This window comes from Roseobacter sp. MH60115, from assembly GCF_015644665.1.
Lineage (GTDB): Bacteria > Pseudomonadota > Alphaproteobacteria > Rhodobacterales > Rhodobacteraceae > Roseobacter.
This window is the reverse complement of the sequence record NZ_JADOBQ010000008.1, coordinates 1-56,211: the sequence shown is the minus strand read 5'-3', so window position 1 is coordinate 56,211 and position 56,211 is coordinate 1. Positions and strand designations below refer to the sequence as shown.

The 56,211-nt window shown below is 63.4% G+C and carries 54 protein-coding genes and 1 riboswitch (1 of these 55 only partly in view); of the genes, 7 read left to right on the top strand and 47 right to left on the bottom strand.

The features are described 5' to 3' along the window. Positions 1-1,310, top strand: partial view of a GGDEF and EAL domain-containing protein gene (locus ISX84_RS20415; RefSeq protein WP_195822261.1) — the 3' portion only. The gene continues 892 nt to the left of window position 1, outside the view; the window shows 1,310 of its 2,202 coding nt (coding positions 893-2,202); the start codon falls outside the window, past its left edge; it ends in the stop codon at positions 1,308-1,310. A 128-nt stretch (positions 1,311-1,438) separates the two neighbouring features. On the opposite strand, the gene ISX84_RS20410 is transcribed toward ISX84_RS20415, so the two are convergent. The 24 genes from ISX84_RS20410 to ISX84_RS20295 all read right to left on the bottom strand — a co-directional run bounded on the left by ISX84_RS20410 (position 1,439) and on the right by ISX84_RS20295 (position 30,846). Further along, positions 1,439-2,314 carry a substrate-binding periplasmic protein gene (locus ISX84_RS20410; protein WP_195822260.1) on the bottom strand — a complete coding sequence of 292 codons (876 nt, stop codon included), beginning with the start codon at positions 2,312-2,314 and terminating at the stop codon, positions 1,439-1,441. Positions 2,315-2,652: 338 nt separating this feature from the next. Then, positions 2,653-4,188, bottom strand: coding sequence for a hypothetical protein (locus tag ISX84_RS20405; RefSeq protein ID WP_195822259.1), 1,536 nt, complete (start codon positions 4,186-4,188; stop codon positions 2,653-2,655). Continuing rightward, complete coding sequence (locus ISX84_RS20400; RefSeq protein ID WP_195822258.1) at positions 4,185-8,468, bottom strand: EF-Tu/IF-2/RF-3 family GTPase; 4,284 nt, start codon at positions 8,466-8,468, stop codon at positions 4,185-4,187. Before ISX84_RS20400 ends, ISX84_RS20405 begins: the two co-directional genes overlap by 4 nt. Before the next feature lie 16 nt (positions 8,469-8,484). Further along, complete coding sequence (locus tag ISX84_RS20395; RefSeq protein ID WP_195822257.1) at positions 8,485-11,094, bottom strand: hypothetical protein; 2,610 nt, start codon at positions 11,092-11,094, stop codon at positions 8,485-8,487. Beyond that, the gene (locus tag ISX84_RS20390) at positions 11,091-14,435 is read right to left on the bottom strand and encodes a DUF6603 domain-containing protein (RefSeq protein WP_195822256.1); all 3,345 of its coding nucleotides are present in this window, start codon (positions 14,433-14,435) and stop codon (positions 11,091-11,093) included. The genes ISX84_RS20395 and ISX84_RS20390 overlap by 4 nt, the downstream gene beginning before the upstream one ends. Beyond that, positions 14,432-16,696 (bottom strand): hypothetical protein, encoded by a 2,265-nt coding sequence (locus ISX84_RS20385; RefSeq protein WP_195822255.1) that lies wholly within the window; start codon positions 16,694-16,696, stop codon positions 14,432-14,434. The genes ISX84_RS20390 and ISX84_RS20385 overlap by 4 nt, the downstream gene beginning before the upstream one ends. A gap of 237 nt (positions 16,697-16,933) precedes the next feature. Beyond that, entirely contained in the window at positions 16,934-17,734 is an 801-nt protein-coding gene (locus ISX84_RS20380; protein WP_195822254.1) for an endonuclease/exonuclease/phosphatase family protein, read from the bottom strand. A gap of 132 nt (positions 17,735-17,866) precedes the next feature. Then, complete coding sequence (locus ISX84_RS20375) at positions 17,867-18,613, bottom strand: ABC transporter permease (protein ID WP_195822253.1); 747 nt, start codon at positions 18,611-18,613, stop codon at positions 17,867-17,869. Next, complete coding sequence (locus tag ISX84_RS20370) at positions 18,610-19,341, bottom strand: ABC transporter ATP-binding protein (RefSeq protein ID WP_195822252.1); 732 nt, start codon at positions 19,339-19,341, stop codon at positions 18,610-18,612. Before ISX84_RS20370 ends, ISX84_RS20375 begins: the two co-directional genes overlap by 4 nt. Continuing rightward, positions 19,341-20,018, bottom strand: a complete 678-nt coding sequence (gene tenA, locus ISX84_RS20365) for a thiaminase II (protein WP_442800633.1) — start codon at positions 20,016-20,018, stop codon at positions 19,341-19,343. The genes ISX84_RS20370 and tenA overlap by 1 nt, the downstream gene beginning before the upstream one ends. Continuing rightward, a complete protein-coding gene (locus tag ISX84_RS20360) occupies positions 20,018-20,956 on the bottom strand; it encodes an ABC transporter substrate-binding protein (RefSeq protein ID WP_195822251.1) in 939 nt (312 codons plus the stop codon). The genes tenA and ISX84_RS20360 overlap by 1 nt, the downstream gene beginning before the upstream one ends. Beyond that, entirely contained in the window at positions 20,953-21,966 is a 1,014-nt protein-coding gene (locus ISX84_RS20355; protein ID WP_229884458.1) for a HesA/MoeB/ThiF family protein, read from the bottom strand. The genes ISX84_RS20360 and ISX84_RS20355 overlap by 4 nt, the downstream gene beginning before the upstream one ends. Further along, positions 21,945-22,541: a thiamine phosphate synthase gene (locus ISX84_RS20350; protein ID WP_195822250.1), complete on the bottom strand. Its 597-nt coding sequence runs from the start codon at positions 22,539-22,541 to the stop codon at positions 21,945-21,947. The genes ISX84_RS20355 and ISX84_RS20350 overlap by 22 nt, the downstream gene beginning before the upstream one ends. Next, positions 22,538-23,311 carry a thiazole synthase gene (locus ISX84_RS20345; RefSeq protein ID WP_195822249.1) on the bottom strand — a complete coding sequence of 258 codons (774 nt, stop codon included), beginning with the start codon at positions 23,309-23,311 and terminating at the stop codon, positions 22,538-22,540. The genes ISX84_RS20350 and ISX84_RS20345 overlap by 4 nt, the downstream gene beginning before the upstream one ends. Before the next feature lie 2 nt (positions 23,312-23,313). Next, positions 23,314-23,511, bottom strand: coding sequence for a sulfur carrier protein ThiS (gene thiS, locus ISX84_RS20340; protein ID WP_195822248.1), 198 nt, complete (start codon positions 23,509-23,511; stop codon positions 23,314-23,316). Next, the gene (locus ISX84_RS20335) at positions 23,495-24,490 is read right to left on the bottom strand and encodes an FAD-dependent oxidoreductase (RefSeq protein ID WP_195822247.1); all 996 of its coding nucleotides are present in this window, start codon (positions 24,488-24,490) and stop codon (positions 23,495-23,497) included. Before ISX84_RS20335 ends, thiS begins: the two co-directional genes overlap by 17 nt. Beyond that, the gene (thiD, locus tag ISX84_RS20330; RefSeq protein WP_195822246.1) at positions 24,487-25,293 is read right to left on the bottom strand and encodes a bifunctional hydroxymethylpyrimidine kinase/phosphomethylpyrimidine kinase; all 807 of its coding nucleotides are present in this window, start codon (positions 25,291-25,293) and stop codon (positions 24,487-24,489) included. Before thiD ends, ISX84_RS20335 begins: the two co-directional genes overlap by 4 nt. A gap of 62 nt (positions 25,294-25,355) precedes the next feature. Further along, positions 25,356-25,457: riboswitch (TPP riboswitch) on the bottom strand. A 146-nt stretch (positions 25,458-25,603) separates the two neighbouring features. Then, positions 25,604-26,200 (bottom strand): ABC transporter ATP-binding protein, encoded by a 597-nt coding sequence (locus ISX84_RS20325; protein WP_195822245.1) that lies wholly within the window; start codon positions 26,198-26,200, stop codon positions 25,604-25,606. Then, on the bottom strand, positions 26,197-26,946 hold the full coding sequence (locus tag ISX84_RS20320; RefSeq protein ID WP_195822244.1) for an ABC transporter permease: 750 nt from the start codon (positions 26,944-26,946) through the stop codon (positions 26,197-26,199). The genes ISX84_RS20325 and ISX84_RS20320 overlap by 4 nt, the downstream gene beginning before the upstream one ends. Before the next feature lie 9 nt (positions 26,947-26,955). After that, on the bottom strand, positions 26,956-27,921 hold the full coding sequence (locus tag ISX84_RS20315) for an ABC transporter substrate-binding protein (RefSeq protein ID WP_195822243.1): 966 nt from the start codon (positions 27,919-27,921) through the stop codon (positions 26,956-26,958). A 26-nt stretch (positions 27,922-27,947) separates the two neighbouring features. After that, positions 27,948-28,199, bottom strand: coding sequence for a PepSY domain-containing protein (locus ISX84_RS20310; RefSeq protein ID WP_195822242.1), 252 nt, complete (start codon positions 28,197-28,199; stop codon positions 27,948-27,950). Positions 28,200-28,213: 14 nt separating this feature from the next. Further along, a complete protein-coding gene (locus ISX84_RS20305; protein WP_195822241.1) occupies positions 28,214-28,651 on the bottom strand; it encodes a hypothetical protein in 438 nt (145 codons plus the stop codon). A gap of 31 nt (positions 28,652-28,682) precedes the next feature. Next, positions 28,683-29,654: a YVTN family beta-propeller repeat protein gene (locus tag ISX84_RS20300; protein ID WP_195822240.1), complete on the bottom strand. Its 972-nt coding sequence runs from the start codon at positions 29,652-29,654 to the stop codon at positions 28,683-28,685. 13 nt (positions 29,655-29,667) lie between these two features. Continuing rightward, the gene (locus tag ISX84_RS20295) at positions 29,668-30,846 is read right to left on the bottom strand and encodes an ABC transporter substrate-binding protein (RefSeq protein WP_229884466.1); all 1,179 of its coding nucleotides are present in this window, start codon (positions 30,844-30,846) and stop codon (positions 29,668-29,670) included. 158 nt (positions 30,847-31,004) lie between these two features. On the opposite strand from ISX84_RS20295, the gene ISX84_RS20290 reads away from it, so the two are divergent. From ISX84_RS20290 to ISX84_RS20275, 4 genes are read left to right on the top strand one after another with little or no spacing between them, the layout of a single operon-like run. Continuing rightward, positions 31,005-31,487 carry a DUF3280 domain-containing protein gene (locus tag ISX84_RS20290; RefSeq protein ID WP_195822239.1) on the top strand — a complete coding sequence of 161 codons (483 nt, stop codon included), beginning with the start codon at positions 31,005-31,007 and terminating at the stop codon, positions 31,485-31,487. Beyond that, positions 31,487-32,032 (top strand): SRPBCC family protein, encoded by a 546-nt coding sequence (locus ISX84_RS20285; RefSeq protein WP_195822238.1) that lies wholly within the window; start codon positions 31,487-31,489, stop codon positions 32,030-32,032. Before ISX84_RS20290 ends, ISX84_RS20285 begins: the two co-directional genes overlap by 1 nt. After that, the gene (locus tag ISX84_RS20280; RefSeq protein WP_195822237.1) at positions 32,016-32,957 is read left to right on the top strand and encodes a YncE family protein; all 942 of its coding nucleotides are present in this window, start codon (positions 32,016-32,018) and stop codon (positions 32,955-32,957) included. Before ISX84_RS20285 ends, ISX84_RS20280 begins: the two co-directional genes overlap by 17 nt. Continuing rightward, positions 32,954-33,766: a quinoprotein dehydrogenase-associated SoxYZ-like carrier gene (locus ISX84_RS20275; RefSeq protein WP_195822236.1), complete on the top strand. Its 813-nt coding sequence runs from the start codon at positions 32,954-32,956 to the stop codon at positions 33,764-33,766. Before ISX84_RS20280 ends, ISX84_RS20275 begins: the two co-directional genes overlap by 4 nt. Positions 33,767-33,773: 7 nt before the next feature. Here ISX84_RS20275 and ISX84_RS20270 read toward each other — a convergent pair whose 3' ends face one another. The 7 genes from ISX84_RS20270 to ISX84_RS20240 form a co-directional block, all read right to left on the bottom strand. Then, positions 33,774-34,328, bottom strand: coding sequence for a PQQ-dependent catabolism-associated CXXCW motif protein (locus ISX84_RS20270; RefSeq protein WP_195822235.1), 555 nt, complete (start codon positions 34,326-34,328; stop codon positions 33,774-33,776). Then, positions 34,325-35,170 carry a substrate-binding domain-containing protein gene (locus ISX84_RS20265; RefSeq protein ID WP_195822234.1) on the bottom strand — a complete coding sequence of 282 codons (846 nt, stop codon included), beginning with the start codon at positions 35,168-35,170 and terminating at the stop codon, positions 34,325-34,327. The genes ISX84_RS20270 and ISX84_RS20265 overlap by 4 nt, the downstream gene beginning before the upstream one ends. Further along, positions 35,154-35,663, bottom strand: a complete 510-nt coding sequence (locus tag ISX84_RS20260; RefSeq protein ID WP_195822233.1) for a c-type cytochrome, methanol metabolism-related — start codon at positions 35,661-35,663, stop codon at positions 35,154-35,156. The genes ISX84_RS20265 and ISX84_RS20260 overlap by 17 nt, the downstream gene beginning before the upstream one ends. Positions 35,664-35,777: 114 nt before the next feature. Continuing rightward, a complete protein-coding gene (locus tag ISX84_RS20255; protein WP_195822232.1) occupies positions 35,778-37,580 on the bottom strand; it encodes a methanol/ethanol family PQQ-dependent dehydrogenase in 1,803 nt (600 codons plus the stop codon). Positions 37,581-37,707: 127 nt separating this feature from the next. Further along, positions 37,708-38,109 (bottom strand): c-type cytochrome, encoded by a 402-nt coding sequence (locus ISX84_RS20250; protein WP_195822231.1) that lies wholly within the window; start codon positions 38,107-38,109, stop codon positions 37,708-37,710. 38 nt (positions 38,110-38,147) lie between these two features. Further along, positions 38,148-38,972: an S-formylglutathione hydrolase gene (gene fghA, locus ISX84_RS20245; protein ID WP_195822230.1), complete on the bottom strand. Its 825-nt coding sequence runs from the start codon at positions 38,970-38,972 to the stop codon at positions 38,148-38,150. A gap of 3 nt (positions 38,973-38,975) precedes the next feature. After that, positions 38,976-40,091 carry an S-(hydroxymethyl)glutathione dehydrogenase/class III alcohol dehydrogenase gene (locus tag ISX84_RS20240; protein WP_195822229.1) on the bottom strand — a complete coding sequence of 372 codons (1,116 nt, stop codon included), beginning with the start codon at positions 40,089-40,091 and terminating at the stop codon, positions 38,976-38,978. Between the two features lie 170 nt (positions 40,092-40,261). Here ISX84_RS20240 and ISX84_RS20235 point away from each other — a divergent pair, with 170 nt between their 5' ends. After that, positions 40,262-40,885 carry a hypothetical protein gene (locus ISX84_RS20235; protein ID WP_195822228.1) on the top strand — a complete coding sequence of 208 codons (624 nt, stop codon included), beginning with the start codon at positions 40,262-40,264 and terminating at the stop codon, positions 40,883-40,885. A gap of 9 nt (positions 40,886-40,894) precedes the next feature. Here the strand turns inward: ISX84_RS20235 and ISX84_RS20230 are convergent, their stop codons facing one another. Further along, a complete protein-coding gene (locus tag ISX84_RS20230) occupies positions 40,895-41,938 on the bottom strand; it encodes a quinoprotein relay system zinc metallohydrolase 2 (RefSeq protein WP_195822227.1) in 1,044 nt (347 codons plus the stop codon). A gap of 124 nt (positions 41,939-42,062) precedes the next feature. On the opposite strand from ISX84_RS20230, the gene ISX84_RS20225 reads away from it, so the two are divergent. Beyond that, a complete protein-coding gene (locus ISX84_RS20225) occupies positions 42,063-42,875 on the top strand; it encodes a quinoprotein dehydrogenase-associated SoxYZ-like carrier (RefSeq protein ID WP_195822226.1) in 813 nt (270 codons plus the stop codon). Between the two features lie 32 nt (positions 42,876-42,907). Here ISX84_RS20225 and ISX84_RS20220 read toward each other — a convergent pair whose 3' ends face one another. The 15 genes from ISX84_RS20220 to ISX84_RS20150 all read right to left on the bottom strand — a co-directional run. Next, on the bottom strand, positions 42,908-43,234 hold the full coding sequence (locus ISX84_RS20220; RefSeq protein WP_195822225.1) for a hypothetical protein: 327 nt from the start codon (positions 43,232-43,234) through the stop codon (positions 42,908-42,910). A 127-nt stretch (positions 43,235-43,361) separates the two neighbouring features. Next, entirely contained in the window at positions 43,362-43,715 is a 354-nt protein-coding gene (locus ISX84_RS20215) for a hypothetical protein (RefSeq protein WP_195822224.1), read from the bottom strand. Continuing rightward, on the bottom strand, positions 43,712-44,365 hold the full coding sequence (locus ISX84_RS20210) for a hypothetical protein (RefSeq protein ID WP_195822223.1): 654 nt from the start codon (positions 44,363-44,365) through the stop codon (positions 43,712-43,714). Before ISX84_RS20210 ends, ISX84_RS20215 begins: the two co-directional genes overlap by 4 nt. A gap of 45 nt (positions 44,366-44,410) precedes the next feature. After that, positions 44,411-46,639 carry an ATP-binding response regulator gene (locus ISX84_RS20205; protein ID WP_195822222.1) on the bottom strand — a complete coding sequence of 743 codons (2,229 nt, stop codon included), beginning with the start codon at positions 46,637-46,639 and terminating at the stop codon, positions 44,411-44,413. Between the two features lie 2 nt (positions 46,640-46,641). Beyond that, positions 46,642-47,799, bottom strand: a complete 1,158-nt coding sequence (locus ISX84_RS20200) for an FIST N-terminal domain-containing protein (protein ID WP_195822221.1) — start codon at positions 47,797-47,799, stop codon at positions 46,642-46,644. Positions 47,800-47,811: 12 nt separating this feature from the next. Then, the gene (locus ISX84_RS20195; protein ID WP_195822220.1) at positions 47,812-48,525 is read right to left on the bottom strand and encodes a LuxR C-terminal-related transcriptional regulator; all 714 of its coding nucleotides are present in this window, start codon (positions 48,523-48,525) and stop codon (positions 47,812-47,814) included. A gap of 173 nt (positions 48,526-48,698) precedes the next feature. Continuing rightward, the gene (locus ISX84_RS20190) at positions 48,699-49,886 is read right to left on the bottom strand and encodes a BatD family protein (protein WP_195822219.1); all 1,188 of its coding nucleotides are present in this window, start codon (positions 49,884-49,886) and stop codon (positions 48,699-48,701) included. After that, on the bottom strand, positions 49,883-50,542 hold the full coding sequence (locus ISX84_RS20185; RefSeq protein WP_229884457.1) for a hypothetical protein: 660 nt from the start codon (positions 50,540-50,542) through the stop codon (positions 49,883-49,885). The genes ISX84_RS20190 and ISX84_RS20185 overlap by 4 nt, the downstream gene beginning before the upstream one ends. An 11-nt stretch (positions 50,543-50,553) precedes the next feature. Further along, a complete protein-coding gene (locus ISX84_RS20180; RefSeq protein ID WP_195822217.1) occupies positions 50,554-51,453 on the bottom strand; it encodes a vWA domain-containing protein in 900 nt (299 codons plus the stop codon). Next, positions 51,450-52,412, bottom strand: a complete 963-nt coding sequence (locus ISX84_RS20175; RefSeq protein ID WP_195822216.1) for a VWA domain-containing protein — start codon at positions 52,410-52,412, stop codon at positions 51,450-51,452. Before ISX84_RS20175 ends, ISX84_RS20180 begins: the two co-directional genes overlap by 4 nt. Then, positions 52,405-52,767 carry a hypothetical protein gene (locus tag ISX84_RS20170; protein WP_195822215.1) on the bottom strand — a complete coding sequence of 121 codons (363 nt, stop codon included), beginning with the start codon at positions 52,765-52,767 and terminating at the stop codon, positions 52,405-52,407. The genes ISX84_RS20175 and ISX84_RS20170 overlap by 8 nt, the downstream gene beginning before the upstream one ends. After that, the gene (locus tag ISX84_RS20165) at positions 52,764-53,666 is read right to left on the bottom strand and encodes a DUF58 domain-containing protein (protein WP_195822214.1); all 903 of its coding nucleotides are present in this window, start codon (positions 53,664-53,666) and stop codon (positions 52,764-52,766) included. The genes ISX84_RS20170 and ISX84_RS20165 overlap by 4 nt, the downstream gene beginning before the upstream one ends. After that, positions 53,663-54,619 carry an AAA family ATPase gene (locus ISX84_RS20160; protein WP_195822213.1) on the bottom strand — a complete coding sequence of 319 codons (957 nt, stop codon included), beginning with the start codon at positions 54,617-54,619 and terminating at the stop codon, positions 53,663-53,665. Before ISX84_RS20160 ends, ISX84_RS20165 begins: the two co-directional genes overlap by 4 nt. A gap of 91 nt (positions 54,620-54,710) precedes the next feature. Further along, entirely contained in the window at positions 54,711-55,628 is a 918-nt protein-coding gene (locus tag ISX84_RS20155; protein ID WP_195822212.1) for a hypothetical protein, read from the bottom strand. Positions 55,629-55,705: 77 nt separating this feature from the next. Further along, positions 55,706-56,211, bottom strand: a 506-nt coding sequence (locus ISX84_RS20150; protein WP_195822211.1) for an FCSD flavin-binding domain-containing protein, incomplete at its 5' end; no start/stop codon positions are given.

The following is a 56,211-nucleotide window of genomic DNA, read 5'->3' as shown; positions in this document are numbered from 1 at the left end:
TGAAACTGGCAACGCGCGACGGCCTTACCGGGGCATTCAATCGCCGTCACTTTGATCAGCTGGCCAAAGAAATCTGGGAAGACCCTGAGACTGATCTCGAGCTTGTCTCCATCATCTTGGCCGATATTGACTACTTCAAGAAGTACAATGACCACTTTGGACACGGCGCGGGTGACATCTGTCTGCGAGATGTCGCAAAGCTACTCGAAGCCAGGGCCACAGCGCGTGGGGCAACCTTCGCAAGATATGGCGGCGAGGAATTTATCATTTTCATGCGATCGGGAAGCATCGCGGATGATCTTGCGGGTGACATCGTGCAAAGTGTTGCGGATCTGGAGCTTGGTCACCCAAAATCACGCGTGGCAAAGCATGTCACGATCAGTGTCGGCGTGGCGCAGAACTCGGTCGTGCGCGCAAAGGATTTGGACGATTTGATCGCCGCCGCAGATTCGGCGCTGTATGAGGCGAAGCGACTGGGACGTAACAGAATACACACCGCGCCATCCGACTTTCTTGTCGCGACCGAACGAGAAAATACTCTTGAAACTGCATTGCTGACTGCAATTCGCAATTATGAATTCGAGCCTTTCTATCAACCGCAGTTCGACGGGCGCGATGGGCGGATTGTCGGGGTCGAGGTTTTGGCACGTTGGCGCAAAGAAGACGGCTCACTTGGCAATCCGGTGGAGATCTTCGGCATGGCCAAGAAACTTGGGATCGTGGATCACGTTGATGCAATCATCCAAGATGCCGCGATTGCCGATCTATCCAGTTGGTTCAAAAAGGGGATCGCACCTGAGAAATTTGCGATCAATGTCTCGGAAGAGGCTTTGCTGAGCGGTCAGATTAGACGTCTCTACGACGGACAGCCGAAGAGGATTCAAGATGTCTTGGCTTTTGAGCTTCTCGAAACCATCGGCTTCGAGAATAAGTCTACGGTTTTCAACATGCGTCTCGATGAACTCATGGAGCTCGGCGTCCCGATTGAGATCGATGATTTTGGAACAGGTGCGACATCGATAAATACCTTGTCTTTCCTGGCTCCGAAGCGGTTAAAAGTCGCTCGGGAATTGGTCACGATGATCGGGGAAAGTGATCGGGGCGAAACAGTCATCAAGGCTGTCGTCGAGATTGCCCACTCGTTTGGGATTGATCTTATCGCTGAAGGCGTCGAGCTTGAAGAGCAGTCCCGGACACTGATGGACCTCGGCATCCCCATCCAGCAGGGCTTTCTCTTTGCCCGGCCAATGCCGGCAACGGAACTGGAGGAGATGCTGCGGGACGAAGCATCACACCCGCGTTCTGCCTGACCGCTGCCGCAGGTTTTTCCACTGCTATCTTATGTCTTTTGATGGGAGAGCAAAGAGTTCCGGGTCGAAATTGATGTGGAAACCACCCTTTGACCGGATGTTTTTGGGACAGCAGAGCGCGGACGCTCCTATTCCAATCCGTTTTCTATGATCAGGTCTATCGTTCCGTCGGCTTGCATTTGCTCAATCGTTTCATCGAAAGCTGCGATAAAACTCGCGGCATCGGCCCCCTGTGCCCAATCATCCAGAAAGCCCACATAGAAATCCTCGACTTTGACATCACCGACCATTTCTATTGCGTCTGTTCCTCCGATTTGAGCGAGTTCAACCTGGATGGGTAGCCGTCCCTCCACAAAGCAATCAATTCTCCCTGCTTTCAGTTTGAGAAGGTTCGCCGTTATGGTTGTGCTGTCATCAACGCTGATCTCACCAGCGTCCCTCATCGCATGGAATTCGTCACCTGCCGCATAGGACCCGACAAGGAAGCCGAATGTCAGGCCGGCGTAATCCCGCGGGTAGCTCCACGTCGGGTCAGCAATGCCAGTGCGGCAAAAAATGCTTACTGCGTCTTGTAGAAGCGGGCGCGAGTATGGGTCGATCCAGGGTCGAATATTGGGACGATAGTATGTACCAACCAAGCCATGTGCACGACCGCTTTCGACGAGCGTCACAGCGCGGGACCACGGCACAGATTGAATTTCAATCTCGAATTCATCGCCGAGACGCATATTGACTTCGTCGAGTATATCACCCGCAATTCCACCATCCGGGGTCATCAGCGGCGCATAGTTGTCCGCGAGAGCCAGGACCACGGTGGTATTTGCCTGAGCGGCAGTTGTGAAAACGGCAGTCAATATGGCGGCGAAGCTTTTCAGCACGGTGCACCTTTTCATTGCAGTCCTATCTCGGTACGCCGCAGGTACTAAGATTTGGTTGCTGCCACATGTTTTCAGTAGCTTTTGGGACAGGTTGTCATTCACAACGATGTGTAAAAACCGCTTCATGATTGGCGATGTCATCAGTTCGAAGCTATCAGACACCTGTTTTTGTGAGGCACAACGGGAGCTTTAAGGATGTGGCGAACAGTTACTCGCACCTGTTTTTGTTGAAAAAAATGTCGCTGGCGTATAAAGTCGATGCTGAGGGAGCGTGCAAATGCCTTGCGTGTCAGGAGAGATTTCGGCCAGCATAAGGACTTCGCGGATGGTCCTGGCGATCAGGAATCCGTCATTGGCACCACATCGACCACGCCTCAGCGGTGGCTATGAGCCTGAGAGCCTCGCCTGTCAAATCCAGTCTATGTGAACCCATAGACGCTGCCATCAGATGTCAACCAAGCAGCCTACTGCGCCTGGGGATAGAGCACGAGGTCATGCGCAAGCCCTGCGCTGCCGCTGAGTTTTGCATCCGCCGTGCCGTTCACGCGCCATACCTGACGCGATCCGTCCGGCGCACGGCCCAGCACCCACCGCCTTTGAAGCGCGAACCCCTTGGGCGGGATTTGCTGCGGGATCAGCGCCATTCTTTCGGGCGCAAGCGATGCGCCGGGCGCCACGGCATCGAGGGTGCCCCCCTGGGCATGACGGGGCAGCGATTGGCGCAAGAGCGTGCCATCCGCCTGCAAAAGATATGGATGCCAGGTAGAGGGCGACGGAACACGCAGCGCAAACACCGGATCAGATGTGCTGCGATCCGGGCGCGCGGGCTTTGGATGTGTGCCGCGGCCATCGGCATCCGGCACGATGCGCTCTTCCATCCAGACAATATTGTCAGTCTCATCAAGGCCAAAGGCAATGAGATCGGTCGGCGCCCCTTCCAAGAGCGGCGCATCGGCGAGCAGCGGCATCCACTGGGCAGCACTGTCGTCTTTCCAAGCCACAGCAGCGCCTTTGTCGGCGCGCGTCACCGTCGTTTCCCGACCAAAGCCATCAAAAAGCGCAACCTCGCCGACATGTAAGAGCGAATTGGCCGATGTATCCACGGTCACAAGCCACCCAAGCGCGCCGGGATGGGCAAAGGCTGTGGCAATCAGCAACTGCCCTAGATCGGACGGTCCCGCTGGTGCAGAGGTGTAAGCGACACCTGTCTCTTCCAGCCCCCACCACGCGGCAGGTGCGTCACCCGCATAGGACAGGCGCACCGGCGCGCTGGCGCGGGTTTCAGTCGCCGCCTCTTCCCAGACGTCGTATCCTTGGACCTCGGACCAGTGCAGCCTTGGGCCCCGGGCCTCCTTGATCTCGATCACATCGGTGGCAGTGTTGATCTGCGCGCTGTGGCGGGCGGTTTCTGCAGAAAAGGCCGCGCCGCCTTCCCCCTGTCCGCGTACCCAGAGTTGGACGCCGTCGCTCAGCAACCTGCGGGCCTCCGGGGCCTCATTCAGAACTGCTTTGCGCACCGCCGCACCGTCCACTCGCTGATGCGGTGGCATCCTGCGCAGGACCGGTGTGTTCGCGTCGAGAGGAAAGGCCTCGGGCATCTCCGATCGTTTGCGCGACAAAAGATCAAGTGCTTCGCGCAGGTTACCCGACCGGTCTCCACCTTGCTCGATAAACGCCGCCATGCGGGAAATTTCATCGTCCATTCGGGCCAGGATGCTTAACCCCAGCGCTGCCGCCTCCCGCATGCTCAGCGGCGCGTCCTGCACAGCCAGATAGGCAGATGGCACGACGGACTGCGGATCGACATCGGCGGGAGCCAGTCCTTCGGTTGAAAATGTCACCCGTGTCCGTACCGGCGTGCCACCATCAGATCCCGCCAATTCCCCCGTCCACCATTGACGCGAGAGCATCCAGGCGGGATCGGCCAGGGGCACCAGCGCGCCCTGGTCGATGTCCTGCACGGACCGGCAGTCCGGTTCGATCCTGTGACGGAGTGTCATAGTCGCGTCTCCTCTTGCGGATCACACAATGCGCGCCACATCCCGGTGTCGCTGGCGGTTGCCAACACCGGCAGGAGAGCGCCAAGGTCACCATAGAGCGGCCCCGCCTCGGATTGCGCGGGCAGATCGGTCAGGCCGAGGCTGCGGACCTTAGCCAGATCGACGGCAAGGTCGATGGTTGCCAGCACGGAGGACGCATCCCAACCATCTGGCGGGGCGGGCGCAACCAATGCCACTTGCGGCGCGCGGGCCGGAGGTGCCGATGCCGAGACCGCCAGCGCCGCGGTCGCGGTGCGATCCGGCACCACTTCCTGCCACTGATCCAGCATAAGGCCTTCGATCACATCGCCCGCCTGCGGACGCGGGCCCTGGAAGACCACGGAGCCATGGGCGTGGTAGTCATCGCTGATGCGGGCCGTGCCGATCCAGTCGGACTGCCCGTCCTGCACGGGGCCGGGCCATTGCACCTGCCACAGCCCATCCTGCGCACCCAGAACAAGATCTGTGAGCGGCTCCAATCGGGGTCTGACGCGCCCGGAGGTTTCCAGCCAGTGCCCGAGCGTCGCTGGCGTCGGCCCGGCATCGGGCCGGGAGGGCTTTTGCCACACGGCGCTTTGCGCAGGGACGCGCAGCGGAACCAGGGCGGGCATATCGTGGAGCAATGCCGTCAACGTGGCCTGCGGGGTTGGCGCGGCTTCGGCAGCCTGCAAGCGGGCATCAATCGACGCCAACGCCTCCGCAAGAAGGGCAAAGCGCCCCTGCCCGAGGGTCGAACGGACGAGGCCAGCCACCATCAGATCGACCAGCAACGCCGACGTCACATTTGGATCGCTGACGGGTCCGGTCGGCACAATCGGGTCTGGTACGGGTCCCGGACGCTGCACATCGGGTACCGGCTGGAGGACATCCGGTATCGGGTTTGGACCCGGCAAGCGCGGCAAAAGGGCATCGACACGCGCCTTGAGCGTGATCAGCCCTTCGCGGGCTGCGGTGATACGGATTTGCAGCGCCGATGCATCCGGCTGTGGCGCCACCGGGCTGCCAGCACCTGCATCGTCAAAGTCCTCCGCCATGAGACTGCGGCCTTGTGACAAGAGCCGAGACACGCGGGACGCGGCCCAGATCGCATCCTCGGCCGCCTGATCGGCGTCTGCACGCCACTCTTCGGGGTCAAGCCCGGCCTGCAGCGCAAAAACCTCTCCGATGGCCGCAAGAGTGGCGCGATCCGCGTCGGCCAATCGGACCAATGCCAATGCACCGCCGGGCAGGCTGGAAAGCGCGATTGTGCGGGCCGGACGTGGGCCGTTCAGCGCAAGCAAGCGGATGTCACCCTGCATCGGGCCTACCAGACGCGCCGCGATATCCGTCAGCGCCGGTGCCATGGATAGGGCGGGATGCAGGTCGGGCGCGGCAGATGCCTGCCCGGTCACCGAGACACCAAAGTGCAGGGCCTGCCCGGCGCGGCGCGGCGCGATGGCTTCCGGTTCCGCTGGCGGCACGGCACCGGCACCGCGCGCGTTCAACAGGCCTGCAGCACGCTCAGCGCGGCCCTCGCTGAGCGCCAATCCACCCTCCGCCGTGATCAGAGCGCCGAGAACATCCGCCGCTTCCCGTGTTGCCGTGATGGCTGCGTCCAAGGCGTTGCGTGCGGGTCTTTCCAAGCCCACGATGCTGCCCGCGCCGTGTTCCAGAAGGTGAAGCCCGTCAAACCGGGTGCTTCCTTCGGGATCCGGGTGGGCTTTGGCGACGTGCGGTACTGCATCGCTGAAACCCGCGTGGCGCAGATGGGCGACGATGGCACGGCTCACGGCGGTCTCGAAACTGCCTGCAGCCGCCAATTCCTCCAGCAGGTCACGCGCCGCACGCACCCTGCCCGCACTGAACGCCGCGTCGATCACGCCCTCCAGACCACTCGCCGCAAGACCGGCCTCTGCCCGCGTCAACAGCCCTGACAGGCGGGCGAGCCGTTGGGAAGGTGCTGCGTGATAGGTTGCAGGCGGCGCCTCAGCGGCGCGCAGGGGGGCGGCCTCCACATGGCCCCATGCGCCGATGCTCACCTGCCTGCGCCGGTCCCGGGTCAGACGCAGCCGCGCCTCCGCTTCGATCCAGATATCGGCGCGGGTGGAGAAGGCGTCAATCAGATTTGCCAGCACCAGATGCAGCGCGGCCTGCGGTGCCTCCTGCAGCACGTTGATGGCCGAGATCAGCTGCACCAGGTCGCTCAGACGGGCGCGCCCTTGGAGCTCCCGCGCACTGGGGATGTCGCGCACCGGGCGCCCCAGACGCGTGACAAGATCAACCATCAGGCGGTGTGACGGGGTATCGCCACTCTGTTGTGGCGGTTCTTTCAGGCCTCTGGTCCGCAACGCGACCGCCTTTTCAATTCCGTCCGTCTGCACCAATGCGGAGAGGTCGGCCAAAACGCTGCGCAAGCCATCTTCACAAAGGATGCGCAGCAATGGTTCGGGCCCCTCTTCCGCACGGCGGGTGGCGTTGCGCGGTAGAAGCTCCGCAACATGATCGGGGTCTTCCAAAAGCCGGGCCAGCGGCGCGTCGGCCCATGGTGTGTCGGGCATCTCCTGCGCGCCTTCCGCGACAAGAGGACCGCACACAATGCTGGTGAAGGGGGAGCCGAGGTATTCCGTAAAACGCGCGGGCACGTCCTTGGCGGTAAAGCCAAAGGTTTCGGCTTTGGTCTGTGCACTTTTAAGGGTTTTCGCGGCGTCCAAGAGGCTGTTCTGAACCCCGGTTTGATTTGCCTGCAACGCGCCCAGGATAACCGGCGTCAGGGTGGGTCCGTGCCACCTGAGACGGCTGCGCCACGCATGACCAAGAGGCATACGCGCGAGGGTTTCGACAAGGCTGTCCGCCCCGCCGTCAGGGTCGGGACGGGCCTGCGCGGCGGCAGCGGCCAGCGGCTTCAGCCCCGCGCGGATGGCAGCGGTGATCCGGCCCAGCCATTCCGGTGCCTCCTCTGCCGGGGCAGCAGACAAACGCATCAGCCCAACCGGGGTGCGCCCGACCTGCAGGATCGGCAATTCACCCGGCGGCGGTAGCAGCTCCGAAAGGCTCTGCCGGATCGCAGCGAGGCTTTGGACGCTGTCATCCAGGCCCGCGTCCTCGCCAAAGACCTGATCGGCAACAAATCCCGGGCGCAAGGCGGCTTCCCACAGAATTGTGATCACGGCCTGGGTGATCCTGTCCGGCGTTCGGGCCGCGCCCAATGTGTCGGGCACGTCGGTCCCTGCCAGCGCGGCCAACGCGTCAGGGCCTGACGTCTTGATCTCTTGAAACGGGCCACCTTGCGCAGCGGACGGACCTTTGGTCAGTTGCCCCGGATGCAGCGCCGACAGCCCCGCCCCTTCCGCAAGTCGCTCCAACAGACCGGCAAGGTCACCGTCACCGGTCCCGAAAACGGTCACATCTGCAACCGCGTCCGCCGCCAGCGCATCGTCAAATGCAATCTCGGCGGCCATACCGACCGCCTGCGCCCGATCAAAATCGGCAAGCCAGAACAGCGGATCACGCGGATCGTCCATCAGCCCCGTATCGCCCGGTCCGGGTCCCATGGGCAGATCCCGTGGGATCCGCTCCCCGGCGACGGTGAAGGACGCGCCATCGGGCTGTCGTACATGAAAAACCAGCCGTTCCGGCAGATCACGTGCCACAGGACGCGGCTGATCTGGACTACCCGGCGTCAGGGCACCGGCCTCTGCAGCCTTCCGGATGGCATAGGCGCGCGGCACACCAAAGCGCTGCTCCATCTCGCGGCGCAGATCCGCGCGCGCCGCAGCCCCCCGAGCGTCGCGCCACTCGTCGCCCGCGGCCAACTCATCGGGAGAGAAACCCGGACGCCGAGTGTCGCCGTGCATCGCATCGGGAAAGACCCGAATGCGCAGGCCTTTTTCATTCGCTGCGGTCTCGATCCTGAGCGGCAATAACATCAACGGCGCATCGGAACCGGAATGGGAGAGTTCTACGGTCTCAAGGGACTGGGTTTTCTCCGTCACATCCTCTGAGCGGAGCACGCCATCCTCCTGGATCAGCGCTTTTTCAATACGCTCCAGTAACAGCCCGGCCTGCTCCCCCGCCTTGACGTTGTCCTGCACCCGGCGGAAGGCTTCGATCCCGGTGATACGTGTCGCGCGCAGCGTACCGTCCACCAAAGGCACGCGGGCTATATCGTTGACCGATATTTCGCCGGAAAGAACCCGGCCGACGACGACGGTGCCACGCCCGGTGATCGAGAAGACATCTTCGATCTGAAACTCGAATGGCATAGCGACGGCCCCTCCCTTAACCCACTGTCAGAAGATCGCTGAGGTGAAGCCCGACGGTCACCGGCCTTTCCAGCAGAATACCGGCCATGGCCGCCCCCCCAGACCCCCAGCGCAACCCTTCCAGAGGGGTGGCATCCAGCGCGTCGCGACGGATGGTGCCGCCCTGGAGGTCCGACCAACTCAGCGCATTCCAGGATGAAAGCTCACCCACCCCGCGTGGCGGTGTGTCCAAGGGGGCGTTGATCCCGAACGACAGGCCGACCCGCGGTTGGGTAAATGTCAAAAACCAGCCCGCATCCGCCATCAGATCGCCAACGGGGGGGAAGCCGAAATAGATCAGGTCCTCCCCCAGGGTGCCGGTGATTGCGGGGGCCACAGGCTGACGGCGCGCGTCCAGTGCTCTGCCCTGCCCGTCCTCGACCGCGCGGTTCAAGGTCACCGTCACATCCGGGAACCGGCGGATCAGCGAAGAGCGCATGATCGCCACGAAATCCACGCCCGCCCCTTGCGCATCCGCCCCCTGAGCGGCGTGTGATCCCAAAGGTGTGTCGCCCCAGTTGCGCAGGGGCAGGAGGTCCGGGTCGAGCGTGCCGCCCCGGGTCGGGGCCGGGAAGGCGCGCCGCACGGGCGAGACCGCAACCTCGCAGGGCAGACCGCGCCAGCGCAGCTCACGCATCAACTCGTGATTGGCCCCCACCATGATCGCTTCCATCGCGGCGGCGTCATAGCGCATGCCGACAATCGAATCCTCGCGTATCTGCGACAGGGCGGGCGCCAGGACATCGGGCGCCATCTTCAGCACTTGGTCAATCACCGGTTCCGGCCAGACAGGCTCTGTCAGAACGCGACTGGGCAGCGGGGCCTCCGGATCGATCCCCGCGCCGTCCAGCCGCGCCGCAATCCGGGGCGGTACGGAGCGGTCGGGATCAAGGGCCGAGGCAATGTCCTGCGCCAGGCCGAGCGGATCATCCACCGAACCGGGCTCGTCTCTGCGCGACGGCTGCGCGCTGTTGTCGCGGAGCCCGTCCGCCCAGGCGGTCACCTCCGGCGGCGTCTCCGTTGCTTTTGTGTCGAGATCGCGCAACCCGTTGTCGGCAAGATCGGCCAAGAGATCGGCAAACCTGCGCGCGTCGGGTGCTGCGGCGGGAATGCTGCTGGCCTGCCCTGCGTCAATCATGCCAGTGGCGAGTTCCGGCGCGATGCTGGCGCCGGCCACATCGTGACCATCTGCCATTTCCGTACCGACCCGCTCGAAGGCCTGCGCCAGCGCCGCAGCATCGACACCGCGACGCGAGGCCCGCCGGGTCAGATCCGGTGCCGACAAGACGGCAAGGTCCCTGCCTGCCAGCGCCGCCCCCAGCGGTTTGCGCGCCGCGCCGCTGCCGACCCGCATCCGGTCCGCCGCAGGCATTGCGAACAGGGTCAAGGTGGGGGCATCCGCCTTCGCCAGAGCTGCCGTCAACCCACGATTCATCGCCTTGGCCGCATGGGCGCGTCCGAGGATCGCGTTTGCTTCGTCAATCGCACCAGCGCTTTGGCGCACGAAACCGACCATCGCATCCTGCTGCGTGCGCACCAGCGCCGCCCCGACACCCGCAAGACGGCGCAAGCTCGGATCACGGTTCACTTCTCTGAACCAGCGCGGCGCGGCATCATCGCTAGCATCTTCGGCCTTGGCCTGCGCCGCACCGTAGGAGGGCAGCGGGAGTTGAACGTCGCCCTGCCCGTCCGTCGCTTTCAACGCAGGCGTCAGCGCGCGCAGGGGCGTTGGCGATGGGGGATCCACGGGCGAGAACAGTGTGCGCAGCGGCAGTTTGGTGCCGGAGAGGGACGGCACGGGGTCACTGAAACGGTCGGCCACCGCGACCTCGGCTGCTGCGGAGTTGTCGAGGGCCTGCGCCGACAGATCGCGCAGCAGATCCTCGACCCCGCGCCCCGGCCCACAGGAAAAGCGCCAATGATGATAGACCGGCGTGCGCAGGCGCGGGTTGGCCAGATCCCAGGCAAAACCGTCGGCATCTCCGGGATCGATCTCCAGCCCCGCACGGCGGCCCGCCTCGAACAGCGGCACCACACAGGCAAAATAGGCAGTCCCCGATACCAGCTGCTGCAGGCAGACAAGGCGCGAAACGGCCCGCGCGCCCGGATCCGCATCGCCCGCAGCGCCGTCCGGATCATGCACATGCGCGCTGAGGTAGGCATCCGCAGGGTCGGGCAGCAAGGACGCGCCATCCTCTGTCTGCAGATCATCCGCATCGAGAATGTCCAGCATCTGCCCACGATGGATCGTCGCGCGGTCCTGCGGCACGCAGATCAGCGCCAGCCAGGGGGTCAGCCGCCCCTGAGGATCGGGAGCATGGGGTGACATGCTCCAGGGCAGCGCAGGGTCGCGAAAGGTCACGAACGGCAGTGCCCCGGCGCGGTGATCACCGCTGCCCGGTGCCGGGTCCACACCGACAACCGCAGTCTCGCGCAGGCCTTCCACCTGCCCCGGCCCGGCGAGCGGGAGCGTCGCACGCACCGGGTTCTGACCGGCGATTGTCACGTCCAGCTCGACAGTGTCGCGCGCACCCTCCAGGGCACGTAGCCCGCGGCGCATCCAGCTGTAAAAACGTCCTTCCGTCATTGGCCGACCTCGCTGAGACGGGCTGCGGGCTGTCCACGCCCCCGAAATTCCGCATAGGGGCCGGACGTGCCCTGTGCGCGCGACAGCTCCGCGTCCGGCACACACCAGGCCTCGGATTTGATGCGGATGCCGCGCGCTGGTGTCACCCTGGCCGCCGGGCCGAGGTCTGCCGTATCCGGTGCCGCACCCTCTAGGTGGCGCGCCTGGCGTGCAGGGGTGAAACCCGGCGACGGCTCTGGCGCGTCGATCAGGATCAGGTCGCGTGGCTGACGGACTTCAACGGCATCGCCTGCTGCCACGCCGATGACAAAGCGTGCGCCCGCCGTCAGGTCCTCGAAGGCCGGTGCGGTCAGTTTCTCGTTATCGCTGTATTTCAGAAAGCTGCCCGGCGCAAAGCGCGCGGCCACAGTCCCTGCGTTGATCATCTCACGATTTGCCAGATCGCGCAGATGCGCGAGACGGAATTCCCGCGCGCCGGAGATCGGATGGCCCCCGAAGTGCTCAAGACGCAGGTCCAGCGGCACCGCGTCCTGGCGCAATTCAAGCGGTGCGTCGGGCAACACCAGCCCCGTGGTCTCGCCGAGGATCAAATCGCCTGCATCTGCCTGTGTGCCACTGCCCCAACTGGCGGCATCCGAAAGGCGACCTCGCAGAACGTCCCAAGCCGATTTCGCGTCGATCCGGGGCTGGGCCGCCTCGCCAAAGCTGCTGTCGAACCCCACATCCACATCGAAGAACAGGATTTCGATGGTTGCGGACCCGCGCGCGCGCCAGGGACCGGGACCACTCAGCGTGCCCGACAGGCGCACGGCGCAGAGCGTATCGCCGCCCCGCTTGATGGCGGCACTTGCACGGATCGCCGCCTCCATCTGGAAGGGGTCCAGCAGGATCAGCACGTCGAACCCCAGTTCGGCGAGGATTTGAAACCCCGCCGCGCGCGCCTGAAGATCGAGCGCCGCGCCAAATTGCAGGCTGTTGGATGTGATTGCGAAGTAACCGTTGATCAGCAGCTTGAAACGGCTGCCCTTGCTCAGATCGACGCCGAGGCGTGCCAGCGTCGGAAAACCGGGTGGCGGCTCGAAACCGGGATGCAGACCGCCAACGCTGAACGCCAGTTCGGGTGCCGGGCCCCAGGCGCTGCGCACCGCAAACCCGCCCTCAATCGGAATGCCCTGAATGCGGCTGTCGTAGATCCGCCCCTCCAGGTCAAAACGCTGCCCGCTCACATCCAGAACGCCCGCGACATCGACGTTCAGCTTTACAATCGGCAGGATCTCATTTGGGATGTTGGCCTTGAGCGTGCCGATCAGAATGATCCGCAGCGGCTCCGGCAAGGTGAGCGCGAGGGCAAGATCGAGCGTCAGCAACTGCTGCGGCGTGCCCCAGCCCAGGGCCACCGTCGGTCCCAGGACATGCTGGCCGCGCGTGACCGGGAAAATCGCCTCTGCATCGCGGATGAGGCTGGACGCGTCGCGCACCGGGTCCTCAGGGGCAAGCAACTGCCCCGCCTTTCCCGCCCGCACAGCAGCAAAAAGCGCGTCCACATCCACATCGCGGTTCAGCCCGACAATGCCGCCCGCGCCGAGAAGGTTGAAGCCAAAGCCAAGGGGGATCGCCGGGAACCGCGCAGCGAGGAACAACAGCAGCGACCATCCATCACGCCCGTCCGGCATTTTGGTGTCCAGAACGCCAAAGGCTGTCAGGGCAACCGGCGGCACCTCCAGCGCCAGTGCCCCGGCGTAGCGCCCGCGCGGATGGTCAAAGGACAGATAGCCGCCGCCACGCACGGGACCCGCGTCAATGCCCAGCCCGAGGCCGGTGGGCGGTTTGAACCGGGGCCTGCGCGCCACAGGGCCATCGCCCGCGGGGTCAAGATCGACATCGATGATGACCCCGATCCCCTCGACCGTTGCGGAGACGGGCCCGATATCAATCTGCGCTTCGGCCCCGGCGGATACCTCCAGCGACAACTGGTTCGGTACGTCATTCAATCCGACACTGACCTCGATGGCCTGCAGCGCAAAGGCTTTGCCAAAGGCGATTTCCGTGGGGATGCGCGCGGACAGACCGGCGCCTCCGGCTTCGGCAAAGAACCCCGCAGCGCTCGACCAGCCAATAGTCGGCGAGAAGGCTGCCGACAATGCCCCGGCGGGCAACAGGCTGGCCAGAAATCCGTCCGCGTCGGTCACACCCAGCGACAGTTCCGCCTTGTCTATATGCAGCTCGACCCGCAGCTCGGCCTTGCTATCGGCATAGACAACCGAAAGAGCCGTCTGCGGGGTTTCGGCACGCAGCCCCACCGGTCCGAGCGTCAGATCCGCAAGCACCATGTCGCGTTTGAGCTTCGCGCCAAGCCGGATATCCGGCACACCCGCCTCGACCTGCAGGCCGCTCGGTCGGATGGTAACGGCGGCCAGATCATCCGTTTCGGCACTGGCCTCAAAAGTTGCCAAGGCCGCGCTATCTTCGGGGAGTGGGAACTCGATCTTGCCTGCGCCGATTGCATCGATGAAGCCTTTCAACCCCGGCTTTTTCGTACCATCTGCGGGCACCCCGCGCAGGGACAGAAACGCCAACAGAGAGGGGTCGACATGGCGGAACAGCTCATAGCTCAGAACGTGATCGGCGCCCGGATCTGCCGGGGTGCCGTCCGGCAGCCCGCGCGACTGGCCGTCCTTGACATCAACCTGCAGATCCAGGGACCCCAGCAAAAGCGCCAGCCTGTCCAGGAACCGGTTTGCCGCAAGCGCGTCGGTGCCAAAGCCCATCTCGGCGGCCAAGGCCCCGCTTGGATCGGCCAGGGCCGGACCAATGGCTGCAAAGTCAAACTGGCCTGGTGCGCGATCCCGCACTGCGGTTTCATCCAGCACACCCAGCATGGCGGTGACCGCCGCCACCGGCGGATGATAGGCCATGACGTACACAGCCGTCAGATGTTCGGTGATGCGCGCGGCCAACTCATCGGGCCCGGGCAAATCCGGATGCGCCGCTGCAAGTGATTTGATCGCAGCGACCGCTGATTTCACATCATCCACGATAGAGGCGAGCGCCGTCGCATCGCCCTGCGCAACCTTCTCGACGTTTGTCAGCACCGATTGCAGATCCGTCGCCAGCTGAACCACGGGACCATCCGAGGCCGCAAAGGGCGGCACCTGTAAACCGGCGGCGGTCAGGAAATCCTCAAGCCGCACATGAAAGCCCGACGTGGTATCCTTGAAGGTGCCCGCCGGTTGGTCGTAGTCCCGCGCTGCCAGCGTCAGGCCGGGGCGCGCAAGACCGGCCAGCGGCTCCATCAGGCGCCCAAGTTCCCGCAGCAGAACATCTTCAAGACGCACGCTCATCTGTATTTCGCCCTGTCACGGAACACCATTTTGCGCCGACCGCCATTTTCCGGCTTCGGGCCAAAGACCCGATACTCGAGAATGTCACCCGCCATGCCATGGCTGAGAACAGGGAAGTTCGTGGTGCTGGAGGAAAACGAGCCCTGACCGATCATCGCAATCACCTGTGCCACGGTTTCCTTGGTCGGCAGCAGCATCACCTTCTGTGCTCCTTTGGCAAAGAAGTCGGCGGCATTGCCTTTGTCTTTCCAATTGGGAACCGGTTGATCAGCGGCAGAGTTGTCATCCACAATGCGCACGCTGTAGGACCAATCCTTGTAGCGCTTGAATTTCGGGTCGCTTGTCTTGATCCCCTGATAAAGCCAACGCCTGTTGCTGCCGGCAGCCGACCCGCTGGGCTGCTTCGTGCTGACCTGAAAACCGGGGCCGTACATGAACGACCGGATGCTAAAGGTCTGCTCGGCCAGGTCCGCGTTGGTGTAGGTCCACGTGGTCTTCTTGCCGCTGTTTGAGGTTTTCGAGGTGCCTCCGAACTTGTGGTCCGGATCCATCAACTTCGTGCCGTTGCTCGGGTTCTTCCCGAAAAAGCAACTGTCGAGTGCTGACTGCAGGCGTGGGTCCTTGGTCAGCCAGATCAGCAATGCGCCCGCAATACCCGCCGCCATGGCGATGACCAGAATGATGCCAAGCGGCCCCGTCGCCACCGCGACACCCGCGAAATACATGTACACACCGATGCTGCCCGAGATCAGGCTGGAGGAGCCTGCCAGAAAGTGACCAAAGGCCACCGACATGTCGTTCAGCCGCGTCGCATCAGCGACGCCTTGGACCGCCGCATGCGCATCGAGGATCATCAGAGGAATGGAGGCAAGCATCGCCAGCCGCCGCATGCCCACCGTCGCCGCGGCCTTGGCGGCGTCATCCAGCAGGACGTCATCAGCCAACCGGAAGGCGATCAACTCCGCGCGTAGTGAGGCGCCGTCCTGCACCATCGTACAGATCAACTTGGTGGCAGAAGTCAGATCGCCCTTGGTGTTGTAGTCTTTGACAGCCCCGTAGAAGCCGAGCATCTGAAGCCCGCGCCCACCGATCTTTTGCAGTTTCCCTGCCCCATCGACAAAGGTTTCGACATTGGCCAGCGCCTTGGTCCATTTCGTGCTGCCGGTCTTGACGGCCTTGATCGCATCCGCCTCTACCTCTTTGGCGGTTTTGGTCAGCGTGGTCGGTGCCACACCCATCAGCTTTGCGAAACAGCGTTTGACCGCGTCGCTGCCGCTGACCTTGTTGCCCGAGCCGTCATTCGCATCGAGCGCTGTTGCAGCAATCTGGTGGCTGATGCTGATGACCGATACATAGAGCTTGACGGTGCGCTGGCCCAAAGCAATGAGATCCGTCGCCTTTTTCGTCTGCCCAAAGGGGTCGTCGCCCCAAAGCATCCGCGCGGCATCCGCGGAGGGCGGGGTCCCCGTCAAGATATACGTGTCGCCGATCGTCGAATCATTGTGCAGCTTGACGGGCAGATCGTCGGCCAGCTGGGCGAGGCGACCGACATTGAACACGCAATCCGCGACATACAGGGAATTGGCCGCGTCCTGGCTAATCCGGTCGTTGATCCGGTTGGTTCCGCCAAAGCTGAGCGCCTGCACCTCCTTGAACCGGTTTGCCGCAGGCTGCTGCGTATCCAGAACCGGCATGGCCGCAAAGAGCTCTTGCAAAAAAGCCAGCCGGGCCACAGCTGGCGCCTTGTCAAAGGCTACGGACAACTGAACCGATGGATCGTAGAGCAGTTTCTGGAGCTTGGGCGCGAACCGCACCGTCCGGTTGTAGAGTTGTTGCAGAATGGACAGCGCGCTCTTGATGTCCTGAATTTGCGTCTTGCGCGCAAGCTTGTTGGCGGGGCTGCGCAACAGATGAAACAACCCATAGGCGTCGATGGCCCGGCTCAGTTGCAGGCTGCTGCGATCTTTTTCCAGCGTGTCGAAGAAGTCAGTTGCCAGGGCCGTGCGCGCGGCCGCGACGGAAATCTGGCCACTGCCCGAGGGAGGGGATAACGGCAGGTCGTCCAGAAGGCGGGCGATTTCGTCATGAAGCTCGTACACATTGGCGCGTGTCGGGCCTTTCCGGACCTGTTCCTTGCCGTTCAGCGTGAATGTACGATCAAAGGTCTTTTGGTAGCTTGCGGCGGTATTGGCGACATCCACGGTAAAGTCTTGCAGGACCGATGCCGTGCGAGACAGAATTTGCGTCGGCGTGTAAGCCATAAAATACCCAGCGAAAAAGACACTCTAAAATTCACTCAACCATCAATTGCAGCCTTTCGTCAGTCAAGTTTTTTCTCCACGGGTCGACGGTGCCGCATTTGGCTGCGATCAGGAGGGGTGTGATGTTGCGTCAGCCTGCCAGATCCAAGGCGTCACGTGCACGCCTTTGACGGTCGGTGTTCGGACAATCCAGACCCAAAAATCCAGTCTTTGAAGTACATTGGCACCTATCCGCCCTTAGATCTCCAGGATCAGCGGGCAGTGGTCGGAGACCTCCGGGTCCTGAATAACATCGAATGACCGCACGGCGGCCGCGTCGCTGACGAGGAGGTAATCCGCAAACCTGCCCGGCTTGGTGTAGCGGGAGTTTCGGGTGCTCTCAAAGCCTCGGGACGTCACCAGCTCGACCAGTCCGGCGTGCGTCAGGATCTCCAGTGTCTCGCTTGCGGGTTCCACATTGAAATCTCCGCAGATGACGCGCAAATCACCCGGGCAGGTCACCGCATCCGACAGCGCCAGCAATCGTTTGGCCTGCACCCTGCGCTCTGGCGTGTCCATTTTGCCGTTCAGATCCCGCAGCCCATGCATATGTGTAATGCTCACGGCCCGGTCCAATCCATAGTCAAAGACGCGCACTGCATGCGCGCTGCGGGATCTGGGATGATCGCCGTAGCCCACGGGCGAATACTCCTTGTGAACGAAACCCTGGACCTGTCCGATCACCGGAAGGGATTTGTGAACAAAGGTGGCCAACCCCCATTGTGACGGGATCTGCACCTCTTCGTCCCACAAGACACCCTGGGCCGCGGGGCAGAAGGTCGCGACGTGATCCGGCAGTGCCCGGCAGACATCGCGAAAGAAGTTTGCCCGCTGGGGAAGGATATGATCGCCGTCGCGATAGGTGAGCCAATCCTTCTCCGTCGCCGGGCTGTGCACGACCTCCTGCAGACACAGAACGTCCGGCACCGTGTGAGACAGATACGGCAAGAGGTCCTCATAGAGCGTGCCGCCCCAGCCATTCAGACACATGATTTTCATCGGTTCCCCACGTACGGATTCTCTGAACATTCGACGTCTTTCCGCAGAAGGACAAGCCCCGCGTCAGGGGCCATGCAAAATGATCCGGCAGTCACGACTTGCACCGGACACGGCCTTGCAAGAGCACTTTATTCAGGTCTCGACCCCTTGCGCATACCGCGTCAGGCGCGCCGCCAGAGCGCCAACGGCGACGTGCAGGATGACCGTCAAACAGGCCAGAACAATGAGGCTGGCGAACATCAGGTCAATCTTGGCGCGCCCGTTGGCCAGCAACATCAGGTAGCCAAGCCCCTTTGATGCGCCCACCCACTCTCCGATCACGGCCCCGATGGGGGCGTAGACGGCGGCCAGTTTCAGACCGCTGCCAAGGCTCGGCAGGGCGTTGGGGATCTGCACGTGGCGCATGAAGTGATACTTGCCCGCCGCCATCGCATGCGAGAGGTCGCGATACCCCCTGTCGATGCGGGTCAGGCCGTCGTGAAAGGCCGATGTGACCGGGAAATAGATGATCAGGACCGCCATCGCGATCTTCGACGCCATCCCGTAGCCGAACCACAGCGTCAGCAGCGGTGCGAGCGCGAAAACCGGGACGGACTGGGTAAACACCAGGATCGGCAGCATCAGCCGTTCTGCAGTTTTTGACAGGGCCAGCTGGATTGCCGTCACCACGCCTAGAAACGTCCCGATCAGAAGGCCCAAAGCGACCTCGACCGCCGTAATCCACGCGTTTTCGGCAATGAGCACGCGGCTGTCAAACGCCGCCAATGCCACCCGCCCCGGCGATGGCAGGATGAAATGCGGTGCCCCCGTGACCCAGACAGTGGCCTGCCACACGCCTACGCCGACCAAGGATGCGAGGAGGATATCGCGCGCTTTCATGACGCCGCTGCCGTAGCGTGCAGATGGGCCAGTAAACGGGTCTGGCAGGCCATCGCCTGACGGTCGTCCAACGCTCGCGGGGCTGGCGTTCCGGGGGCTGGCCAGACCTGCATGTCCTGTGCGGACATGACGATGATCTGGTGCCCAAGACGCGCCGCCTCTGCCGGATCATGGGTCACCAAAAAGACGGTGCGACCTGTCAGCACCTCGGCTGCAAGCGCCTGCATCGTGGAACGGGTGCCCGCATCGAGCGCCGAGAATGGTTCATCCAGAAACACAACCGGGCGATCCTCGAACAGGGTGCGGGCCAGCGCTGCACGTTGCCGCATCCCGCCCGAAAGCGCATTTGGTTTCTTGTCTGCGTGCTCGGACAGATGCACGCGATGCAGAAGGTCATCGACGACCGTCATGTCCGGCCTCTGCCCCCGCAACCGCGCACCAATGCAGATGTTCTCCCGCACCGACAGCCAGGGCAGCAGCAGATCGGATTGCGCCATATAGCTGATCCGCCCGGCCAGACCGGCACCATCCGTGGCCGTGAACCTGCCGGAGAACACCCCACCCGTTTCCAACCCAAGGATCAGGCGCAGGAGTGTTGATTTCCCGACACCGGAGCGTCCCAGAAGACAGGTCCACCGTCCTGCGGGCAGGCGCAGAACCGCATCGAAGAGGACCGCGTTCCCGATGCGATGCTGGCCCTTCAGCGTGATCCCCGGCGGCGCTGGCATCAGCCTCTGAGGCCCATATCCCAGAAACCGACCTCAAGCTCTGTGGCTTTCGTGAACCGGTCCTGCAGGACATGTGCTCGTGGGGCAGAGGCCAAATCACCGATACGTCGCGCAACGGCGCCGTCGATCATGGCCCCTGCCGCGCGGCAGACGGATTGATAATCCTCGCCGGCATAGGTCGCGATCCAGTCGGCGTAGGGGGTATCTGCCACCTTATCTCTTGCCAGACGGGCCCCAATTTCCCCGTACCCCATGACGCAGGGGGCCAGCGCTGCCATAATGTCCAGAAAATCCCCCTGCAGCCCGGCATCCAGCACAAAGCGGGTATAGGCGAGGTTTTCAACCGCTTCGGCAGCCCCGAACAAAGCTGCTTCATCAATGCCCTCAGCGGCGCAAGTCTTGATATGCAAGGCCATCTCGTGGTTGACGAGCGCATCAACCGTGCCCGCGCAAACCTTCATCTCTTCCAGCGTTTCCGATTTCACGACGGCCAGAGACCAGGCCCGCGCAAAATGCACAAGAAAGACGTAGTCCTGAACCAAGTAGTGCAGGAAGGAGGCGCGGGGCAGCGTGCCGTCGCGGAGCCCTTCGACAAAGGCATGGCGCGTATAGTCCCGCCACGACCCCGCCGCGCCCGCGCGCCACTGCGCAAAGGTCTCGCCATAGTCAGGCGCCATCAGTTGGCCGTCACGTCAATGGCAATCTTCGAGACCGGGTTCACCGCCGGGATCAGCCCCGCCTCGTGCAGGAAGGTTTCAAAAGCGGCATAACGCCCCGCGTCCATCGCCGTCGGGCGCAGCGCAAAGCGTGGCAGCGTATCAACCCAGGCCCTTTCGTTCAGCTCGTCGCGCAATTCGACAGAGGTGCCTGCGAAAACCTCCCAGCTGTCTTCGGGATGATTGATAATATACTGTGTCGCCTTTTCGGTTGCAGCCAGAAAGCGGGAGATCATGTCCTTGTCCATGACCTCGGTATTGGCCACATAGATCAGCTCGTCATAGGGCGGCATCCCTTCTTCCTCGACGAAAAAGCAACGACCCGCGACGCCTTCGATCTCCATCTGGTTCAGTTCGAAATTGCGGAACGCACCGATCACCGCATCCACCTGACCCGACATCAAGGACGGCGACAGCGACCAGTTCACGTTGATCAACTCGATATCCTCCAGATCCAGCCCGTGGTGCCGCAGGATCGTTCCCAGCACGGCCTCTTCCACCCCGCCAACCGAAAATCCGACCTTCTTGCCGTCCAGATCCGCTGGTGTCTTGATCGGGCCATCGGCCAGGGTCAGCAGACAGCTCAAGGGCGTGGCCACAAGGGTGCCGACACGCTGCAGCGGCAGGCCTTCGTGGATTTGCAGGTGCAGCTGTGGCTGGTAGGAGATCGCCAGATCCGCCTGCCCCCCCGCCACCAGCTTGGGCGGATCGGAGGGGTCGGCGGGGGCTATGACCTCGACCTTCAGGTCCTGATCCGCAAAATATCCCTTTTCCTGCGCGATGATGATCGGGCCGTGATCGGGATTGACGAACCAGTCCAACAGGACGGTCATTTCATCCGCAGCAAAAAGAGGGTGCGCCAGGAGGGACAGCGTGGCCGCCAAAGGGGTTGGTTTCATGTCGAATGCCTTTCGTCAGGTTGGGTCGTGCCCATTGCAATGAGGGAAATCTCGCCGTCCCAGTAGGACCGCAGATGCTGGGCGGCCTGCCATGCGCGCAGGCCGGAGGCGCAGGCAAAAACAGCGCGTGTCGGGGTATCGGGCTCGGGGCTGCCTGCCTTGAAATCATTGACCGTCAGCCGTTGCGCATGCCTCACCACCGGCTGCGCCGCTTCGGTCGCATCGCGCAGTTCGACAACGTAGTCCGAGGGGGCAATCTGGCTCTGCGCGATGAAGGCAAGATCGGGCGCGGGCTCGGGCGCTGCGTCAAAGCGGAAGCCGCCCGATCGAAAACCGTGCATGTCGAAACTGATCACTTGTCCAAGCGGCGAGGGTGTCTGGCCGATCAGGCAGCCCAGAGCCATCTGCGCCTGCGCGGCACCAACCAGCCCGACCACCGGCCCCATGACCCCAGCGGTGGCGCAGGTCGCGGCGCGATCCGGCAAGTCCGGAAACACAGCGCGCAGCGAGGGTGCTGTGCCACAAAACCCGCCCGCGTAGCCTGAAAAGCCAAGCACCGAGGCACTGATCAAGGGCACATCGGCGGCGCGACAGGCGTCGGACAGGGTATAGCTCACCGCGAAACTATCTGCGCAGTCGAGGACAAGCGTGCTGCCCCGCACCAGCGCGGGTGCGTTTGCAGGATCAAGCGGCGTGCATTGGGCCGTGATGTCGCACGCGGCATTGAGAGCCGCCAGTGTGTCGACCGCCACTTGTGCCTTTGGCTTGCCGATGTCGCCTTCGCGGAACAGGGTCTGACGGTGCAGGTTCGACAGGGACACGGTATCGCCATCCATAACCGTGATACGCCCCACCCCTGCCCCGACAAGATACTGCAGCACCGGCGCGCCCAGCCCGCCCGCGCCCACGACAAGCACCTGCGCCGCGCGGATCGCCTCTTGCCCCGCCTCACCCACATCGGGCAGACATATCTGTCGCGCATAGCGGCTCATCGCGTTGCCGCCAGCCATGCGCGCACCCGATCTTCCGGGTTTTCATGCAGAGTGATGTCGGTCACCGCCGCCACCACATCCGCACCCGCCGCAAAGGCCCCTGGCGCGCGGTCGATATTCATCCCGCCAATGGCAATCAACGGCACATCTCCGATCAATCCGCGCCATGTCGACAGCTTTGCAACCCCCTGTTCGCGCCACTTCATCTTCTTGAGAATGGTCGGGTAGACCGGCCCCAGCGCCACGTAATCAGGCGCAAGGTCCAGCGCGCGCGCCAGTTCCGCCTTGTCATGCGTGCTGATCCCGAGGCGTAGGCCCGCCGCCCGGATCGCCGTGATATCTGCCGTGTCGAGGTCTTCCTGACCCAGGTGGATGTAGTCGCATCCTTCGTCTATCGCGACCTGCCAGTGGTCGTTCACCACCAGCGTGCAGCCCTGCGCCGCGCAGACGGATTTGGCCCGGCGAATGTGGGTGCGCAGGGTCTTCGCCGGGACATCCTTGATCCGCAGCTGCACCAGTTTGATGCCCAGCGGAACAAGACGTTCCAGCCAGTCGGCGCTGTCAAAAATCGGGTAAAACCGGTCGAGGATCATGACAGGAACGCCTTGCCGATCACCGGGGTCGACGGGGCCGCCATGTCGCGCGGCGTCATGGGATCCGCCTGCGCGGCCAATTGACCGGCGCGGAGGGCTGCTGCGAAACCTTCGGCCATCAGGGCGGGATCACCCGCCTTTGCGACCGCAGTATTCAACAGGATCGCGTCAAAGCCCAGTTCCATCGCGGCGGCCGCCTGTGACGGCAGGCCGAGGCCCGCGTCAATTACCAGAGGCGTGTTCGGGAAGTGCGCGCGCATGGCCCGCAAGCCAAAGATATTGTTCAACCCCAGCCCGGACCCGATGGGCGCGCCCCAGGGCATCAGCACCTCGCATCCGGCCTGCAGCAGCTTGTCGGCCACAACCAGATCCTCGGTTGTGTAGGGAAAGACCTGAAACCCGTCCTCGGTCAGAATGCGTGCGGCCTCGACCAGGCCAAAGACATCTGGCTGTAGGGTGTCTTCCTCCCCAATGACCTCGAGTTTTATCCACCGGGTATCGAATACCTCACGCGCCATATGCGCCGTGGTGACCGCCTCTTTCACGCTGTGACAGCCGGCGGTGTTGGGCAGGACATGCACCCCAAGATCGCGGATCAGCGCCCAGAAATCCTGCCCCGCCCGATCCCGCCCGCTTTCACGGCGCAAGGACACCGTGGCGACGCTGGCGTCACTGCGTTTGAAGGCATCTGCGAGGATCGCCGGGGAGGGATATTGAGCCGTGCCCAGCATGAGCCCATTGGCCAGCGTGATCCCGTAGAAATCGCGCATGACTAGCCCCCCTGCATCGGCGCAAGCACTTCGATGCTGTCACCGGCCTTCAGGCTCTTGTCTGATCGTTCCGAGGCGGGCACGAAGTCACCGTTGACGGCTGTTGCGACTTTTGCGCCCCCAAATCCTTCCACCTCCAACAGATCGGCAAGCGTGCTGACCTGCGCAGTGATCATCGCGCCGTTAAGCTGCAGTTTCATCCATCACCTCCGGTGTTGCGTCGTCAAAAATCAGGTCTGCCACCATGCGGGCCACGGCTGGCGCGAGCAGGAAACCATGCCGGAACAATCCATTGGCGCGGATCAGCTGCCCGTCCCGCCGGATGCGCGGCAGGTTGTCGGGAAAGGCGGGGCGGCTGTCGACGCCGATTTCAAGCACCTCAGCCTCCCCGAAGGCAGGGTTGAGCGCATAGGCCGCAGAGAGCAGTTCCAGAAGCGAGCGGGCCGTCACATGGCCACCCGCGCGGCCTTCGATCATGGTCGCGCCCAGCATGAATATGCCGTCGCCGCGCGGCACGATGTAAAGCGGCACGCGCGGATGCAGCATCCGGATAGGCCGGTGCAGCGTGACATCGGGACATGACAGGATCAGCATCTCGCCCTTGACCCCACGCAGGTCGGACAGATCGGTCCGGGCCTGATATCCGCGACAGTCAATTGTCAGGCCGCGCTGCGCGTGGTGCGCCGGATCCGCGTCTTCCTGACGGAATACGGCACCGTCGGCGATCACCCCTTCCCGGAGCTGCGCCAAGGCCGCCCGTGGCGCCAGATGCGCCTCACTTTCGAAGAAGAGCCCCTGTGCAAAGCGCTCTCCAAGGTCCGGTTCCAGAGCTGTAATTTCGCCCGCCGTGACAGCGCGGTGCGCCCTGGTTCGCCGGGCAAACCGCGCCAGATCGGCACTGTCCCGCGCAGGTGATACCACCAGAGAGCCCCGACGCGCGACCGCATCGGTTTTTGAGGCCCACCAATCTGCGGCTTCAGCCCCGAGCCGCACCACGGGTTCCTCGGCGCTTTCGCCTTCGCAGAAAGGCGCGAGCATTCCGCCTGCCCACCACGAACAAGCATGCGGTCCGTTCTCTTCATGGCGGTCCACCAGCACCACATGCGCGCCCCGGTCCAGCAGGGTCCGCGCGACGCACAGCCCGGCGACGCCTGCGCCTATGACAGTGACGTCCTTCATGACCAGTGCGCGTGGAAGTGATGCACAGGGCCATGGCCTACGCCGATTTGCAATTGGTCCGCCGCCGCAATGGCCGCCTGCAAGTAGCCATGTGCCGCCGTTACCGCCGTGGGCAAACTGTTGCCTTTGGCCAAAAGCGCCGCGATGGACGCAGAATAGGTGCAGCCCGTGCCGTGGGTATTGCGGGTCGCGATGCGTGGCCCGGCAAGCGTTGCCATCACCCCCCCTGCGTCAACCAGAACATCGGTGCAGGTATCGCCCACGGCGTGCCCCCCCTTCATCAAAACGGCCTTCGGGCCTAAGGCCAGAAGGCCTGCTGCCTGTGCCGCCATGTCCTCAGGCGTTCTGGCTTGGCCACCGCCTGTCAGCCGTGCGGCCTCGGGCAGGTTCGGCGTCAGGAGCGTGGCGCGCGGTAGAATCCTGTCGATCAGCGCCACGACCGCGGCTTCCTGCAAAAGCGCGTCCCCTGATTTGGCGATCATCACCGGATCAACGACAACCGGTCCCTCAAAGTCCTCCAGACACGCCGCAACGGTTTCGATGATCGGAACGGAAAACAACATGCCCAGCTTGATGGCCCCTACGTCGAGATCACTGAGGACGGCATCGATCTGCGCTGCGACAATCTCCGCAGGCACCTCATGCACGGCTGTCACTGCCACCGTGTTTTGCGCTGTTATCGCGGTGATCACGCTGGCCCCGAAAACACCCTGAGCGGACATCGCTTTCAGATCCGCCTGCACGCCCGCGCCGCCGCTGCTGTCGGAGCCTGCAATCGTCAGGGCAATCGGGGTCTTGGTCATGGCGCGCGTCTCTCCAACGTGAGGAAAACACCGGCGCGCATGGGGGAAAGACTGTGCGATTGTTGCACATGCTACCCGTTCCCTACGCCGGCATTGTCCGGATCAGGTTCGACGGGTCGGTGCGTGCACCTCTCAGCCCTTGGCGGGCCCCCCGACGGATAAATTTCTGGGTCACCGATCTCGCGGCAACGCCTCTCTACTACTCAATACTTGGACATCCTACAACCGTCATTCTGCCGCAACGGTCCGCCAGGTGATGCACGGTCCTTCGTTGGGACCCGCAGCCGGGCGCTGCCCCCCAAAACCCGGTTTACGCCAGACAAGCTCCCTCCGGCGTGTTTTCCAGACGCAGGATACGATCCGCGAGCCGGTCAGCCTCGCGCATGTCATGTGTCACGAAAACGGTTGCCGGGCGATGGTCGGAGATGAGCTTTTCCGTCAGGTCCAGCATTCTGTCGGCAGTGTCCCGATCGAGGGAAACAAAGGGCTCGTCCATAATCAGCAACTCGGGCGCCTGCGCAAACGCCCGTGCGAGAGACAACCTGCGTTGCTGCCCGAGGGAGAGTTGCTTGGGGAAAAGGTCCTCCTTTCCCTCCAGGCCGCTCCGGGTCAGCATGTCACGCGCCTGTTGTGATGTGAGCTGCGGATGCGGCAGCAGGATGTTCTGAATGACCGACCGCCACGGCAAAAGCGTTGGTTCCTGGAACACAAAGGCAAGGTTCTCGGGCCGTTCAATGCTGCCGTCGAACTCCGGATCAATCCCGGCCAGGATGCGCAGAAGGGTCGATTTGCCAATGCCGGACGGGCCGACCAGCGCAAGGGTCTCGCCTACGTTGATCTCGAAACGGATCGGCCCCAGCACGGGGATACTGCCGAACATCTTGGAGGCAATGTCGACGCGGGTCATGCGTCCCTCCACCGGCGGGCGCGCCGCTCGAACGGCTGGAGCAGCAGCCATTCCACCAGCAGCATCACGCAGATGAACGAGAAGGCATAGACCAGCACCATGGCCACGTCGAAGAGCTGGAAGTAGAGGTGGATCTGGAAGCCCACGCCAGAAGATCGCCCCAGAAACTCCACCACAAGCACGATTTTCCAGATCACCGCCACGCCAGACCGCGCCGCTGCGGCAATAAACGGGGCGAGTTGCGGAAAGACCACGTGCCGCAACCGCGCGCGCCAGGACATCTTGTAGACCTGCGCCATCGCGTCGAGGTCAGGATCCAGCGCCCGGGCGCCTTCGCGGATCACCACGGCCACATTCGGCACCTTGTTGAGCGTCACCGCCGTGATCGCCGCCGCTTCGGTCAGCCCGATCCAGAGATAGCAGAGCACGATCAGTACCAGCGCGGGCAAATTGAGAAACACCACGAGCCACGGGTCCAGCCAGGCATTGGTGCGTGCAGATCGTCCCATGATCAGGCCCAGCACCGTGCCCAACGTCATTGCCAGGGCAAAGGCCCAGAGCACACGGATGATCGTGGCGAAGAGATGGGTCCAAAGCTCACCGGAACCTGCCTCCTGCAGAAACAGCGGAACCAACTGCCAGGGTTTCGGCAGGATTTGCGCATCATCGGTCAGGATCGCGGCAACAACCCACAAAGACAGAAGTCCGGCGAGAGACAGAAAGGGGGTGAGCCGCGCGGCGTGCATCCGCAGATGTTACTTTACATCGGCGAAAAGGCCAGCAGGCAGAGACGTGGCCTCGCCCACAAGCTCGGGGCCTCCCAGATCGCTCATCAGGCTCAGCATCTTGCCGGTGGCGGCCTCATCCACTGGCGCGCGATCAGGGATGCCTGCGATCCAGTCGGATTTGAGCTGTTCGAACTGGGCATCGGTTGCGGCATTCATACGGGGGCGTATGGCCGCCCAGGCGTCGTCGGAGCTCGCCAGCCTGTCCTTGGCCGCACGGCTTGCGTCGAAGAACCGCTGTGCCAGCGCCGGATGATCAGCGAGGAAGCTCTCCTTCATATAGTAGCCCAAGAGCGGCGTGTTCGTATCAAGGCCAAGGGCTGCGCCCGCCTCCTCGACCGAGATCAGCTGCCGCATTCCGGCGGCCTTGTTCTTGGCCAGGAAGTGCCAGAAGTTGATCGCGCCCGCATATTCAGACCCCATGGCGGATTTGAAAATCAGGGGCGGCGCGCCGTACACCTGTTCGGTCTCGGCCTTGAGGTCCATGCCGTATTGTTGCTGTGCATAGGCGCGCAGGATCAGCCAGGATTTGTCCAGCGGTCCACCGGCGATGCCGATCTTGCCGCCTGCCAGATCGGCCAGCGTCTCGGCGGGGCTGCCTTCCGGAACCACCACACCCCCGACGGCCTTGGAATAGGGGATGAAGACGTAATCCTTACCCGCCGCCCGCTGGCGCGCGACCCAGATCCAGTCGGCCACGGCCATATCCGCCTCGCCACCCTCAACCGCAATACGTGTGGCGCTGTTGTCGGCATAGGGTTGCACGTCGAGCGTAAAACCATTGGCCCGGTCCAAGCCGTTGTCCGTGATGGTGGCAAGCTCCCAGTTGACCGTCCCGATCTTGAGCACCGCGGCCCGGATCGTTGGAAGGTCATCCGCAAGGCTTTGCCCGGCCAGCACAGCCAGCGCCATCGAGATGATTTGGATCAGACGCATTTTGCCCTCCGCCCGGAACCGCAGCGCTATTCGGCGCGGCGGCTCACTTCGTTGAGGTCCTTGTCGAGCTTGATATCGAACTGATTGCCACCCTTGCAGATCACGTCATCAAGGTCATAGCCATCGTCTTCGACTTCGATATCATCGGGGTCCATCTGGCATTCGATGGAGGCCAGCATGGCTTCGATCTTCTCCACTGTCTCGGCGTCGAGGTGACCATCGGCCAGCACAGGACCGGAGATCAGGGCGGCGGCGGTCAGGGCAAAAAGATGTTTCATGGCAAACTCCTTGGTTATTGGATCGAAATGGTCATGGATTGCGTCTCGCCGGTCGAACCGGGGATACGTATCGTGTGGCTGCCGGGCTTGATTGCGATGAAGGACATCTCGACCACCCCGGCCTTGTCGAACTCGATGCTGTCGATGGCCATCGGGCGGATCTCGATCTTGTTGATCACGATCTCATTCATCCAGATCGAGCGGAAGAAGCTCGGGCCCTCAATGGCCAGTTCCGCCGAGCCGTCCGCCGTGATCACCAGCGTGTAATAGGCCCCCGACTGCAGCACCACATCCTCGCCCAGCGGTTGACCCGACGCGAGGGTCAGCGGGATGTCCTCACCTCTGTTGCACTTGGCCAGAAGCCCGGCAAAGCCCAGATCGTCACACAACGGCGCGGCCAGAGCCGGCCCACCTGTCAGAGCCAAGGCTGCCGCCATCAATAGTTTCTTCATATCGTTCCTCTCCCGATTTTGCTGATCTGCGTCATTCGATTGTCACCACGCCCCAGGGCTGTTGTCCGACCTGTATCGACTTGATCGCCTTCTCCTTGGCGACATCTATAACTGTGATGTCGTTAGAGTTGCCATTGGTCGTTAGTAGGAACTGCTCGTCGGGCGTGAAGTCCAGTTGCCACACACGTTGACCCACGAGGATGTAGTCGAGGACCTCAAGGCTCTGCGCGTCGATCACGGCCACGCGGTTCGCAGGCCCCAATGCCACGAAAAGCCGGGTGCCGTCCGATGTGACCCGCGCGCCCACGGGCTGCAACCACTCGGGCTGCACGCCTGCGACCTCAAAGGAAATCTTGCCCACAACGGTGGGCGCGCCATCCTCGGCGATGTCCATGACCGTGACCGTGCCGCCGATCTCGGAGGTCACGAACAGGCGACTGCCATCCGCAGTGTAATGCGCATAGCGCGGGCGCTGATCCACGAGGATGTTGTGCTTGATCTTGTAGTCTTCGGTCGAGATGAAATGCGCCATGTTGGTCGTCTCGGAGGTGTTCACCACGAATTTCGCATCCGGGCTCATGCCCATGCCTTCCGGCTCCACACCCACGGGGACCTCCGCCAGAACAGTGCGCGTTTCCGTATCGGTGACCGTGACCAGATTGTCGTCTTCATTGGCGATGTAGAGCCGCTTGCCCGATGGTTCGAGGATGAAGAGCTCCGGGTCAGGCCCCGAGGGCAGGCTGGGCAGTTCCTCATAGGTATTGGCGTCAAAGACCCGCACCAGATTGTCATCGGAGGCGCAGACATAGATGACGCTGCCATCCGGGCTGGTGGTGATCCCACGCGGGCGGTTACCTGCAAAGAATTCCGTCTCCACCTCCCAGGTGTCGGTGTTCACCACGGTGATCGTGTTGCCGCGTTCGTTGGAGATGAACGCCTTGCCCGCGTAAGCCGGGGCGGCGATGAGGGCGGCCAAAGCCGTCGAGAGTAAAAATGATTTCATTTCGTATCTCCAATTAGTCAAAGGCAGTGCAGCTGGATTCGGGCCGGTCGAGACCCATCGTGTCGAGCGGGGAGCTTTGATGCAGGAACCCCTCCTGCGGGCTGACGCTCACGGTGATCACACCGTCATAGAGCAGGACCGGCTGGCGCAGCTGACCGTTCCAGTTGCGGAAAGTGACTTTCTGACCCTTGAAGGCGGCCAGCTCGAAGGCGTCCGAAATGGCATAGTCGCGCACCCCGTCCGGGTCGGCGGTATTGGCCCGCGTCACGGCCTCGCCGACCACACGCAGGGCGAGCCAGACATTGTAGTCTTCGGGCTTGGCATAACGCCCGGTCAGCGCCTCGAAACGGGTCTGGTACTGTGTCGCCCCATAGGCTTCATGGGCACCGTGAAAACTGGTCGGCACCAGCCCGCCCGACCCCATCACGGGCCGCGGCGTCCAGAGGTGATAGCTCAGGTAGCGCGCGAAATAGTCGGTCGCGTCTGCCGCAATCACCACATCATGGTCGTCTGCATCCTGCGTGAAAGCAGGCAGTTGCCGTTGCACCAGCACATGGCCGGAATCCGTGCGTCGCGAGCCGCCGGTATCCTCAAAGCTCCGATCTTCGACAATCTCGGCGCCGAACTTGCGGGCGGCTTTGCGGTAGGCCTCGGCCAGCGCCACATCCTCAGGGTTGGACCCGGCAATCAGAAACCACTCCGTCCACTTCTTCCAAACGGCGAACTGCGCCACGGCGTCCGCTTTCATCCCGTGCGACAGGGCGGTGTGCAGCAGATTGCCCCGGCAGGACCCGTCGCGCAGGTCATTGTCCGCTGCGCGCGCATTGAACACCAGCGCCCCTGCCTCCGCTGCCTGATCGGTGAGGCGCAGCAGATCTTCTGGGCGGGATTGGACAACCACCAGCCGGATCCCATCGGCGAGGATTTGGGCCATCGCCGCATCGGCCTCCTCCGGCGGGACAGCGACGGTTTTGGTCTCATAGGTGTGCCCCAGAAAACCACCGGTCGTGCCATTGTCCTCATCCGCCAGCGCGGCTCCGGCAAAGCCCAGATCATCAGGGGGCAGATCATACCGGCTGATCGGCAGCAGCGTCGGGTAGTCGACGCGCAAAACCGCCGCCTTGACGTCAATCGCCCAAGCGGTCCCGGCAGAAAATACGACGGTAAGTGCCGCCAACAGCGACCTGTGCAAGCAATGCACGTGAACCTCCCCTGCCCGGACATTCTGCCGGGCCTCCCATCTATCCCCGACCGGTCCATGCGCGTGAACCGATACTTTTGGCCGGGTTGTGAGGATCAGCCTAACAGCCGCACGATAAAGGACGATTCTTATTTTTTAAGAACAGGCACATGCGATTGACTGCCCTTGCCCTGCTTGCCGCCACTGGCGTTCACGCACAGGAACGCGTGGCGTTTTTTGGCCTCACGCTGCTCGACACGTCGCTGCAGAGCAGCGCGTCCGGAGAGAATACAGCGGAGCAGGAGCGGCTTGCGCAGCTTGAAGAGATGGTGGCCGCACGGTTTGTGCAGGAAGGCTATGAGCTGGTTGATATCGAGCCTGCCCGCAAGGAGATCGACCGGGTGGTCAATCTGGCCAAATGCTATGGCTGCGACACCCGGATCGCGGTGCAGCTGGGCGCGGATTATGCGTTGGTGGGCGAGGTGCAGAAGGTCTCGGACCTGATCCTTGCGATCAACCTGCAACTGCGCGCGGCAGAGACCGGCGAAATGGTCAAGGGCGGGGTCGTCGATATTCGCGGCAACACCGATGAAAGCTGGCAGCGCGGCATGCGTTACATCCTGAAGAACAGATTTTTCGTGGAGGAGAGATGATGAAGAAACGCGTATTCCTGGCGGCTTGCGTGGCGGCGGTGGTCACGCCGGGGCTGGCCCTGGCGCATGGGCCGACCCGGCAAAAGGTGACGTTGACCACCGAGATGGCCGCCGATCCGGCAGAAGTCTGGGCCACCATCGGCAATTTTCAGGACATGTCCTGGCACCCTGCCGTGCGTGGGACGGCGGGCGAGAACGGCAATGAGATCGACGCCACGCGGGTGTTGACCCTGGGTGCCGCAGATGGGCCAACCATTTCGGAAATCCTCTACAAATTCAGCGATGAGAAGATGAGCTATTCCTACCGCATCACCGATGTGAAGGTGGAGGTGTTACCGGTCACCAATTACTCATCGCATCTCACCGTGATGCCGCGCGACGGCGGCGGGTCGATTGTCGAATGGCGCGGGGCCTTCTATCGCGGCTACCCGAACAACGACCCGCCGGAAGAGCTGAACGATGCCGCCGCGATTGCCGCCGTTTCAGGCGTTTATCAGGCCGGGCTGGATGCCCTGACCGAGCGTTTTGGTGCGCCGGGCTCTTGACCTCGCCGCGGCGCTGGTTGTCGTGGGCACGCTGTGCTCCGCGCGCGATCTGGCGTTTGTCACCTGCCAGACAGGCGATGCCCTGAGCGTGCTGGACATCGCGGCTGGCAAGGAGATCGCCCGCTGGGCCGTGCCGGGCAAACCCGCCGGGGTTGCCCTGTCGCCGGAGGCGGTGTTCACCGTCGCGGCGGACAGCAAGACGGTGCGCAGACATGACCCGCTGACCGGCGAGGCGCTAGTGACAGCGACCCTTGACGGCGGGCCCATCGGCATTGCCCATGATGCGATGCGCGGACGTCTCTTTGTCTCCGACTGGTACAGCGCACGCATCTGGGTTCTGGATGACATCTCCTTGAAGGTCACGAAAGAGCTTGCCGTCGGCGCGGCCCCTGCCGGGCTTACGCTGTCGGCGGACGGCCGTCATCTGGCCTCAGCGGATCGCGACGCGGATCAGGTCTCGATCTTTGATGCGGACACGCTGGTTTTGCGCACGCGCCTCGACGTCGGCAAGCGCCCGTTTGGCCTGCGGTTTGCCCCAGACGGGCGGCTCTTCGTCGGCAATGTGGGCAGCAACGATGTGACGGTGATCGACGTCGCCAATGGCGAGGTCACAGCCACGGTGCCGGTCGGCGACCGCCCCTATGGGGTGGCTTTTGCCAAAGGCCGCGCCTTTGTAACCAACCAGTATGAAGACAGCCTCAGCGTCATCGACCTGGCCACGCTCACGCCGCTGGCCAAGCTCGATACCGGCGAATACCCCGAAGGCGTCGACACCACCGCCGACGGCACGCGCATCGTTGTGGCCAACTGGTTCGACAACACCGTCACTATTTTCGACGCGGAAACCCTTTCTGTGATACAAGAAATCGACACGTGCGATGGCCCCCGCGCCTTTGGCACGTTTCTGCTGGAGGAGGCACAATGAAACATCTGACACTGGCAGCCGCGCTGCTCTGCTGGACCGCCCTGCCCGCGCTTGCGAGCAACGAGGCCTGGGCATCCGTCAAGGAACAGCTTTACGGCGAGCGGGTGATGCTGAGCGGTGACGGGATCATCGCCATTGACGCGCCCTACCGCACCTATGACGACGCCCGCACCGATCTGGCCGCGCAGATTGCCGCGCCGCCGGGTGCGCAGATCGCCAAGGTCACCGTGGTGCTGGATGAAAACCCGATGCCGGTCTCGGCGGTCTTTGACCTCGACACCCCGCAACCGGGGTTCTATTTCGACATCACCATGCGGGTGAACGGCCCGACGCCGATGCATGTGATTGCTGAAACCTCCGATGGGCGGCTGTTTGTCTCCGAAACCTTTGTGAAAACCTCTGGCCAAGGTGCCTGCGCAGCGCCTCCGGGGACCGATCCGGAGATTGCGCTGGCCACGCTTGGGCAGATGAACATCGACGTTGTCGGGACCGTGCCGGGTGTGGACAGCGGCAAGCTGACCAGCCTTGCCTCCCGCCTCAGCCGCATGGATGTGGATATTTCGCACCCCTCGCATTCGGGCATGCAGATGGACCAGATTTCGCTGCTCTTCATCCCGATGCGCTATGTGGAAACGGTCGAGATTGACCTCGACGGCGCAGGGTTTGTCGATCTCACCGGCTCGATCTCGCTGTCGGAGAACCCGCGTCTGGGCCTTGCCGTGCCGCGCAGCACGCAATCCGTTGATGTGACGATGATCGATACCGATGGGTCCGTCAGCCACGTGCATAAGGATCTGGCCGGGTTCTGACCGTCTCTCAGTTGGTCTGCGGCTGGCCGTCTTCCGGGTCCACCTTTTCAAGCGGGTAGTCCCAGAGCTGCCAGCCATCGGTGCCCTCGGGAAACCAGTAAACCGAGGTGTAGCCCCATTCCAGCGCGCGTTTCGCGGCGTTCCAGCTCATCCAGCAGTCTTCCAGACAGAAGATGACAACCGGATGCGCAAGGTCCCCGCGCGTGACCTTTTCAAGACCCGCGCGGAAGTAGTCGGCCGTGACATCTGCAATCGCGCCATACCCCACATTCGGCAGCCAGATCGCACCGGGGATCGAATGGCGCGGCTTGTCACGCCAAATGGTGCCTTTGGGCAGATTGGCGGGTTTCGGGGGTTGCGGCAGCACGTCGATAAACGCAGCTTCGCCCGTTTTCCAAAGTACGTGCGCCTCTTCCGGGCCAACGACCGTCGCACCCTCCAGCGTGGCGGGCACCGGGGCGCGGTAGTGATCCATTCTGTAGTCAGAGGGTTCGGGCACTGTCTGGGCCGTGCTTGTGTGCGGCAGCGCCAAGCACGCCGCCGCCAGCACGGCGCGGATCAATTCGAAATCTCCATCACCTCGGTGCCAAGGTCCGTGACAAGCGGCACGCCCGCCTCCACCAGCAGCGCGTTGATCTCATCCTGATTGCGGCGGATCAGCGAATTCAGCTGGCGCTGCCAGACCTTCTCGCCCTGCCGCACGCCCATGGTGATCCGGTAGAAGAGCCGCGGCGGCAGCTCTTCCTTGATCAGCGGGATGACCTTGAGACCCGGGTAATCCGTCTTGACCAGCGGACCGCCCAATGGCCCCCAAAGCACGGCGGCATCGATCACGCCCGCTGTCAGATCATCGAGCATATCACTCGCAGGGCTCTCGTGCCGACGATCCACCACGAGGTTGTATGCCTTGGACTTGCCGATCAGCCCATTGCGCGCCAGATGCGCGGCGGGGGGCGTGCCCGCGACAATTCCAATCCGCTGCCCCTTCAGCGCGGGGTCGGTCAGCGATTGCACCGACGCCAGATCACCCTCCTGCGCGACGATCAGCGTGTAGACGGAGGTGAAATAATGATTGGTGTTCAACACCAGCTCGTGACCCTGGGCATAGCCCATCACCACGTCACATTGCTTGGCCCTCAGCGTGTTGCGGATGAAACCCGTCGCCATCGGGTACCAGGTGTATTGCACCGGCAAATCAAGCTTGGCCGCCACAAGTTCGGCGAGCTTGTTCTCGAACCCGGTCTCCTCCTTGGACGACATGGGATAATTCGCGGGATCCGCACAGACGCGCAAGGCATTGTTGGAGACGAGATCAGACGTCTGTGCCCCTGCAGACCCCGCAAGGGAGACCCCCAGAAAGAGGGACGCGCAAAGGTTTCGAATTGTCTCAGCCCATGCAGGCATCTTCATCCTCGCGGATCACATCGGATTTGGCTTCTTTCTTTGCAGGCCGCCCGCGCGGCACCGCGTCGAGGCCACGGGCCTTCAGATAGACATAGATGTCGTCCAGATAGCACATGACATTCCGGTTATCGCCAAAGTGCGGCATCACCGAATTGCCGTTCTCGCGGCCGTTCACAACCACTTCGAAAAACTGGTCGTACCCCAGATCGATGGCGGAATTCTTGACCGCTGGCGCATAGGTCGAGCCTTCGCCATCGGGCCCGTGACAGACATGGCATTCCGCGTGATAGCGGCGAAAGCCGGAAAAGGTCAGCCAGTCGACCGTGCCGTCCTCGGCAATGTTGAACGTCGGTGTGCCATCCTCGGTGTAATGGCGACCATCCTCGCTCTCCGCGACCTCATAGATCGCCGGATCCACTTGCGACTCTGCTAAAGCCGTCATCGGCAGGCCGACCGCGAGGCCAAGTGCAATTGTACAGTGCTTGATGTTCATATGATCCTCACCCAGTTTATCTGGGGCCGCATCTCTCTGCAGCCCGGTTCTTTGTTGGACGGGCGCGACCCAGACGGGGCCGCGCCGATCGTTTGCTTAAGGCATCCGCCGTGCTCAGTTCGGCAGGGCGAAGACAGTTAACTGACCACCCAGAGCGGTGTAGTCGCTCAGCGCCGCATAGCCGCCGACCGCGCCCAAACCGTCATTCGGATTGGTCAGACCAGCCGCCAGACCGATCCCGGCCCAGCCGCCGACACCCGACAGGATGCCCACATACTGGCGCCCATCGGACGTGTAGGTCATCACGTTGCCGATGATGCCCGACGGGGTTTTGAAGCGGTAAAGCTCCTCGCCCGTTTCGGCATGCACCGCCTTCAGATGCCCTTCGAGCGTGCCGTAGAAGACGATGTCACCCGCCGTGGCCAGCGCGCCGGACCAGACCGAGAACTTCTCGGGGATGGACCACTTGATCTCGCCGTTGATGTTGTCCCAGGCGATGAAGTTGCCCATGCCACCATGGCTGTCAGGTGCCGGATACATCGACAGGGTCGCGCCCACATAGGGCTGACCGGCGGTGTAGCTCACCCGGAACGGCTCATAGTCCATGCAGACGTGGTTCGTCGGGACGTAGAACATCTGCGTCTCGGGCGAATAGGCCGCTGGCTGCTGGTCTTTCGTGCCCAGAGCCGCCGGGCACACGCCGGTGGTGTTCACGTCTTCGCCGTTTTGCGCGGTCGAATACTGCGCCACCACAGCCGGACGCCCGTAGGTGTCGGATGCCGGATCCATATCGACACCCGTTGTCCAGTTCACAACCGGGTCGAATTTCTCCGCCACCAGCAGCTCACCTGACACACGGTCCATCGTATAGGCCAGACCGTTGCGGTCAAAGTGGGTGAGCAGCTTGCGCTCGGTCCCGTCGATCTCCTGTTCGGACAGGATCATCTCGTTCACACCGTCATAGTCCCACTCGTCATGCGGGGTCATCTGGTAGAACCACTTGGCCATGCCCGTGTCGATGTCACGCGCCATGACCGTCATGGACCAACGGTTGTCCCCGGGACGCTGTGCGGGGTTCCAGGTCGAGGGGTTGCCTGTGCCGTAGTAGAACAGGTTCTCGTCCAGATCCGCGGAGTACCAGCCCCAGGTGGTGCCGCCCCCGATCATCCACTGATCCCCTTCCCAGGTGTTGGTGCCTGAGTCCGCGCCCACCGGTTGACCCAGATGTGTGGTCTTTTCGGGATCGGCCAGGATATCGCTGTCCGGACCCATGGAATAGGCACGCCAGACCTGCTCGCCCGTGGCCATGTCATAGGCGGTCGTATGACCGCGGACACCAAACTCACCACCCGAGATACCGACGATGACCTTGTCCTTGATCGGCAACACGGTGGCCGTGTTGGTCTCGCCAATCGCCGGGTCACCGTTCTGGGCTTCCCATTCAACGGCACCGGTTTCCGCATTCAGCGCGACGACCTTGGTGTCGGCCTGATGCAGGAAGATCTTGCCATCGGCATAGGCCACGCCACGGTTCACCGTGTCACAGCACATCACCGGAATGACATCCGGGTCCTGCTTGGGCTCATACTTCCAGATGATCTTGCCTTCGTTCTTGAGGTCAAGCGCGTAGACGATGTTCGGGAACGGCGTGTGCACATACATCACGTCGCCGATCACCAGTGGCGAGCCTTCATGGCCGCGCAGAACACCGGTCGAGAACGTCCAGGCCACCTGCAGGTCGCCCACATTCTCCGCGTTGATCTGATCCAGCTGCGAAAAACGCTGGTTCTTGTAGTCACCCGTCTGGATCGCCCATTGGCCGGGGTCGTCCATCTGGGCTATGAGATCGTCGTTTGCAAAGGCCATACTGGCGGCGCAAAGAGCGATCCCAGAGGTGAAAAGCTTGAGCTTTTTCATCATAGTACCTCCCTGTGGTGCGGCGGGATTGCCGCGAGAATGACACGCAGGCCCGGGATGCGGGCTTGGCATCAGGTTTTTCCTGCGCGGCTGGTCTCTCCTCCCGCCGCACAGGAAATTCTTGGTCTTACGAGCCCTCGCCTGGGAAACTCGCAAGATATGCAATCACGTTTGCCCGGTCGTCGTCCTTGCGCAGACCGGCAAAGGACATCTTGGTGCCCTTGAGATAGCTGCGGGGTTTTTGCAGAAAGGCGTCCAGCTCTTCCGGCGTCCAGGCCTTGCCCTCGGCGGCCGCCTCCATCAGCGCGTCGGAATAGGAAAACCCGTCCACCGCGCCGAATGCACGATCCACGATCCCGTTCAGCACCGGGCCCACCTTGTTTTCGGCGCCTTCACCGACAGCATGACAGGCCTTGCACTTGCGGAAGACCTTTTCACCCTTTTCCGCATCGCCGGTGACATGCCCATCCGCGAAGGCCATCGCAGGCAATGTCATCAAACAGGCTGTCACCAAAAACGTCTTCAGCATCTTTTACCTTTCGTTGTTTGGGCGGTGGTCCCGCCCGGTCAATTCAACCGCGCGGCGTGCCATTGCACGTGGTCGCGCGCGAAACTGTTCACGAAGAAATACGAATGATCGTATCCCTCCTGCATCCGCACCTGCCCGGGCTGACGCCGCCGCGCCATCATGTCGGCCAGCGCCTCGGGCTTCAGCAGATCGAGGAACTGGTCGCCGGACCCCTGATCGACCAGCAGATCACCCTTCCAGCCGTATTCCTGCAGCAGCAGGGTGGCGTCATGCTCTGCCCAGCTGCTCTCGTCGTCGCCGAGATAGGCGCTGAGCTGCTTGCGGCCCCAGTCCGATTTTGTCGGGTTGGTGATCGGCGCAAAGGCCGACAGGGAATCGAACAGCCCGGCATTGCGGATGGCAATCGTGATCGCCCCATGCCCGCCCATTGAATGGCCGGTAATGCCGTGCCGGTCGCGCACCGGCAGGTTGTCCATCACGATCGACCGCAATTCGCTGACGATGTAATCATACATGCGGTAGTTGTTCTTCCACGGGTTGCGCGTCGCGTTCACGTAGAACCCTGCGCCCTGCCCCAGATCATAGGCTTCATCGTCGCTCACACTCTCGCCCCGCGGCGAGGTGTCGGGGAAAATCACCGCCAGCCCATGCTCGGCCGCGTGCTCCTGAAAGCCACCCTTGGTCATGGCGTTTTCATGGGTGCAGGTCAGCCCTGACAGATACCACAGCACCGGCACCGGCCCGTCATTGGCCTGCGGCGGCAGATAGGCGGCAAAGGTCATTTCGCAGCCGCAGGTGTTCGACGGGTGCTTGTAGACCTGCTGCCGGCCCCCAAAACTGCGATTTTCCGACACCAGCTCCATCGCCTAGAACTCCACGACGGCTCTGATGGATTTCCCCTCATGCATCAGATCGAACCCGTGGTTGATCTCGTCCAGGGTGAGCTTGTGGGTGATCATCGGGTCGATCTCGATCTTGCCGTCCATGTACCAGTCCACGATCTTGGGCACATCCGTGCGCCCCTTCGCGCCCCCAAAGGCCGTGCCGCGCCAGACCCGGCCCGTGACCAGCTGGAAGGGCCGCGTCGAGATCTCCGCCCCCGCAGGTGCCACGCCGATGATGATGCTCTCGCCCCAGCCCTTGTGGGCGCATTCCAAAGCGGTCCGCATCACGTTCACATTGCCCGTGGCGTCAAAGGTGTAATCCGCCCCACCCTTCGTAATCTCAACCAGATGGGCCACGATATCCCCATCCACCTTCGACGGATTGACAAAATCAGTCATCCCGAACTGTTGTCCCATGGTGGCCTTGTCGTCGTTCAGATCGACCCCCACGATCTGGTCACAGCCCGCCATGCGCAGCCCCTGGATCACATTCAGACCGATCCCGCCCAGCCCAAAGACCACACAGCGCGAGCCGATCTCGACCTTCGCGGTATTAATGACCGCGCCAATGCCCGTGGTGACGCCACAACCGATGTAGCAGATCTTGTCAAAAGGCGCGTCTTTTCGGACCTTTGCGAGCGCTATTTCAGGGACCACTGTATGATTGGCGAAGGTCGAACAGCCCATGTAGTGGTGGATCGGCGTGCCATCCAGCATCGAAAACCGCGTCGACCCATCGGGCAGCAGCCCCTGGCCCTGGGTGGCGCGCACCTTCTGGCAGAGGTTGGTTTTCGGGTTCAGGCAGTACTCGCATTCGCGACATTCGGGCGTGTAGAGCGGGATCACATGGTCGCCCACCTCAAGGCTCGTGACCCCCTCGCCGACCTCAATCACAACGCCCGCGCCCTCATGGCCGAGGATCGCCGGAAAGATGCCTTCGGGGTCATCGCCCGAGCGCGTGAATTCATCCGTGTGGCACAGGCCCGTCGCCTTGATCTCCACCAGAACCTCGCCCGCCCGCGGACCCTCAAGGTTCACCTCCATGATCTCAAGCGGCTGACCAGCAGCAACCGCAACAGCAGCACGCGTCCGTAGCATTCAGGTTCCTCCCTTGATCGCGTGCTCAAAAAGCCGTGATCTTTCTACCGGAAGTATGCGCCCCGCAGCGCGCGCCGAACAACTAAGACAATGGTGGGTATTCAGTCCTGTAGACAGCCGACAGATGCTTGGCCCATAGTTGAAGGGGTCGCACGGATTGGAGAGCCCGGATGTCAAAACGCCTGTCTTCTGCCCTGTTTGCCATGGTTGTGGCCATGATCGCGCCGGTTGAGGCCGCGGATTACTCGGATCCCACCTGGCCCTGCGTTCAACGCAAGGTCGAGACCCTGTCGCTGGGCCTGATGTGGCCGCATCCGGTGGACCCGGAGGGCACGCCCGCAACCGACGAGATGCGCCATGACATCGCGGACCTGGCCGGATACCTGTCCCTGCGCCGCGTCGAGCTGGATACGCTACAGCCCCGCGTCGACGCCTTCGCCGAGACCTATGGCGGCGATGTGCAGGCGCTTGGCATGGTTTTTGCAGAGGTGTTCGACACCCTCTCCACCCGCCGGGGGCGAATCATGAAGGGCATCGAGGACTTCTCGCTCAGCCAGATTGCGCTGGCCGACAAGATCGACAGCCTGCGCGCCGAGATGGACGCGACCCTGGCCAAGGCCGAGCCCGATTTCGACAAGGTGGATCAGCTCGAAGAACGGCTGGACTGGGATCAGGTGATCTATACCGACCGGCAGCGCAACATCACCTATCTCTGCGAGACCCCGACGCTGCTGGAACGGCGCCTCTTCAGCATCGCTCAGATACTGCAGCAGTCGGTTCAGGATCAGGGCTAGGCGCCCCGCCTACTCCCACTCCAGCTCGGTAAAAGCCACCGTCGCGTTGCGCGGGTTGTAGGCTTCGAAGAGCTCCCAGTTTGGCGCCTCTTCGGCGGCGATCACCTCCACCGCCTCCCCCAGCCGCTGGCCCGCATCAATGGCCGCGCGGGTATCCGCCTCCAGCACGCTCAGATACCGCTGCATCGGCGCGAGCCCCTCGGGCCAGTCCAGCACCGGCCTTCCATGCCCCGGCACCACCTGCCGAAAAGCCGTGTCCCCAAGTTCGCTCAAAACCGCGCGCCAGCCGCGCAGCCTGCCGTCGAGCGCGGGTGTGTGCAAATCAAAGATCAGATCGCCCGCAAAGAAGGTCCCGGTGGTCTCATCCAACACGGTCAGATCCGTGCCGGTATGCGCCATCTGCCAGGCCTTCAGCTGCAGCAGCCGCCCCCCCAGATCGATTTCCGCCGTGTTTTCAATGGCAAGATCGACCGGCACCGCGCGGGTGCCCAGCATATCCTCCGGCCCGACAAGCAGATCGAGGCTTTCGAGATAATTCGCCTGACGGTCCGAGAGCGCGCGTGACAGGTTCACATGCCCCACGATCTGCGCACCCGCTTCGGCAAAGGGACCCGCGCCCAGGGCGTGATCGGGATGCATATGGGTGATCACCACATGGCTCACCGGCTTGGATGTCTCGGCCCGGATCGCGCGCCATAGCGCTTCGCCCATCCAGCGCGCAATACCAGTGTCGATCACCGCCACGCTGGTATCGCCGACGATGAACCCCAGATTACTGGTATCGCCGCGGTTTGCCGGGTCAGGCTCGGCAATCGCACCCATATGCACAAACACGCCGGGCGCCACTTCGGTCACCTCAAGCGCCGGACCAGTCGCTTCACATCTTGCGGATCCTCGTGTCACAAGCCCGCCAAAAACCGCCAGATCAGGTGCGCGTGCTGCAAGGGCTGCCGCGCATGCCGCCTGCGTCTCTGCCTCATATCCCGGCAACAGATGATCGCGGCACGGGCCCTCGGTCAGGCTGGCGCAGAGGGCGATCACGGCTTCGAACATGGCGGCTCCTTCGCCATGAAGCATCCCACACCATGCGCCGCCGTCCAGTCAGCCATAGGTATATATGTCAATTTGCGCTGTTTTATGCGATAAGACGGGCAATTCTGTGCTGGAGGAGACAGAGATGGCGATGAAACTTGCACATGCAGCGGCCCTTGCGGCGCTGATGGTGGGGCCCGCCTGGGCCACCGATGCCCCGAAAAATCCGCTGACCGAAAGCGAGACCTGGAACGACCTGCGCGAGGATGTGGTCGGCGATGCCAGCATCGGATCGGCTGAAGGTCTGCTCAGCATCGACGCCCCCTACCGCGCGCATGACGCCGCCACGGTACCGATCATTCTGAAACAGACCGATCCCGCCACCACGATCTCTGCTGCCACGGTGGTGATCGACGAAAACCCCGCGCCGGTTGCCGCCGTCTTTGGCTTTTCCCCCGCCATGGGCACGCTGGATTTCGAGATGCGCGTGCGGGTCAACCAGTATTCCAACGTGCGCGTGATCGCCGAAACGCCCGACGGGCTGCATATGACGGGCCGCTACGTGAAGGCCTCGGGCGGTTGCTCCGCGCCCGCGACCAAGGATCCGGCAGTGGCGCTGGCCAATATGGGCAAGATGAAACTGCGCAGCTTTGGCGACGGTGCCCAGGTGTCCACGCCGCGCCGCGAAGCGCAGATCATGATCCGCCACCCCAACTACTCGGGCCTGCAGCGTGACCAGATCACCCAGCTTTTCATCCCCGCGCATTTCATCGATCATCTGGAGGTCTGGCAGGGCGATGAGCTGCTTTTCACCATGGACGGTGGCATTTCGATCTCGGAAAACCCGGTCTTCCGCTTTGCCTACAACGACAATGGTTCGACCGCACTGACGGTGAAGGCCACGGATACGGACGGCAACAGCTTTGAAAGCAGCCTGCCGAAATCCGTCAGCGGCTAGACCGGCAGAGGCTATCCCAACCACCCCCGGCCTTAAATCCCGGCCAATGCGCGATCCAGCGCGTCCTTGAGGGCTGGCGCGGTGTCATGCACCCATTGCGGTTCATTGTGTCTGACGATCAGCCAGAACCTCGTCCCCTCCTTCCAGAAGGTGGCATCGATCAACCCGGCCTCTTTCTTGTCCCGCTTGAAATGCCAATGCACCGAGTTGGGGTATTTGACCCGCGAATAGCCACCAATATGAGAAATATAGAGACCGGTCTCCGCCGCCGCGCGCGCAACCACCCCCATCATGGTTTCCTTGTCCATGTCCTCGGGGATGTCCACCACAAGATCGTAGGATTTCTTTGCCTTTGCCATGCCACGCTCGCTCCTGTGTCGCCTGATGCGGCGACCCGATAGAGACTTTATTCACGGGTCAAGAGGGTAAATTCCCCTGCGACGCCAGCAGGGTGGGACATCCGAAATCACTTTGGCAAAAGCACCTTCAGAAGCAGATGATCTCTGCCTCGGCCTGCGCGCGCCTGAGGTCAGCGACCATGTTCTCCGCCATCGCGGCACTTTGGAAAAACGACATGCGCTCACCGCCGACCCGGCGCATGGACAGTACGGTCTCGGCCTCCAGGTACTTCTCATAGGGCAGGATCGAGGCGATTTCATCAATCGAACAGGCACAGCGGTCGAGCATCTCGCGCGTCTGCCCGTTGGTCACCATGCAGGCAAAGACATAATCCGCACGGGCGGCGGTTGGATAGTCGTTCAGCTGTTCGGCCACGGATTGCGCGACCGCCGCACCGGGCAGAGCAAACAGGCCTACAATCGCGCAGAAAACCCGTCTCATGGCGTCTCATCCAGCCGGTCAAAGGAGATCTCGGATTTGTAGACATCCGCCGCCTGGGCCACGAGGCTCATGTACCAGCCGGGCACCTCCTCCGACATGGTCACCCGCAGTTCCAGATCGCCAAAGCCCTGCATCCGGTCCCGGTTGGGATCGTCGGCGAAGGGGTAAAGGCGGATCGTCTGGGTGGTGACGGTCTTGCCCGCGATCACCGCCTGCCCTTCCTCGATGTCCGAGGTCTGGATCAGCGCGTCTTTCACCCGGTTGCGGATATAGAAGGGGCTGCCCCCCGCCGCCTCGGCCATGTCGCGCACAACCGTTTCATAGAAATACATGATCATCGGGTTGCCGACGCTGGCCGGAAAGCTCCCCAGCGCGCGGTACTTGCCGTCCTGCCGGAACTCCAGCAGCGCCAGCGGCGCCTGGCCTGCGCGGAAACTCAGCGCGATATCGCCGGTGTCACGGCCCTGCGCCTCCGGCTTCAGGGCGCTTGTGACCTCGCGGTGATAGACCAGTTCCGCATCCCGGCCGATCTCATCCAATGTGCCGGTGCGAAACAGCATGTCATAGGTCTTGTCACCAGCCAGCGGGCTGGCCGTGACCATGCCCGCACTGAGGACAGCGGTAAGTACAAAAACAACGATCCTGATCATCTTCTCTCCTCCCGGTCGTCAGTCTGCGCCCGCGCCAAAGGGCTGTCACCGCCGACTTTTGTCTGTGTCCTGCCCTGCGCCCGCACCGCGGATTTTCCAGTCGATCAAGGGCAGCAGCCGCGACAGTTCCGCCGGTTTGGTCAGCACCGACATGTCGTTCTGCGTGCCCAGACGCCGCACGCTTTCGCTGCGGTCGGCGGTGATCAGGATCGCGGGCACATGGCTGCCCGTGGCCGCACGGATGTCCTGCGTCGCGCGCACGCCGGTGTCCTCACCATCCAGCTGATAATCCGCCAGGATGATATCCGGCGGCATGCCCAGATCGGCCACATGGGTCAGCGCCTCTGCTGTCGAACGCGCAGGCAGCACACTGGCCCCGCGCAGCTCCAGCCATTGCGTCGCACCATACAGCACATCCGCATCGTTCTCGATCACCAGCGCGATGCAATCCAGCGCGCCGTCGAACGTATCCTCGACCGGTCCAAATGGCGCTGGGTGCGGCACGCCCCGCGCCACCACCGCCATCTCGATGCTGAAGACCGAGCCGGTGCCGGGTTTGGAGCGCACGGTCAGATCGTGCCCCAGCAAGCGGCAGGCCCGGTCCACCACCGAAAGCCCCAGACCCACGCCGGACCCGATGGGCACATTGTCCGCCCGCGTAAATTCGTCAAAAATCCGCAGCTGGTCCTTGGCCGCGATGCCGATGCCTGTGTCCCAGACCTCCAGCGCCACGCGCGCGCCCTTGCGACGGCAGCCCAGCAGGACCCGCCCCCCCGGATCGGTGTATTGGATCGCATTCACCACCAGATTCTGGATCGAGCGCAGCAGGTAGACCGGATCGGACCGCACCACCAGACCGCAGGGCACCACGTCGAGCTGCACGTTCTTTTGCGCCGCCAGCAGCGCCTGATCGGCCCGGACCCCTTCCATCAGACCCTGCAGGCTCACGTCTGTCGCCGTGACGGTATCGGGGTCGGCGCTCTCCAGACGGGATATGTCGAGCAGCGAATGCAACAGATACTCGGCAGAGGCAAAGGCCCCCTGCAAGCGCTCGACCATGGGTCGGAACCGCGTCTCCCGCGTGGTTTCCTGCAGCGAGGAGATCAGCAGTTTCGCCGCGTTGATCGGCTGCAAGAGGTCATGGCTCGCCGCCGCCAGAAACCGCGTCTTGGAGGACACCGCCGCCTCGGCGCGTTCCTTGGCCACCCGCAACTCTTCCTCCACCCGCGCCTTTTCCTCATATTGTTCGGTCAGGCTGGCATTGGCGCGGGTCAGCTCGGCAGTGCGTTCCGTTACCCGGTTCTCAAGCAGCTCGGTGGACCGCGTCTCCAGCGTAACATCCTTGAGTTCCACGATGAACCCGCCGTCGGGCAGCGCGTTGATCTGCACGTCCAGCACCCGGTCCGCACCGTGGGACACCCGGCTGGTCAGCGACCCCTTCCGGGCCAGTTCCGCCCGCCAGGCATCCTTGCGCGCAAGGGCGGTGTCATCGATCAGCCCCCGCGTGCGCAGGAAATCCAGCAGGTCCTGCAGCGGCGTGCCTGGCTGCACCAGCGCCAGCGACACCCCCAGAATGTCGCGGAACCGGGCATTGTGCATCATCACCTCACCGGAGGCCGAAAAGGTGCAGACCCCCGCCGTCATGTTCTGGAACACCGCCTGCAGATAGTCGGACTGGCGGTCGATCAGATGCTCTTTTTCGCGCCGGTTGTGACGCACAAGGGCGGTGATTTCCGTCAGCAGAAGGACAATGTTTTCATGCGAGGTCCGCTGCGCGCTCAACTGGTACCAGCGGTCGCGCGGCACCTCCACGATCACGGAAACAACAGAGCCCGCCGCCTGCCCGCTCTCCAGCGCCCGGCTGAGTTTCGACAGTTTGCGATCCGTCGACACCAGATGCTGGCTGCCCGCCATCAGATGGAAATATTCCTGCAGCGTCAGGCCGGGCACAATCCGGTCGGACACATCCGGCAGCAGGCCGATGAACAGATCGTTGCAGATGTTCAACTCGCCCTCGGAGAAAAGCGCCAGCCCCTCCTCCATCGAGGCCAGCGCCTCGGCCAGCGTCTTGCGGGTACGTTCGCGTTCCACCCGGGCGCTTTCCAGCTCGATGGTCTGCGCGGCCACCTTCTGTTGCAGATCAATCGCGGATTGAAAGGCGCGGTAGGCAGAGGGGCCCACGTCCTTCTGACGGCTGGCCCGGCGGATCAGCGCGTCGATGATCTTGGCCTGCTTTTCGACCTGCACCTGCGGCGGGTCGTTTGGGTTGATCATGGTCAATAGAGTTTCCTCTGATCCGGCCCGAAAAACGCCACGCCCACCAGCGTCTGGTTCATATGCACACCGCAATGCTGCTCGCCGAAGGTATTGAACCCCACCACACGGGCGGCGCTCAGCACGTCCGAAACCGCGCGGCCCAGCTGTTTCTGCTCGATCTCCAGTTTGCGCAGCACGCAATCGAAACCGAGGATGAAATCGGGGCCGCGGCCCTGATCGTCCTGAATGTCGAGCCCGTTTCTCAGGGTCCGGATGATCTCCTGCCCCTGCCCCAGCGTCATGATCAGACCGTCATCAATCGCCGCCATGAACGACAGCGCACCATCCTCGCCCGCGTCCGAGATGGCGCGCACATAGTGCCGATCCTTATATTCGATCAGCATCGGGTTTTCGGCAAATATCTCGGGAGACAGGTCCTCCACGGCGCAGCCCACCAGCCGCGCGTATTCCTGCGCCGCCGGGGCACCGTTGATCTCGAACACCTTGCGCTCGTCCGGGTCGGCATCGGTGATCACGATCTGACCGCCCCCCGGCAGAAAGTGATCGAACCCGATGCCCTGAAACGGCAGATCCGTCTCCAGCAACAGCAGGGTCGCCGCGTTGGTATAGCATTGCCCCTGATGCAGCACATAGGCCTCTTCAAACCGCAGCGCGTCCCCGGCGGACCCCCCGAAGACCGGCAAATCATCCAGAACCGTCTCCAGCGTCGAGATCAGCACGTCTTCCTGTTTCGACAGCCCATCCGCAAAGATCAGACCCAGGCGGTGCCAGCCCGCGGTGTGGGAGAATTTCTTCTCATGCCGCTGTGCGGCGGCGGCAATCGCCGTGGTCGACAGCGGCTTCAGCGGCTCGAACAGGATCGAGGAGCAGCGAAAATGCGCCTTGGGAAAGGCCAGCAACAACAGCGCATCAGTCTCATAGCCATGGGTGGTGATCTGACCGGCGGTGGAGCAGCCAAAGACCGGTACGCCCTCCAGCGCCTCCTCCAGCGTGGCCGCCACCAGTTTGCCGTCAAAATCGCCGGGCACGAAGGCCAGCACGAAACAGGTCTCGCTGCATTTGATCTGCGACGCCGCGTTGCGTGCGGCATGGACCTCGCCCACCGCACGAGACACCGCAACCGAAATACACGAGGGGTGGGCGCGCGCGTCGAGCATGGCGGCGCCTCCCTATTGCATCAGGAAAGCGCGTGCTTCGGGCTCCCCGCCACGTTGCGAGGCGATGACCCCCTCCACCAGCACCACCGCCTGCGTCCGGTTGTGCACGCCAAGCCGCCGCAGCAGGGCGGTGATATGCGCCTTGACCGTCGCTTCGGCCAGCGACAGCTCATAGGCGATCTGCTTGTTGGGCTTGCCCCGGCAGATCAGCCGCATGATGCGCTTTTGCTGCGGGGTCAGTTCGGCCAGCTTCGGGTGATCGAAAAGCTCGGTTGCTTCCGGCGCGTAGTCCGGCGTCTGATAGTCTTTCGGCACATAGGTGCGCCCGGCCACGACATCCGCCAGAGCGGCACGCAATCCGTTTGCCGAGGTGTCTTTCGGCAGAAAGCCACAGGCCCCGCGCTTGAGCAGCGACTGCACCAGATCAAATGAGGCCAGCGACGACACCACCAGGATTTTCGCCTCCGGCAGCTGTTCGCGCAGGCTCTCAAACCCCGAGATCCCGCTCACATCCGGCAGTTTCAAATCGAACATGACCAGCTCGGGGTCAAATCCGCTTTTTGCCTCGTTCAGCGCATCGGCAAGGTTGCGGGCTTTGCGGATGGTCGGCGCTTCGAACACAATCTCCAGCGCCGATTCCAGCGCATCACTATAAAGCGGATGGTCGTCAACGATCAGAATGTCCGAAACCACATTCCGAACAGCAGGCGCACTTGCGTGTTCCATAAGGTTCCTCCCGGTGCCGATGCTACCCACACTGGTCTCATTTTCAACCAATAGTGCTCATTTGTCCGGAAAAACGCTGGTAAATTCCCGAAATGAGCGAGTTCCCTACCGGCCAAACACCTGTTTTGTCACTATTTTGCATCTTTTGGCCCCGCGCGGACCGGGGCGCAGAATCATGCAGCAGCCAGAAACAACCGCGCAAAGGGCATCAGCGGGTGGGGGCTGTCGTCCGGGCCAAAAACCGCGCAGTCAAGCTGTCGCAACAGCTTCATGCGGCTGTCCGAGGGGCCATCCCGCCGCAGCATCGCCTCCGCCGCCCGGCGCACGTCCTGCACCCGGCCTGCCCGCGCCGCCTGCCGCATCTGCCGGGCCAGCGGGTCGAAGGGGCCAAAGCGCTGCAACGCCCGCAGCCCGGTCAGCTGGCGACCACTGCATCCAAAAAACGTACCCGCAAGCACCACGCACGCGGCCAGCACCGCCAAGCCCCAGCCGGGCAATCGCACAGGGTCGGGAACAGTATCGGCCCGGGACGCGGCGGCCTCCGGGACCACATCCCCATAGGCCACCCGCTGTGCGCTGATGGTCACGCTGCGCGCCACGCGATTGGCCGTGTCGAAATAGTCGAAGCTCAAGGGCTCCACGATGGTCGAAGTGTCATTGCTGGGCCGGATCGTCCAACGCCAGAAAGCGAAGGACTGCGGCCCGTTCGGCGACAGTTCGGCAAAGCGTTTCTCGGGGTGCGGAAAGATCATTGCCGAGGGCGAGGTCAGCTGAGGCATCGGCGGCAGCATCTCGGGCGTGACCCCCAGCGCTTCGATCCGAATAACGCGCAGCACGCCCTCACCGGGCTTCAGCTGATCCGGCGCATTCGACCACTGATCCGAAATCTTCAGCTCCTTGACCGGGAACCACCAGCCTTCACCGACAGGCGCGGGGTCCACCTCGATGGTCACGGGCTCCGACCGGACCGCGTGTTCAAACCAGTCGTCGCGCTCATCCGTCAGGGTCAGCTGATGCGCAAACGCTCCGATGGTCAGCGGCCCCGCCCGGTCGGGATAGATCGCCATACGCCGGCGAAAGGTCTTGACCTTCTCGCCATTGAGCCGCTCCTCGCGCCAGTCATCATTGCCCAGCTGCGTCCAGCTGAACCCGTCGAAATCCGGCTGCACCAGCTGTTCCCGTGTGATGTGACGCCGGTAGATGCCGCGAATGGTGATCAGCACCATCTCCTTGACCAGTGGCGTATGCGCCGTCTCCTCCACCTCGATCCACAGGGTCAGATCTGACGGCAGCACCGTCTTCGACTGCGCGGCAAGGCCGGTGGGCAACAGCAACCAGAGCAGGCACAGTAGCACCCTCATCGCGGATCCTCCGGCGGAGGCGGCGCCAGCCCAGCCTTGACGCGCCGCTTGTGCTCCTGCGCGATCCTTGCCGCCATGTACTCGCCCGGCACATCGGCCAGCTGCCGCAGCCAGCGTTCGTCCGCCACCATGAACTTGTCGTCAAACACCCGTCGCACGCCAAGCTGTCCCCGGCTTTGCAACTCCGCCAGCCCCAGCATCGTATTGTTGTTGGTGACCTCATCGCCGGTGCCCGCCGCGCGGCCATCGCCCCGCCCGACAAAGCTCTCCTCGGTTGGCCCCTGCTTGCGTTCGGGGAAGAGCCCCAGCGCCTCGGGATCGATCCCGAGGCCCGCGTAGTAGGCCGCAACCACATCGAAATTCGCCTCCGCATCGGGGTGCCCGCGCGCCTGCGCCAGATCGAACGCTTCCAGCGCCGCCGCATGTTGGCCGCGATGAGCCTCCGCATTACCAAGGTTGAACGGGTCACCCGCCGCCGCAAACCGCTCTGCCGCCGCATCATACCGCCCCGCGCGATAGAGTGCCGCACCCTGCCAGTCCGGCGTTGCGAAAAACGGCACCGCCAACCCCGGCAGGCCCGCCGCCATCAGCACCCGTCCGAAAGGTGCCGTCCCGCCGAGCAGCAGCGCCAAAGCCAGGGCAATGGCCGATATCATCGCCAAAACCCTCATGACATCTGCCTGCGAAAGAGCAACAGCATCGGCAACAGCGCCAGCAGCAGCAGATAGCGGCCCATGTCGTGCCAGAAGAGCAGCGGATAGTCCTGCTGCTGCAACCGCGTGCGGGCCTCTGCCGACAGCCAGTTGGCCAGCGCCTCGGTCTGGTCGAGGGTGAACACCCGGCCCTGCCCCGCCGCCGCATGGGTGTCAAATGCCGCTGACGGTGCGTTGAGCGCAATCAGCGACAGCCGCGCGCCCTGCGCCGCGATGGTTCCCGCCGCCTGCAGCGAGGCAGGCCCCAGACCCGCCCCGTCCGTCATCAGGACCACGTCGCCCGCCACGACCTCCGCCTCCGCGAGCAACTCCGCCGCCATCCGCAGTCCCCGTTCGGGCCGCGACCCAGGGTCCGGCACCGTTTCGGCGCCGATCAGCGACAGCGTCTGCCCCAATTGCAGGTGATCCAGCGTCATGTCCGTGGCCACATAGGCGTCACCGGCATAAACGATCAGCCCCCCGGGGCGGGTGCCCAGCGAGGCGAGACCAAACCGCCCCATGGTCAGCATCTGCGCCCAGCGCGCATCTTCGGTCACGCTGGGCGACGCGTCGATGACAAAGACCACCGCATCCAGATTGCGAAACGACAGCGTGTCGCGTCGTTCAACAGCTGGCCCAGCAAGACCGATGACGATCAGCGCAAGCGCGCCCATCAAGGCCAGCAGGGGTGCGGCGCTGGCGCTCTTGTCCACCCGTCCGAGGGCCGCCATGGCGCGCAACAGCGCCGGGTCCGACGCCTTCTGCCAATCGCCCAAACCTCCCCGGCGCGTATAAAGCCACCAAGCGAACAGGAGCAGCACCGGCAGCGCCAAAAGCCACGCGGGCCGCAGCAAGGTCAGATCGGCGCCGCTCATGACAGCTCCCTCCACCCCAGCCACAACCCAAGACAGACAGCGAGGCCCGCCGGCCAGACCCAGTAGTCGCGGAACACCTCGGCGGCCAAGCCGTCGCTGTCCGTCGCCTCCAGCCGGTCCAGCGCCTCGGCGACGGCGGCCAGATCATCCGTTGTCTTCACCCGGAAACTCTCGCCCCCCGAAATCTCGGCAATCGCACGCAGGGTGGCGGCATCGACCACGCCGCGCTCCCCCAGTTCCGCCGTGCTCAGGTCCTTCGGCCCCATCGCAATGGTGTGCACCCGAATGCCATTGCGCGCGGCCAGCTCCGCCACGCCGCGCGGGTTCGTGGCCCCCGCATTGTTCACCCCGTCAGACAGCAGGATCACCACGCGGCTCGCCGCTGCGCTGTCGGCCATGCGCTTGATCGCGAGGCCCAACCCGTCGGAGATGTTCGTCGCGCGCCCCGAAATCCCGATGGTGGCGCCTTCGATCCGCTTCGCAATGGCCTCCACGTCAAAGGTGAAGGGCGCGGCGTAATAAGCCTCCGAGCCGAAGACGATCAGCGCCACCCGGTCGCCGCCCCGCCGCCGCGCGAAATCGGCCCCCACGGTGGTCACCGCCTCCAGCCGCGTGATCTGGCGATCATCAAGGTAGAAGTCATCGCGCACCATGGACCCCGACAGATCAAGCACAATGGCAAGATCGCGCCCGGTCACCTTCAGCGCCGAGACCGGCGCCAGATCACGCGGCCCTGCGGCGGCCAGCAGCAGCAGCCCCCAGATTGCCCAGAGCACACTCTGCCGCAGCTGCAGTCCCGTGGACCCCGCCCGACGCGCGCCCGCAGCAATCAGCGCACCGCCAATCCGGTCGGGCACCGTGATCGCGCCCCCCACCATCTGCGCCGTGACCCAAAGCCGCATGGCCAGCACAGGCAACGGCAACAGAAGCAGCATCCAGGGATCGGCCAGCTCAAGCACGGGCGCGCACCTCGGCTTCCAGCGTAGCCAGATCGACGCCACCACCGGGTTCGTAGATCGCGCCCCGGATCGCCGCATAACGCTCGGGCGCGGCCTCCCGCAACACATGCAACAACACCACGCGCCGGTCCGCTTCCGGCAGATCCTGCAGACCGGCCAGAGGGCGTTCCACCGGCGCGGCCCGCACCTTCAGGCTCAGCAAACGCGCCAGCCCCACCAGCATGAGTGCAACAAGGCTCGCCAACCCGATGACCACGGCGATATCTGCCGCAAGACCCCCCGCCGTCTCGGCAGGCAGATGAATGTCCCGCAGGCTCGCCAGCATCGCCTCTTCGCTGAGCGCCCGGTCCGTCATGCTGCCCGCTCCGCCGGACGGCCCGCCACGATGCGCCGCGCCGTCTGTTCGACGCTTTCGCCCGCATCCAGCACCAGCGCCGCGCGCCCGGCAATCTGCCGCAGAGGATCCTCGGGCGTCTCACCGCCCCCCAGCGTCACCCGTATTCGCCGCCCATCCGCCATCCGGATCGGGTACCGCCCCTGCGGCATCCGCCCGATCTGCGCATCCGTCACCATCAGCAAATGTGGCACCCGCCGCCGGGCCAGCGCGTCGAGCCGGTCGGCCAAGCCCGCCCCAGGTGTGTCAAAGCCGGAGGCAATCACCAACTCCGCGCCCGAGGGCACCAGCCGGTCCGCCCGCGACAGCGCCTGATCCAGCGGGGTATCCGCCCCCTGCCCTGCCGCCATCGCCGCGAGCCCCGCCTGATGCGCCTGCACCATGCCGCCAATGACATCCAGCATCCCGCGGGTCCGCCCCCGCGCGGGCACGATCACCGGGTCAGCGCCCGTCACCGCCAGCAACCCCACGCGCCCGCCGCTCTCCACCACCGTCCAGCCAATGAGGCTCAGCGCCTCGGCCACGCAGACCGACCGGAACGCCCGGCGCAGACCCCAGAACATCGCAGGCCGAAAGTCTGCGATCAGCAGGCTGACACGGTCGCGCTCCTCTTGGAACTGGCGCACGTGCAACCGGCCGGTCCGCGCGGTGGTGCCCCGGTCGAGATGCCGCAGGTCGTCACCGGCCACGTATTCGCGCATATCGGCCACTTCGAGCCCGTGCCCCTTGCGCCGGGTGGCAAAGCCGCCGGGCAGCGCCGCCAGCACCGGGGGGGATTGCGCAGACAAGGCCACACGGCGCAGGGCAATCAGGGCGTCAGAGCGCAGCGAGACGCCCGGAACATCCAGCGCCTCGATCATAAGGGGGGCGTGGCGTTCAGAATATCCGCCACCACGTCGCGCGGTTTGCGTCCATCCGCCACCGCGCGCCAGCTCAACACCATCCGGTGCGCCAGAGCATCCCCAGCCATCGCCGTCACATCCTCAGGCATCGCATAGTCGCGCCCCTGCAAATAGGCCCGCGCCCGCGCCGCTGCCGCCAGCGCCAGCGAGCCACGGGGCGACACCGCGTGTTCGATATCCCCCGCCTGCGGTCCCTCCCGCGTGGCATGCACCAGCCGCACGATGAAATCACGCAGCTCGGGCGCCAGATGCACCGCCCGCACCGCCGCCCGCGCCACGTTCAAATCCTCCAACGTGAACACCTGTGCAGGCGGAGCCCCCGCCTGCGTCTCCGCCTCGACCAGATCGAGAATCCGCCGCTCGACCGCCAGCCCCGGCAGCTCCAGCACCACATGCAGCAGGAAGCGGTCCAGCTGCGCTTCGGGCAGCGGAAAGGTCCCGTCATGCTCAATCGGGTTCTGCGTGGCCACCACCAGAAACGGATCGGGCAGCGCGTGCGTTTCGTTGCCCGCGGTCACCTGATGCTCCGCCATCGCCTCCAGCAGGGCCGATTGCACCTTGGGCGGCGCGCGGTTGATCTCATCCACCAGCACCAGGTTGTTGAAGACCGGGCCGGGCACGAATTCGAAACTGCCGTCCTGCGGCTTGTAGACCGGCGTGCCGGTCAGGTCCGACGGCATCAGGTCCGGCGTACACTGGATGCGGGCAAACGTGCCCTCCACCGCGTCCGACAGCCATTTGACCGCACGGGTCTTTGCCAGCCCCGGCGGCCCCTCGACCAGCAGATGCCCATCGGCCAGCAGCGCCACCAGCAACCGCTCGATCAGGACCTCATGGCCCACCAGACCACTTGCCAAAAACGATGACAGGGCCGCCACGCCGTGCTCCGCAGGCTCGGGTCGTGTATCCATATGTCCTCCCGACCGCCTCAAGGGGCGGGCTTGCACGACCACGGTACCCGCAGGCGGCGCTTGCGCAAATACACCCGAAAGTATGACCCGCTCAGATCGGCGCGCGCTGGCACCGGGGCGCGATCAGGCCCGCAAAGCGCACGTCGGCCATGGTTTCAGCCGCCTGCGCGGCCAGCGTGTCATAAGCCTCGTCCACATAGTCGATGAACCCCGGCTCTGTTGTTTCATCGACCGGCGCTTCGGCCACCGCGTGCATCATGAAGACGTCAAAGGCACAGAGCCCCACCGGGTTCGACTGCAAAAGCGCCCGCATGAACCCACGCGACTCCCACGGCAGCCGTTCGAGGTTCAGCGGCGTCTCCTGCAGTTTCGACTGGAACGCGGCGGCCCGGTCGAACAGCAGGATATCCATGCCAAAGGTGAAGGACTGGAACAGCTCTTCCACCAGAATGGAGGTGTAGAACGACCGCTCCAACGCGCCCACGGCGCCCCCCCGCGGCTGCTTGACCATGATATGCGTGCCCTGCCCCCGCCGGCCAAAGAAGGTCTGCGCCATGGCCGGTGAGGTGGCCGCAAAGAACCGGCGATTGGGCAGACCCAACTGGTAGACGCCGTTCATCCAGCGCAGATCATCCGAGAGTGCCTGATTGGGCGGATGCCCGGAATAGAGCCGCAGCACCACCGTGCGCCCGGAACCACACCCGCTGGCCGCCGCCCCGGCATAGCGCATGGGCAAGGGCTTGCCAAAGACATGGCGGGCCAGATCGCGGAAGGCGTTGATCACATCCAGCGAATTGGGATGCGGGCGCTCGCCCACCAGACACAGGCTCGCCCCCGCCAGATCCCGCCCGTTGATATGCACGGGGATCGACATGTCGCGCCCGATCATCGTGGTGCGCAGCTGGTAGTTCCAGCCCTTGCGCGCCAGCTCCACATAGGCGGCGCGATCAGCAACCGCCTGGGCGGCCGAGACCAGCATCAGACACAGGCACAACAGGATACGACACATGGGCAGACTTCCTCCGGTGCCCCCGAACCTAGGTCGCGGGCGCCAGTCCGTCCACGGATTTGTCCCATCCGTCGGGGTCAGCTGCCTCCCGTGCCGAACATGTCTGCGGTGATGCCCTTATACCAGCCTTCGGATTCCTCGTAGGTGGCGCGGCGCAGGTCGCGGCTCTCGCCGGTGGCGGAGATGAACCCGTCCACCTTGGCGATCTTCTCCGCCGTCGCCTCGTAGGTCGCCCCCACCTTCACCCCGTCATTGGCGTCGATCAGCGACCAGCAGGTGTTGGAGAATTTCGCCGGGAACACCTTCGACCCCGTCAGCGCCCCGCGCACCGCATTGGCGCAGACCTTGGCCTGCGAATTCGCCGAGAACCCGGATTTCGGCATATCGCCCTGCTGGCTCGCATCGCCCAGCACATGCACGTCCGGGTCCGCCTTGCTGCTCATGTCGGCCGCGTTCACCGGCGCCCAGTTGCCCTCGGTCACGCCCGCCATCTCCGCAATCCGCCCCGCCTTCATCGCCGGGATCACGTTGCAGACGTCCACTTTCGTCTCCTCGCCGTCGATGCTCACGGTCATCGCCGCCG

What these genes read in the sequence shown, in the direction of transcription:
- ISX84_RS20410 (WP_195822260.1), bottom strand. Translation starts at nt 2,314, where the DNA reads ATGAAGCGGTTTTTACACATCGTTGTGAATGACAACCTGTCCCAAAAG.
- ISX84_RS20405 (WP_195822259.1), bottom strand. Translation starts at nt 4,188, where the DNA reads ATGACACTCCGTCACAGGATCGAACCGGACTGCCGGTCCGTGCAGGAC.
- ISX84_RS20400 (WP_195822258.1), bottom strand. Translation starts at nt 8,468, where the DNA reads ATGCCATTCGAGTTTCAGATCGAAGATGTCTTCTCGATCACCGGGCGT.
- ISX84_RS20395 (WP_195822257.1), bottom strand. Translation starts at nt 11,094, where the DNA reads ATGACGGAAGGACGTTTTTACAGCTGGATGCGCCGCGGGCTACGTGCC.
- ISX84_RS20390 (WP_195822256.1), bottom strand. Translation starts at nt 14,435, where the DNA reads ATGAGCGTGCGTCTTGAAGATGTTCTGCTGCGGGAACTTGGGCGCCTG.
- ISX84_RS20385 (WP_195822255.1), bottom strand. Translation starts at nt 16,696, where the DNA reads ATGGCTTACACGCCGACGCAAATTCTGTCTCGCACGGCATCGGTCCTG.
- ISX84_RS20380 (WP_195822254.1), bottom strand. Translation starts at nt 17,734, where the DNA reads ATGAAAATCATGTGTCTGAATGGCTGGGGCGGCACGCTCTATGAGGAC.
- ISX84_RS20375 (WP_195822253.1), bottom strand. Translation starts at nt 18,613, where the DNA reads ATGAAAGCGCGCGATATCCTCCTCGCATCCTTGGTCGGCGTAGGCGTG.
- ISX84_RS20370 (WP_195822252.1), bottom strand. Translation starts at nt 19,341, where the DNA reads ATGCCAGCGCCGCCGGGGATCACGCTGAAGGGCCAGCATCGCATCGGG.
- tenA (WP_442800633.1), bottom strand. Translation starts at nt 20,018, where the DNA reads ATGGCGCCTGACTATGGCGAGACCTTTGCGCAGTGGCGCGCGGGCGCG.
- ISX84_RS20360 (WP_195822251.1), bottom strand. Translation starts at nt 20,956, where the DNA reads ATGAAACCAACCCCTTTGGCGGCCACGCTGTCCCTCCTGGCGCACCCT.
- ISX84_RS20355 (WP_229884458.1), bottom strand. Translation starts at nt 21,966, where the DNA reads ATGGCTGGCGGCAACGCGATGAGCCGCTATGCGCGACAGATATGTCTG.
- ISX84_RS20350 (WP_195822250.1), bottom strand. Translation starts at nt 22,541, where the DNA reads ATGATCCTCGACCGGTTTTACCCGATTTTTGACAGCGCCGACTGGCTG.
- ISX84_RS20345 (WP_195822249.1), bottom strand. Translation starts at nt 23,311, where the DNA reads ATGCGCGATTTCTACGGGATCACGCTGGCCAATGGGCTCATGCTGGGC.
- thiS (WP_195822248.1), bottom strand. Translation starts at nt 23,511, where the DNA reads ATGAAACTGCAGCTTAACGGCGCGATGATCACTGCGCAGGTCAGCACG.
- ISX84_RS20335 (WP_195822247.1), bottom strand. Translation starts at nt 24,490, where the DNA reads ATGAAGGACGTCACTGTCATAGGCGCAGGCGTCGCCGGGCTGTGCGTC.
- thiD (WP_195822246.1), bottom strand. Translation starts at nt 25,293, where the DNA reads ATGACCAAGACCCCGATTGCCCTGACGATTGCAGGCTCCGACAGCAGC.
- ISX84_RS20325 (WP_195822245.1), bottom strand. Translation starts at nt 26,200, where the DNA reads ATGACCCGCGTCGACATTGCCTCCAAGATGTTCGGCAGTATCCCCGTG.
- ISX84_RS20320 (WP_195822244.1), bottom strand. Translation starts at nt 26,946, where the DNA reads ATGCACGCCGCGCGGCTCACCCCCTTTCTGTCTCTCGCCGGACTTCTG.
- ISX84_RS20315 (WP_195822243.1), bottom strand. Translation starts at nt 27,921, where the DNA reads ATGCGTCTGATCCAAATCATCTCGATGGCGCTGGCTGTGCTGGCCGGG.
- ISX84_RS20310 (WP_195822242.1), bottom strand. Translation starts at nt 28,199, where the DNA reads ATGAAACATCTTTTTGCCCTGACCGCCGCCGCCCTGATCTCCGGTCCT.
- ISX84_RS20305 (WP_195822241.1), bottom strand. Translation starts at nt 28,651, where the DNA reads ATGAAGAAACTATTGATGGCGGCAGCCTTGGCTCTGACAGGTGGGCCG.
- ISX84_RS20300 (WP_195822240.1), bottom strand. Translation starts at nt 29,654, where the DNA reads ATGAAATCATTTTTACTCTCGACGGCTTTGGCCGCCCTCATCGCCGCC.
- ISX84_RS20290 (WP_195822239.1), top strand. Translation starts at nt 31,005, where the DNA reads ATGCGATTGACTGCCCTTGCCCTGCTTGCCGCCACTGGCGTTCACGCA.
- ISX84_RS20285 (WP_195822238.1), top strand. Translation starts at nt 31,487, where the DNA reads ATGAAGAAACGCGTATTCCTGGCGGCTTGCGTGGCGGCGGTGGTCACG.
- ISX84_RS20275 (WP_195822236.1), top strand. Translation starts at nt 32,954, where the DNA reads ATGAAACATCTGACACTGGCAGCCGCGCTGCTCTGCTGGACCGCCCTG.
- ISX84_RS20265 (WP_195822234.1), bottom strand. Translation starts at nt 35,170, where the DNA reads ATGCCTGCATGGGCTGAGACAATTCGAAACCTTTGCGCGTCCCTCTTT.
- ISX84_RS20260 (WP_195822233.1), bottom strand. Translation starts at nt 35,663, where the DNA reads ATGAACATCAAGCACTGTACAATTGCACTTGGCCTCGCGGTCGGCCTG.
- ISX84_RS20255 (WP_195822232.1), bottom strand. Translation starts at nt 37,580, where the DNA reads ATGAAAAAGCTCAAGCTTTTCACCTCTGGGATCGCTCTTTGCGCCGCC.
- ISX84_RS20250 (WP_195822231.1), bottom strand. Translation starts at nt 38,109, where the DNA reads ATGCTGAAGACGTTTTTGGTGACAGCCTGTTTGATGACATTGCCTGCG.
- fghA (WP_195822230.1), bottom strand. Translation starts at nt 38,972, where the DNA reads ATGGAGCTGGTGTCGGAAAATCGCAGTTTTGGGGGCCGGCAGCAGGTC.
- ISX84_RS20240 (WP_195822229.1), bottom strand. Translation starts at nt 40,091, where the DNA reads ATGCTACGGACGCGTGCTGCTGTTGCGGTTGCTGCTGGTCAGCCGCTT.
- ISX84_RS20235 (WP_195822228.1), top strand. Translation starts at nt 40,262, where the DNA reads ATGTCAAAACGCCTGTCTTCTGCCCTGTTTGCCATGGTTGTGGCCATG.
- ISX84_RS20230 (WP_195822227.1), bottom strand. Translation starts at nt 41,938, where the DNA reads ATGTTCGAAGCCGTGATCGCCCTCTGCGCCAGCCTGACCGAGGGCCCG.
- ISX84_RS20225 (WP_195822226.1), top strand. Translation starts at nt 42,063, where the DNA reads ATGGCGATGAAACTTGCACATGCAGCGGCCCTTGCGGCGCTGATGGTG.
- ISX84_RS20220 (WP_195822225.1), bottom strand. Translation starts at nt 43,234, where the DNA reads ATGGCAAAGGCAAAGAAATCCTACGATCTTGTGGTGGACATCCCCGAG.
- ISX84_RS20215 (WP_195822224.1), bottom strand. Translation starts at nt 43,715, where the DNA reads ATGAGACGGGTTTTCTGCGCGATTGTAGGCCTGTTTGCTCTGCCCGGT.
- ISX84_RS20210 (WP_195822223.1), bottom strand. Translation starts at nt 44,365, where the DNA reads ATGATCAGGATCGTTGTTTTTGTACTTACCGCTGTCCTCAGTGCGGGC.
- ISX84_RS20205 (WP_195822222.1), bottom strand. Translation starts at nt 46,639, where the DNA reads ATGATCAACCCAAACGACCCGCCGCAGGTGCAGGTCGAAAAGCAGGCC.
- ISX84_RS20200 (WP_195822221.1), bottom strand. Translation starts at nt 47,799, where the DNA reads ATGCTCGACGCGCGCGCCCACCCCTCGTGTATTTCGGTTGCGGTGTCT.
- ISX84_RS20195 (WP_195822220.1), bottom strand. Translation starts at nt 48,525, where the DNA reads ATGGAACACGCAAGTGCGCCTGCTGTTCGGAATGTGGTTTCGGACATT.
- ISX84_RS20190 (WP_195822219.1), bottom strand. Translation starts at nt 49,886, where the DNA reads ATGAGGGTGCTACTGTGCCTGCTCTGGTTGCTGTTGCCCACCGGCCTT.
- ISX84_RS20185 (WP_229884457.1), bottom strand. Translation starts at nt 50,542, where the DNA reads ATGATATCGGCCATTGCCCTGGCTTTGGCGCTGCTGCTCGGCGGGACG.
- ISX84_RS20180 (WP_195822217.1), bottom strand. Translation starts at nt 51,453, where the DNA reads ATGAGCGGCGCCGATCTGACCTTGCTGCGGCCCGCGTGGCTTTTGGCG.
- ISX84_RS20170 (WP_195822215.1), bottom strand. Translation starts at nt 52,767, where the DNA reads ATGACGGACCGGGCGCTCAGCGAAGAGGCGATGCTGGCGAGCCTGCGG.
- ISX84_RS20165 (WP_195822214.1), bottom strand. Translation starts at nt 53,666, where the DNA reads ATGATCGAGGCGCTGGATGTTCCGGGCGTCTCGCTGCGCTCTGACGCC.
- ISX84_RS20160 (WP_195822213.1), bottom strand. Translation starts at nt 54,619, where the DNA reads ATGGATACACGACCCGAGCCTGCGGAGCACGGCGTGGCGGCCCTGTCA.
- ISX84_RS20155 (WP_195822212.1), bottom strand. Translation starts at nt 55,628, where the DNA reads ATGTGTCGTATCCTGTTGTGCCTGTGTCTGATGCTGGTCTCGGCCGCC.